Origin of the sequence: Levilactobacillus huananensis (assembly GCF_003946145.1) — a bacterium.
Taxonomy (GTDB): Bacteria; Bacillota; Bacilli; order Lactobacillales; family Lactobacillaceae; genus Levilactobacillus; species Levilactobacillus huananensis.
In genome coordinates this window covers 57672-115342 of record NZ_RHOC01000002.1, presented here as the reverse complement: position 1 = coordinate 115342, position 57671 = coordinate 57672, and the positions used below count along the sequence as shown (strand labels likewise).

The 57671-nt window shown below is 47.1% G+C and carries 54 protein-coding genes (2 of these 54 cut by a window edge); 16 read left to right on the top strand and 38 right to left on the bottom strand.

The features are described 5' to 3' along the window. Both EKM71_RS02595 and EKM71_RS02590 read right to left on the bottom strand, forming a co-directional pair. Nucleotides 1–387: the 5' portion of a YoaK family protein gene (locus EKM71_RS02595; protein ID WP_225417978.1), read on the bottom strand. 297 nt of this gene lie to the left of the window's left edge; only the first 387 of its 684 coding nucleotides appear in the window; its start codon is at nt 385–387; the stop codon falls past the left edge of the window. 20 nt (nt 388–407) lie between these two features. Then, nucleotides 408–1352, bottom strand: coding sequence for an alpha/beta hydrolase (locus EKM71_RS02590; RefSeq protein WP_125573120.1), 945 nt, complete (start codon nt 1350–1352; stop codon nt 408–410). A 203-nt stretch (nt 1353–1555) separates the two neighbouring features. On the opposite strand from EKM71_RS02590, the gene EKM71_RS02585 reads away from it, so the two are divergent. From EKM71_RS02585 to EKM71_RS02575, 3 genes are all read left to right on the top strand, one after another. Then, nucleotides 1556–3364 (top strand): M3 family oligoendopeptidase, encoded by a 1809-nt coding sequence (locus EKM71_RS02585; RefSeq protein ID WP_125573119.1) that lies wholly within the window; start codon nt 1556–1558, stop codon nt 3362–3364. A gap of 73 nt (nt 3365–3437) precedes the next feature. Continuing rightward, nucleotides 3438–3860, top strand: coding sequence for a helix-turn-helix domain-containing protein (locus EKM71_RS02580; RefSeq protein ID WP_125573241.1), 423 nt, complete (start codon nt 3438–3440; stop codon nt 3858–3860). 89 nt (nt 3861–3949) lie between these two features. Beyond that, nucleotides 3950–4801: an SAM-dependent methyltransferase gene (locus tag EKM71_RS02575; RefSeq protein ID WP_125573118.1), complete on the top strand. Its 852-nt coding sequence runs from the start codon at nt 3950–3952 to the stop codon at nt 4799–4801. Nucleotides 4802–5080: 279 nt separating this feature from the next. On the opposite strand, the gene EKM71_RS02570 is transcribed toward EKM71_RS02575, so the two are convergent. From EKM71_RS02570 to EKM71_RS02540, 7 genes are all read right to left on the bottom strand, one after another. Beyond that, nucleotides 5081–6151: a YdcF family protein gene (locus EKM71_RS02570; protein WP_125573117.1), complete on the bottom strand. Its 1071-nt coding sequence runs from the start codon at nt 6149–6151 to the stop codon at nt 5081–5083. 67 nt (nt 6152–6218) lie between these two features. Continuing rightward, on the bottom strand, nt 6219–6824 hold the full coding sequence (locus tag EKM71_RS02565) for a pentapeptide repeat-containing protein (RefSeq protein ID WP_125573116.1): 606 nt from the start codon (nt 6822–6824) through the stop codon (nt 6219–6221). Between the two features lie 99 nt (nt 6825–6923). Continuing rightward, the gene (locus EKM71_RS02560; RefSeq protein WP_125573115.1) at nt 6924–8384 is read right to left on the bottom strand and encodes a DUF5776 domain-containing protein; all 1461 of its coding nucleotides are present in this window, start codon (nt 8382–8384) and stop codon (nt 6924–6926) included. A 477-nt stretch (nt 8385–8861) separates the two neighbouring features. Further along, nucleotides 8862–9344: a hypothetical protein gene (locus EKM71_RS02555; RefSeq protein WP_125573114.1), complete on the bottom strand. Its 483-nt coding sequence runs from the start codon at nt 9342–9344 to the stop codon at nt 8862–8864. 21 nt (nt 9345–9365) lie between these two features. Next, entirely contained in the window at nt 9366–9779 is a 414-nt protein-coding gene (locus EKM71_RS02550) for a hypothetical protein (RefSeq protein ID WP_125573113.1), read from the bottom strand. Between the two features lie 131 nt (nt 9780–9910). Further along, nucleotides 9911–10924: a lipoate--protein ligase gene (locus EKM71_RS02545; protein WP_125573112.1), complete on the bottom strand. Its 1014-nt coding sequence runs from the start codon at nt 10922–10924 to the stop codon at nt 9911–9913. 430 nt (nt 10925–11354) lie between these two features. Beyond that, nucleotides 11355–11825: an RrF2 family transcriptional regulator gene (locus EKM71_RS02540; protein ID WP_125573111.1), complete on the bottom strand. Its 471-nt coding sequence runs from the start codon at nt 11823–11825 to the stop codon at nt 11355–11357. A 409-nt stretch (nt 11826–12234) separates the two neighbouring features. On the opposite strand from EKM71_RS02540, the gene EKM71_RS02535 reads away from it, so the two are divergent. From EKM71_RS02535 to EKM71_RS02495, 9 genes are all read left to right on the top strand, one after another. After that, complete coding sequence (locus EKM71_RS02535) at nt 12235–13284, top strand: ABC transporter ATP-binding protein (RefSeq protein WP_125573110.1); 1050 nt, start codon at nt 12235–12237, stop codon at nt 13282–13284. After that, entirely contained in the window at nt 13281–14255 is a 975-nt protein-coding gene (locus EKM71_RS02530; protein ID WP_125573109.1) for an ABC transporter ATP-binding protein, read from the top strand. The genes EKM71_RS02535 and EKM71_RS02530 overlap by 4 nt, the downstream gene beginning before the upstream one ends. Next, nucleotides 14255–15214, top strand: a complete 960-nt coding sequence (locus EKM71_RS02525) for an ABC transporter permease (protein WP_125573108.1) — start codon at nt 14255–14257, stop codon at nt 15212–15214. The genes EKM71_RS02530 and EKM71_RS02525 overlap by 1 nt, the downstream gene beginning before the upstream one ends. A 15-nt stretch (nt 15215–15229) precedes the next feature. Beyond that, the gene (locus EKM71_RS02520; RefSeq protein ID WP_125573107.1) at nt 15230–16180 is read left to right on the top strand and encodes an ABC transporter permease; all 951 of its coding nucleotides are present in this window, start codon (nt 15230–15232) and stop codon (nt 16178–16180) included. A 131-nt stretch (nt 16181–16311) separates the two neighbouring features. Further along, on the top strand, nt 16312–18138 hold the full coding sequence (locus EKM71_RS02515) for an oligopeptide ABC transporter substrate-binding protein (protein ID WP_125573106.1): 1827 nt from the start codon (nt 16312–16314) through the stop codon (nt 18136–18138). A gap of 121 nt (nt 18139–18259) precedes the next feature. Then, the gene (locus EKM71_RS02510) at nt 18260–18727 is read left to right on the top strand and encodes an HIT family protein (protein WP_125573105.1); all 468 of its coding nucleotides are present in this window, start codon (nt 18260–18262) and stop codon (nt 18725–18727) included. Nucleotides 18728–18972: 245 nt separating this feature from the next. Beyond that, a complete protein-coding gene (locus tag EKM71_RS02505) occupies nt 18973–19428 on the top strand; it encodes a universal stress protein (RefSeq protein ID WP_125573104.1) in 456 nt (151 codons plus the stop codon). 190 nt (nt 19429–19618) lie between these two features. Next, nucleotides 19619–20452 (top strand): hypothetical protein, encoded by an 834-nt coding sequence (locus EKM71_RS02500; protein WP_125573103.1) that lies wholly within the window; start codon nt 19619–19621, stop codon nt 20450–20452. Between the two features lie 232 nt (nt 20453–20684). Continuing rightward, nucleotides 20685–21575 (top strand): RluA family pseudouridine synthase, encoded by an 891-nt coding sequence (locus EKM71_RS02495; protein WP_225417977.1) that lies wholly within the window; start codon nt 20685–20687, stop codon nt 21573–21575. A 407-nt stretch (nt 21576–21982) separates the two neighbouring features. Here the strand turns inward: EKM71_RS02495 and EKM71_RS02490 are convergent, their stop codons facing one another. The 5 genes from EKM71_RS02490 to EKM71_RS02470 all read right to left on the bottom strand — a co-directional run bounded on the left by EKM71_RS02490 (nt 21983) and on the right by EKM71_RS02470 (nt 27309). After that, nucleotides 21983–22408, bottom strand: a complete 426-nt coding sequence (locus tag EKM71_RS02490; protein ID WP_125573101.1) for a cytidine deaminase family protein — start codon at nt 22406–22408, stop codon at nt 21983–21985. A gap of 556 nt (nt 22409–22964) precedes the next feature. Beyond that, nucleotides 22965–24287 (bottom strand): signal transduction protein, encoded by a 1323-nt coding sequence (locus EKM71_RS02485; RefSeq protein WP_125573100.1) that lies wholly within the window; start codon nt 24285–24287, stop codon nt 22965–22967. A gap of 4 nt (nt 24288–24291) precedes the next feature. Beyond that, nucleotides 24292–25620 (bottom strand): sensor histidine kinase, encoded by a 1329-nt coding sequence (locus EKM71_RS02480; RefSeq protein WP_125573099.1) that lies wholly within the window; start codon nt 25618–25620, stop codon nt 24292–24294. A 12-nt stretch (nt 25621–25632) separates the two neighbouring features. After that, entirely contained in the window at nt 25633–26391 is a 759-nt protein-coding gene (locus EKM71_RS02475) for a response regulator transcription factor (protein ID WP_191986156.1), read from the bottom strand. A gap of 492 nt (nt 26392–26883) precedes the next feature. After that, complete coding sequence (locus EKM71_RS02470) at nt 26884–27309, bottom strand: hypothetical protein (protein WP_125573097.1); 426 nt, start codon at nt 27307–27309, stop codon at nt 26884–26886. Between the two features lie 73 nt (nt 27310–27382). On the opposite strand from EKM71_RS02470, the gene greA reads away from it, so the two are divergent. Next, the gene (gene greA / locus EKM71_RS02465; RefSeq protein ID WP_125573096.1) at nt 27383–27871 is read left to right on the top strand and encodes a transcription elongation factor GreA; all 489 of its coding nucleotides are present in this window, start codon (nt 27383–27385) and stop codon (nt 27869–27871) included. A 139-nt stretch (nt 27872–28010) separates the two neighbouring features. On the opposite strand, the gene alsE is transcribed toward greA, so the two are convergent. From alsE to EKM71_RS02370, 19 genes are all read right to left on the bottom strand, one after another. After that, complete coding sequence (gene alsE, locus EKM71_RS02460; protein ID WP_225417976.1) at nt 28011–28700, bottom strand: D-allulose 6-phosphate 3-epimerase; 690 nt, start codon at nt 28698–28700, stop codon at nt 28011–28013. A gap of 13 nt (nt 28701–28713) precedes the next feature. Next, nucleotides 28714–29817: a PTS fructose transporter subunit IIC gene (locus EKM71_RS02455; protein ID WP_125573094.1), complete on the bottom strand. Its 1104-nt coding sequence runs from the start codon at nt 29815–29817 to the stop codon at nt 28714–28716. Between the two features lie 19 nt (nt 29818–29836). Next, a complete protein-coding gene (locus tag EKM71_RS02450) occupies nt 29837–30160 on the bottom strand; it encodes a PTS fructose transporter subunit IIB (RefSeq protein WP_057879005.1) in 324 nt (107 codons plus the stop codon). A 16-nt stretch (nt 30161–30176) separates the two neighbouring features. After that, entirely contained in the window at nt 30177–30629 is a 453-nt protein-coding gene (locus EKM71_RS02445) for a PTS sugar transporter subunit IIA (RefSeq protein WP_125573093.1), read from the bottom strand. 14 nt (nt 30630–30643) lie between these two features. Continuing rightward, entirely contained in the window at nt 30644–31075 is a 432-nt protein-coding gene (locus EKM71_RS02440; RefSeq protein ID WP_125573092.1) for a PTS sugar transporter subunit IIA, read from the bottom strand. Then, nucleotides 31072–32568 (bottom strand): BglG family transcription antiterminator, encoded by a 1497-nt coding sequence (locus EKM71_RS02435; protein ID WP_125573091.1) that lies wholly within the window; start codon nt 32566–32568, stop codon nt 31072–31074. The genes EKM71_RS02440 and EKM71_RS02435 overlap by 4 nt, the downstream gene beginning before the upstream one ends. Nucleotides 32569–32749: 181 nt before the next feature. Further along, nucleotides 32750–34807 carry a BglG family transcription antiterminator gene (locus tag EKM71_RS02430; protein WP_164504700.1) on the bottom strand — a complete coding sequence of 686 codons (2058 nt, stop codon included), beginning with the start codon at nt 34805–34807 and terminating at the stop codon, nt 32750–32752. 279 nt (nt 34808–35086) lie between these two features. Continuing rightward, nucleotides 35087–36811, bottom strand: coding sequence for a phosphoenolpyruvate--protein phosphotransferase (gene ptsP, locus EKM71_RS02425; RefSeq protein WP_125573089.1), 1725 nt, complete (start codon nt 36809–36811; stop codon nt 35087–35089). A 21-nt stretch (nt 36812–36832) separates the two neighbouring features. Next, on the bottom strand, nt 36833–38857 hold the full coding sequence (tkt, locus tag EKM71_RS02420) for a transketolase (protein WP_125573088.1): 2025 nt from the start codon (nt 38855–38857) through the stop codon (nt 36833–36835). 53 nt (nt 38858–38910) lie between these two features. After that, entirely contained in the window at nt 38911–40275 is a 1365-nt protein-coding gene (locus tag EKM71_RS02415; RefSeq protein WP_125573087.1) for a PTS ascorbate transporter subunit IIC, read from the bottom strand. Nucleotides 40276–40309: 34 nt separating this feature from the next. Further along, entirely contained in the window at nt 40310–40609 is a 300-nt protein-coding gene (locus EKM71_RS02410) for a PTS sugar transporter subunit IIB (protein ID WP_125573086.1), read from the bottom strand. Further along, nucleotides 40609–41058 carry a PTS sugar transporter subunit IIA gene (locus EKM71_RS02405; RefSeq protein ID WP_125573085.1) on the bottom strand — a complete coding sequence of 150 codons (450 nt, stop codon included), beginning with the start codon at nt 41056–41058 and terminating at the stop codon, nt 40609–40611. The genes EKM71_RS02410 and EKM71_RS02405 overlap by 1 nt, the downstream gene beginning before the upstream one ends. Nucleotides 41059–41684: 626 nt before the next feature. Beyond that, on the bottom strand, nt 41685–42131 hold the full coding sequence (locus EKM71_RS02400) for a PTS sugar transporter subunit IIA (protein ID WP_125573084.1): 447 nt from the start codon (nt 42129–42131) through the stop codon (nt 41685–41687). Nucleotides 42132–42190: 59 nt separating this feature from the next. After that, nucleotides 42191–44197 (bottom strand): transketolase, encoded by a 2007-nt coding sequence (gene tkt / locus EKM71_RS02395; RefSeq protein ID WP_125573083.1) that lies wholly within the window; start codon nt 44195–44197, stop codon nt 42191–42193. Between the two features lie 163 nt (nt 44198–44360). Beyond that, nucleotides 44361–44600, bottom strand: a complete 240-nt coding sequence (locus tag EKM71_RS02390) for a hypothetical protein (protein WP_125573082.1) — start codon at nt 44598–44600, stop codon at nt 44361–44363. Nucleotides 44601–44619: 19 nt separating this feature from the next. Then, on the bottom strand, nt 44620–45909 hold the full coding sequence (locus EKM71_RS02385; RefSeq protein ID WP_125573081.1) for a class II D-tagatose-bisphosphate aldolase non-catalytic subunit: 1290 nt from the start codon (nt 45907–45909) through the stop codon (nt 44620–44622). Nucleotides 45910–45943: 34 nt separating this feature from the next. After that, nucleotides 45944–46249 (bottom strand): PTS fructose transporter subunit IIB, encoded by a 306-nt coding sequence (locus tag EKM71_RS02380; protein WP_125573080.1) that lies wholly within the window; start codon nt 46247–46249, stop codon nt 45944–45946. 18 nt (nt 46250–46267) lie between these two features. After that, entirely contained in the window at nt 46268–47359 is a 1092-nt protein-coding gene (locus EKM71_RS02375) for a PTS fructose transporter subunit EIIC (RefSeq protein WP_125573079.1), read from the bottom strand. 1 nt (nt 47360) lies between these two features. Continuing rightward, nucleotides 47361–47825 (bottom strand): PTS sugar transporter subunit IIA, encoded by a 465-nt coding sequence (locus EKM71_RS02370; RefSeq protein ID WP_125573078.1) that lies wholly within the window; start codon nt 47823–47825, stop codon nt 47361–47363. Between the two features lie 168 nt (nt 47826–47993). Here EKM71_RS02370 and EKM71_RS02365 point away from each other — a divergent pair, with 168 nt between their 5' ends. Next, nucleotides 47994–50060, top strand: coding sequence for a PTS sugar transporter subunit IIA (locus EKM71_RS02365; protein WP_125573077.1), 2067 nt, complete (start codon nt 47994–47996; stop codon nt 50058–50060). 138 nt (nt 50061–50198) lie between these two features. On the opposite strand, the gene EKM71_RS02360 is transcribed toward EKM71_RS02365, so the two are convergent. The 5 genes from EKM71_RS02360 to EKM71_RS02340 form a co-directional block, all read right to left on the bottom strand. Beyond that, nucleotides 50199–50876: a matrixin family metalloprotease gene (locus EKM71_RS02360; RefSeq protein WP_125573076.1), complete on the bottom strand. Its 678-nt coding sequence runs from the start codon at nt 50874–50876 to the stop codon at nt 50199–50201. Between the two features lie 122 nt (nt 50877–50998). Then, nucleotides 50999–51838 (bottom strand): SDR family NAD(P)-dependent oxidoreductase, encoded by an 840-nt coding sequence (locus EKM71_RS02355; protein ID WP_125573075.1) that lies wholly within the window; start codon nt 51836–51838, stop codon nt 50999–51001. A 131-nt stretch (nt 51839–51969) separates the two neighbouring features. Further along, a complete protein-coding gene (locus EKM71_RS02350; protein ID WP_125573074.1) occupies nt 51970–52509 on the bottom strand; it encodes a GNAT family N-acetyltransferase in 540 nt (179 codons plus the stop codon). 259 nt (nt 52510–52768) lie between these two features. Beyond that, entirely contained in the window at nt 52769–55156 is a 2388-nt protein-coding gene (locus EKM71_RS02345; protein ID WP_125573073.1) for a phosphoketolase family protein, read from the bottom strand. Nucleotides 55157–55532: 376 nt separating this feature from the next. Then, nucleotides 55533–56258 (bottom strand): GntR family transcriptional regulator, encoded by a 726-nt coding sequence (locus EKM71_RS02340; RefSeq protein ID WP_125573072.1) that lies wholly within the window; start codon nt 56256–56258, stop codon nt 55533–55535. A 323-nt stretch (nt 56259–56581) separates the two neighbouring features. Between EKM71_RS02340 and ybaK the strand changes: the two genes are divergently transcribed. After that, a complete protein-coding gene (gene ybaK, locus EKM71_RS02335; RefSeq protein WP_125573071.1) occupies nt 56582–57085 on the top strand; it encodes a Cys-tRNA(Pro) deacylase in 504 nt (167 codons plus the stop codon). Between the two features lie 3 nt (nt 57086–57088). Next, nucleotides 57089–57671, top strand: the 5' portion of a protein-coding gene (locus EKM71_RS02330; RefSeq protein ID WP_125573070.1) for a hypothetical protein. Its footprint extends 203 nt past the window's final position; 583 of the gene's 786 nt are visible here — the first part of the coding sequence; the start codon lies at nt 57089–57091; its stop codon lies beyond the right edge, outside the window.

Here is a 57671-nt window from a genome sequence, read left to right as displayed (position 1 = left end):
GGCCACTGTCCCGAGAAAAAAGATCAGCCAGCTATCTGGCAATGTCTTTTGCAGGCTGGCGAGTAGTGCGTAGGCCACCACATCAATCAACAGAAGCCAGCGCATCTGGCGCCGCGGATTGTGGGCACTGACGCGTTCACTCAACCCCTGGGCAATGAAACACCCTAGAAAGTAACCGATCCAAACAAACCCATTGGTCCAAGCAACCTGCCAGCCGTGTTCCATGAGCTTAATGACCCCCACAATCAGGTTACCGGTCTGTGCACTCACGAAGACCTCGCCATGCTTAAGAAAGGTATCGGCATCAACGAGCCCCATTATCAGCGTGGCCCCTAGTGTTAGGATCGTATCGGTTTCCGGTCGAAATTGTCGCGTGACATCACTCAAAATAACTAGACTCCCTTAACTTATTTCATATATTTGGCTAAAAAGGCCGTGACTGTTTTCTCATAAAGTGCCGGATTATGAGACAGGGCCGCTGCGTGTTGTGCGCCCTTGACCACCAAGAGTTCCTTGGGACCGGCGTCCGCGCGGTAGACCTGATAAACCATTCTGGTCGGAACGAAGGTATCCGCTCCACCGTGAATGAACAACATGGGCTTATGATTCTTCTTAACTGCCGCTAACGCATTGGCATCCTTGAAATGAAACCCGGCTTTGGCCTTCGCCACGGCGCTAGTCAGCGGCACTAACGGCCAATATGGGAGATTGTACATTTGCTTAGCCTGGTAACTGATCTCGGATTGTGCGTCCGTATAGCCACAGTCCTCAATGTAGGCCTTTAGCTGTGTTGGTGTCTTCAACCCACTGGTCATCATCGTCGTGGCCCCTCCCATAGAAACGCCGAACAATACAACCTGCGACTGCGGACCTTGCTTAGCAATGACCTGCTTGACCCATTTCAAATAATCACGGCTCTCGTAATAACCGTAACTAATCACCTTCCCTTGGCTCTCACCCTGACCTCTAGTGTCTGGAATTAAAGTGTTGTAGCCAAGCTGGTGAAAAAGCGCCGCGTAGCCCCCCATAGCTTCTTTATTCGATCCGAACCCGTGAACCAACACGACCGTTCTTTTAGTCGTCTTGTCCGCGGGAATATAATCAGCGACCTGTTTCAACCGCGTACCAACCGCATTTTCGGTCCAGCGCTCTTTTTTAGAATCGCGATACCATTTTTTCTGTGCGTACAGTCGATCTGATTTGCGTAACGGCTTTTCGGTCCCGACAAAACTCTTCTTGCCGCTTGCCACCGTCATATTGTAAAAATACAGACTGGCCCCTAGCAGTCCCCCGGCTACCAGCACCCCAATTACACCGAGACTAATCAATCCCCACTTTTTTCGCTTACTCATTTTCGTTTCCTCCCAATGTCTCATTTCTCTTCTTCAGTAAGTATACGAAGTTCCTTTGATCAGCGCAATCGTTATGATGTTTGCTATAATAAGCACAACTTACGTGTGTGGCCTTTCATACTACCTGCGGCAACTGGACGCTACCCGATGAAGACCGCAGACTTAAAAAGCCACACACAAAGATCATTTAGGAGGACTTGCCGATGAAGTATTCGATGAATTGGGACCTGGACTCGTTGTTTCCTGGTGGAATTAATTCTGCCAAACTGGCAACAAAATTAACGCAGATTAAAACGGCCATTGCAACTCTGGGCGATCTGCTGGACCGGTGGGACGCTGCGAGCGATGCCCCCGACTACCAACAATTTATCAAACTGATCACTCATCTCCAAAAGATTGAGGCTGGTATCGGCCAGGCTGGCCTGTTCATGACGGCCATCGGTTCCGCCGATGTCAACAATCCTGAAGTGGCCCCCATGGTAGCCAAACTTGACGGCCTCGAAAATGAAATCGAGACAGTTAGCGGTAAGTTGAAAAAAGTCCTGGTTCAGGTACCAGATGCTCATTTCAACGCAATCCTGGCAGTTCCCGAACTGAAACCACTAGCCTTTAACTTAAAAGAAATGCGTGACGCTGGTAAAGAACTCCTGGACGACAAGACCGAAGCTCTGATCAGCCGCCTGAATCTGGATGGCCGTTCCGCCTGGAGTGCCCACTACGACTCCTTAGTGGCGACTGTGACCATGCCCTTCCACGACGCCGACGGCAACCCCACGACACTGTCTGCTGGGCAAGCCGATAACAACCTTCTAGGGAACGCCGATCCGCAATACAGAGCCGACCTCTTGCCTGTCTGGGAACAGGCTTGGACGGCTAAGGAACAACTCTTTGCCGATACCCTAAATCACTTGGCCGGCTTTCGTTTGACAGAGTATGCGGCCCACGGCACCACGGACTTTTTAAAGAAACCACTCAAGGATAACCGAATGCGTGCTGAGACCTTGACTACCATCTGGCAAGTCGTCGATGACAACAAGCAATTTCTACTTGACTACCTCGACAGAAAGGCCGCCTTGCTAGGCAAGAAACACGCCGGTTGGCAAGACGTTGAGGCCCCCCTGAACTTACCGGGAGCCCAACATCACCACTTCACCTACGACGAGGCCGCAGCTTTCATCATTAAACATTATGGTGAATTCTCGCCAAAGATGGCTGCCTTAGCGCAACACGCTTTCGAACACAACTGGATCGAAGCAGAAGACCGTGCGGGCAAGGCCCCCGGTGGTTGGATGGAAAGCGCTCCTGAAACCAACGAATCCCGAATCTTCATGACTTTTACCGGGTCTCCCAATGATGTCTCCACACTGGCTCACGAACTCGGCCACGCATTTCACTCCAGTGTCATGAACGATCTCCCTTACTTCCGACAGGGGTATGCCATGAATGTGGCTGAAACGGCCTCAACTTTTGGTGAACTGATCGTGGCTGACGCCAACGTCAAGGCCGCTGCTAACGACGCTGAGAAGATCGCCTTAATCAACGCTAAAATGGATAACCCGCTCGCAATGTTCCTAAATATTCGGGCCCGGTTCCTTTTTGAATCCCGTTTCTACCAACTACGCCAACAAAAATTAGTTACACCAGCCGAATTGAATGAACTGATGTTAAATGCCCAGAAGGAAGCCTTTGGTCACGACTTGTCGACTTATTCACCTCACCTTTGGGCTAGCAAGCTTCATTTCTACATCGCTGATCCCTCCTTCTACAACTTCCCTTACGTCTTCGGTTACCTCTTCAGTTTGGGGATCTACGCTAAAGCCCAGCAGGAAGGTAACTTCGAAGACCAATACATTGCCTTATTACGGGACACGGCCAACATGTCCACCGAAGAGCTGGCTCAAAAACACCTGGGAGTCGACCTCACCAAGCCTGATTTCTGGCTAGCTGGCGTTCAACTTATCAAGCGCGATGTGGCAGAATTTATGCGGTTAACCGATTCACTGGTGAAATAGTCAAGTTTAGGTTAAAAGTAACGCTAAGTGGTATAATAGTCGTATAGACTAATGGAAGAAACGGGTGACTAACATGTTTTCTGAACGACTTCGGGCCTTGCGACGCGGCCAACACATTACTTTGGAGCAATTGGCCACAGCCCTAAATGAACAACAGTCCGTGGAAGCGGATGATCATTCGAACACTGCGTCACAAATTGGTAACTGGGAACGCGGCATTCGTACCCCGTCTTACGTAGAGGTCCGCAAGCTCGCGGAATACTTCGATGTCACCATGGATTACCTAACGGGTAAAGCGGAACGCGACGAATACGACCTTGGCCGACTCTTCCTTTCTGGAAAGCAATTAAGCTTCAATCGGGAATTATTGAGTGGTCGTGACCGTTATGAAATCTATCAACTTATCGACGGCTACCTGCATGGTAAGGAAAATCGCTTCACCGCCCCGGAAACCAACCAACAAGAGGAGTTAGATCTCCATCTTGACGACCACTAACCATTTAGGAGCCGGCCGATCAGCCGTTGAGGCTAATCGATCGACTCTTTTATTTTGGCATTTCATTTATTTCAGAAAGGATTTTCCAAGTGAACCCGAAAAAACTGCAAAAACTAAAAAAGAAGATTCGACACCAACCCTTGAGTCAACGCAAGACCGCCTACATTGCCCGCATGACAGACTATTACCATCAATTTGGGGATTACCCAGCTGTGAAGATTCTTATCAGTAACATCCTCCTGGCAGACCGAATGCTGGCTGCCGGTGACCTACCACAACAGTTACCCTTACTCCAACTTCCCGACGATATTCAGGACCAGATTTATCGCAAGCTAGCCCAACAATATCCTGCTGGTGATGCGCAAGGCGACAAACTGTGGAACAGCCTGACCGATGCGCTGCCAGAGTTGGACCACGACCTGCGCTCGTTTAGAGATTATCTCGAGAACCACTATGGGATGTGGGCCTACACGCCAGCACCGTTCGTGAGTGACCTAGCCAAATTTGTTGGTAACCGGGCTGTGCTCGAAGTGATGGCCGGTAATGGCTACATCTCTAAAGGGTTGCGGGCTGCACACAAGACGGTCTACGCCACCGATAGTCAGACCTGGACTAAGGAAAACGAGACGGGTCGGCATCCTTTGACGGCGATTGAGCCCCTCTCTGCACTGGATGCCTGGAATACCTACCACGATCGGGTAGGCGTCGTCGTCATGTCCTGGTCTCCCGATGGCTTACCATTAGATTGGGAACTCCTTCAGGCCATCCGACAGTCCGATAAAGACGTGGACTTTGTTGTCTTGGGTGAACCCCATGGTGCCACCGGATCTAATCAGTTCTGGGACCATGCCGAACTCCTAGAAAATAAAGCCACCCGTGATTTGAACCGGCACTATACGCCGATTGACCTAATCAAAGATCACGTTTACCTGGTCAAATAACCGGATTCGTTCTTTAGTGGGCTAGTAAATATTACAAATCAACAAACTGCCTGCTACCTATTTATCCTGAATACCGAATTTGCTATCATACTAAGTAGCAATCCATTCAGGGGGAATCCAATCATGATGGCACTGGTGAACATCTTGTTTTACGGCGTGGGGACCTTGTTAGTTGTGGCGGTCGGCTATGCCGCCTTTGCCAGCTATCAGACCCATCGCAATGATGACTAAGTCTTTCAAACTAAAAAAACGTTGACCTTTTGGTCAACGTTTTTTCGTCTAATGATGGTATTCAGCCCAGGTCAATGCAATCGTCAGGATCAACATGAGACCAATGGCCACCGCATGCCAACGCTTGTTGCCAACGAACACGGCGATGTACTCCCGCAAAATAGCATTAGGTAGGAAAAATTTGGCGGTATGAGCACCAATTCCATTGGCCTTGAGTCCAGCCTTCTTAGCGATCATCCCCGCTCTAAAAGTATGATAGCCGTTGGTCACAAAGGTCACCCGCGGATTCGCAAGTCCCCGTTGATCAATGATGGCCTTGGAAAACACCATGTTCTCATAAGTGGTCTTCGACTGATCCTCTGCGATAGCATTCTCGGCTGGCAACCCCTGTCGCAATGCATACTGCCGCATAGCCACACCCTCCGGTATGGTCTCGTCACCGCCCTGGCCCCCAGAAAAAATAATCATGGGTGCCCGGCCGGTCTTGACCAGCTGCTTTTGGTAAAAGGCGATAGCCCGATCAATGCGCTGAGCCAACAAGGGTGAAACCTCATTCCCATTTAGCAGACCCGCACCTAGGACAATCAGGTAATCCTGCTTGTAGCGCGGGTGATTAAACTGATAGATGAACAACATCGTCAGGTAGTTGTAAAACCAAAATAGGACGTAGAAGATCACCATCGACGGAAATAGGTTGATTGCTGTCGCCACCGGCACCGGCAGGTAGAGAGAGGTCAATCGGACTACGAATGGCGCCAGGAGAATCGCAATTCCCAGAAAAAGCGTCAACATATTGGCAATCGTATGACTCTCACGTCTCCAAACGATCCAAGCATTCCATAACAAGAGAAATGCTTGGAGCGCGAACACGACCCCAATAACCATCAGGAGAATCACGAATAAAGCAATACTGATGACAATCAACCATTTATTATTGGTGCCCAGAATCGAAATCGCGAGCATAGTTAAAAACGAATAAAAAAATAGCGAAAACCAGATACCGTTTCCCAGACGGCGTTTCTCGAGACCGTAGCTTATCCCAAATATCAGACCAAACCCCAGGGGAATTAACCATCCCAGGTACACCACAGCAGGAATAGCGAACAATTCATTTTGCATGACACAAAAGCTCCTCCACAATAATTTCAAGACTCACTCTAGAATAGCATAAGGCAACGCAACCACACTACTCCGTAACCTCAATCCCTAGCAAACCGATCAGCTGGGCCGCTTGGAATTGGTTAATCTTTAATCCCTTCGCCAGATCTGCGTTGAGACTGACGTCAACAAAGTCCGCGGTGTGCCAGTCGAAACCAGCTAACCGGGTCTCAATAAAGCTAGCGCCGGTTAGTCGAGAACCCGAAAAATCAACGCCCCGCTTACTCTGAACGGCCTGAAAAGCACTTTCTAACAGATCGCAATCTAGAAAACACATTTGATTCAGTTCAGCCTCGCTAAAATTGGCATAGACTAACTTTGAGGCTTGAATACGCGATCGCTGCCAGAAACTACCGGTCAGTTCAGCTCCTGACCACTGTAGATTGCGTAAATCACAATCATACCAGCGGGTTTCACGCCACGATGTGTTGACCAATTGACTGTGACGCCAGTTCACTCGAACGAACTCGCCATCATCAAAATTAGTCTGTTGAAAAGAACAATGATCCAGTTCGACATCCATCAGGCGGATAGCCGCGTTGGCCGGTGTGAAGGTACAGCTTTGGTAAGTATGCGCCATTTCGATGTCATCAAACGCCAAGGTTTGATTGGCAATGACCGGATAATCTGACATAATCTTCGACTCCTTTTCCCCTAGTTTACCCGTTTAGCAATCGTAAAGCGATCACACAAAACGGGTTTCTCATCGTATTGAGAAACCCGTTGTGCGATTCTACTGGATGATCTTAACTAATTTAGGATTACCGGTGATATAACCACCCGCCACCTTGTAGCGCTTAGTGCCATGAACGGCCGTGTTCCAGCCATGAGAGTAATCCCAACCGGTGACCTTAAAGATGTGGCCCTTCTTGTAGTGTTTGAGGCGTTGGGTCAGGTTGACGTCACGGTAAAGGTTGCGTCCCCCTCTAGCCTTCACATAGAAGACCGGCTTGGGCTTCGTTGCCGTCACATAACGCTTATTCCCCGTAATGAAGGTTCCGTTAGGCAACACATAGCGGGTAATGGCCCCATTCTTAACGCACTGCGTCACTGTCACCTTGGTCCCCTGCTTAATATGATGAAGGTATTGTGTAGGATAGTTAAACATCACGGTTGCATGCGTCCAAATTCCCTTTGGATTCGTGACATAGAGTGTTTTAACCTCCTGTTGCAAGAAGAGAGCGCCGACATACGCGGACTTTGCTGTGATGTACGTACCATCACTCAGCTTATACCGTGGATTACCAGCCCTGGAAGTGGCAGTCCCAACAACGGTGAAGACGGGCGCATAGATCCGCGGCTTCTTATCGTACTTTTGGATTCGCTCACTCTTCTTGAAATCAACGTTCTGGTAACGGTAGAACGTTTGCTTTCCGTAAACCTGAAAACTAGATCTCTCGGGTACTTCCTGAGGAGAAGTTGCCCCCGTGTTGCCAGTATTCTGATTGTTATTTTGATAATTTACCGTTAGTTTCCGTTCAGGCTGATCCGTAAAGGTCGCCGAGGTTATATCCGCTGTATACCCCGGAATCACCGGAAAAACATCCGTATCATCGACCGTCTCACCTGATATTCCTGTGATCGTACGGGCCGCAGGAACCTGAGCGCGGCCATCTGAACTCGTGTAGGTAATCATAATCTTGGCGTTATTTTTGATAAAAATATCGTCATCCGTTGCGGGATCGTTAACCGTCGGGACATTATACGTCGTTGAATTAATTCTAAATTTTTCAATTGCCTGATCCCGTAATTTCGTAAAATTAGCCGAATTAAACGTATAGCCCTCAAAAAAAGGGGTTATTTTCTTAAGTTGTTCTTCAGACACGTCAGAACCGTTGAGCTTCTTAAATTGCGCGATTGTCTTGTCGTCGCCCCAGATTCCATTCGTATAGTTCGAGTACAATTGTAGCTCGGCTCGGTCCTTCTCATACTGTGTTTTGCCTTCATTTCCAAGGCCTGACAATTGCGCATACATATCTTTAAATGTCGTCCCGGCCGGGAAGTTCGGTACTGACAGCGGCGTAAATGCCGATATATGAACTGGTTGATCCGTTTGAACAGGCGAAAAAAACGTAATATCTACTTCATCCGCCTGAGCCTTAGTCACATGAGTTGCATTAAACATGCCAAATCCTAAAATCAAGCCGCAGATGCTTAATAAAACGGGGACCACGAGTCTTTTCAAATTTTTCATTTTTCTCTCCTCACGAAAGCCCACTTTTAGCAGTTCAACCATTTACTGAGACGTTTAACACTAAACATAGGTCATGAACCCTGACTACTCGTATCAGAAACGACAAGTTTGACGACCTTTCCTTACACAAATTATAGTGGTGAGCGCTTACAACTGCAACCTATCTTTAAGTCCGCAATCTAACGTGTCCGGGTTCAAAACCATCCAGATTTCTCGACGTTAGACAAAACAAAAAGCGCTCAACTGGTCAAAAGACCAATTGAACGCTTTTTCCACAGCATTCGTCGAAACGAATGGATTTATCTCGGAATCCACATTCCCTCAAAATCAGACACGTCACAATACGGTGACATATGTGCCCTGCTGACAAATTCACCTAGCCGCTTGCGCGGACGCCCCTTGCAAGCAAGGAACGCGTGATTTCTCGACTCATCGCATACAGAGAATCATAGCACAGACTCTCTACCCATTCAACCCTTATTTTTTCTTAACGTCGGTTTCTTCGCGGTTAGTTTCCGCCGTTTGGAGCTTTTCAATCTGTAGGTTTAACCAATCGTGTAGGCTTTGGTCCGCTGTTTCCGCCTGATCGACGTAGGTATCGGCCGGCGCCAAGGCATCGATTCGCAAACCTGAGACATTGACATCAGCGGCCTCAATGACGGCGTAAACATTCAAGGGTTTCTCAACGTCGGTCGTCATGATCTTCCCGATAGTCTTGGTGTCTTGCAATGGCAGGTTAATCACACTAAGTTCTAAGCGGACCGAGACGTCCGTATCCGTCAGCGTCAGCGTTGCTTGGGCAAGCGCATCTGCCTGAATTTTTTCACGCATAAAGGCTGCTAGAGGCGCCATCACACCATCGGGATCAGCAAAGAATTTTGCTTGGGTTGTCTTTTGTTCGAAATGTTCTAAATTATCGGCTTCAACAGCCGCCATAAAATCATTCACGTTGCGTTTCATTTTAGCTTAACACCTCATTTATTATTTCTGGAACCGTCGCCGGTCTGCACGTTCGCGATCAGCTTTCCGTAACCGTAAGGCCAGGACCAACCAGTAAGCATTAGCTGCGATAACCGCTAAGCTCGCCAGCGCCATCCCCAGACGAACCACAATCGCCGCATGACCATACCACATCGTCAGGATAACCCCAATTGGGGCCAACGTATAGAGCGTCATAATCAGTCCCATCAGGTAGAACGATAGCCGCCAATTAAGCGCAGCCATCACGATTGGAATCGCGTAAAGGACCAGTGCCAGTAACGATGTCTGCCAGAATTCCGTCATCGAATTTGCCTGACCACCGCCTGTGACAAAGGATCGAGTCATTAAAAAGTTAATTACCCAAAACCCAAAAAGAGAAATGATGTCCCAAGCAATTACGTTACGATCTTTCATTTAGAATTAAACTCCTCAATATTAGTTAAGAATAAGAAAAAGGCGCCCTCAAACCGACGACGCCTTCAGTCAATTTATTCTATTCTAACGTATTCGCCCGATAAAATCAGTAGATCTCCCAAATCGGCTAGTTAATCGACTAAGAGGTCAATGATATCACTGGTATCGATGCCGTTAAAATACTGCTGTGTGTCAACACTGTTCAAAACGGCCGCAACATCCTGACGATCATACCGCACACCAGCTAATTTATCCGCTAATTCAGTCGCATCACCAGGGCCAAAGAAGTCCCCGAAGAACGTGATCTTTTCAATCTTCCCCGACGTGATCATCAAACGAGCATCAATCGTTCCAGCCGTGAAGTGTTGGCGTTTCTTGACCGTAAACTCTGGTGAATTGCCGTAGACCCAATCCCAGTTGGCATAGTAATCATTGAAAATTTTATCGATAGCGGTCTGTTCACTTTCCGCAATCTGAACCTCTTTGTCTGCGATCGCAGTAAGGTCATCAACATGGAACAGTTCCTTTAGCAAGGTGTCTCTAAATTCTGGTACGGTTAAGTTTTGGTATTGCGGTGCTAAGAATGGCTTCAGATTCGTCACTCGTGAGCGCACAGACTTGATGCCCTTAGACTTCATTTTATCTTCAGGAACATTCAAGGCGTGTGCAATCACGTCCTGGTCAACATCTAGCATCAACGTGCCGTGAGAGAAAGTTTTCCCGCTGTGAGAATACATCGCATTCCCCGAAAACTTCTTGCCATCGACTAAGATATCATTCCGGCCAGAAACTTCTGCGGTCGTGGCTCCCATAGCGTGAAGGGCGTCAACGATCGGTTGAACGAAAGACTTGAAGTCCCCGATCTCCTCACTATCGCTATCGACCACGAAGCTAAAGCATAAGTTGCCCAGGTCTTGGTACACGGCCCCACCCCCGGATAGCCGGCGAGTGACGGTAATCCCCTGCTCTTCAACATACTTTTGATTAATTTCTTCCAATGTATTTTGATTCCGACCAACGATGATGCAAGGACCTTCATAATAAAAGAGGACCAATGGTTCATCGAATTTTTTATTGTTCATTAAGTATTGTTCCGTTGCCAGATTCCGACGAATATCGTGTGACTTCATGGCATACCAGTACATAGACCTAAGACCCCTTTCAAATTACACAACCACCGGGGATAACCCGGCTACGCTAAATGATAGCACGCTATGAAAACGATTACAATTTACACGTATTCTATGGAAGAATCTAGTCATAAAATACGTTGTATTACGGCGCTAAACTTCTCAGAATGTGGTGTGCTGGCATGTCAGCCTACGATTCTCCCGTGGTGCATTTAGTTTGAACCTAACATTTGTGGGGGACCTGTTAGGTTGAAGACTTTGTCCTTTGAATTCAGACGGTCGAAACGTGCGATCACATAAAAAAAGTGCCAGACCGAAGTCTAGCACCAGCCGCGTCAAGGTTCACCCCTGGCGTTGAAAGTATGGCCATTAATGGTGGCCGTAGTCACCATCCCTTTACACCTCTCATTATAATCGCTTTAATAAAATAATTATAGAAAAATGCCTAGTCATTCTGGCCATTTACCAAGCGACGAAAGTAACCGTGACTGTTAAGGTCCTCCTTGAGATCGGTCATCGTGAATTGATGATAGAACTTTCGGTAGTCCTCATCAGCGAGGGTAAAGAGATCCGTCAAAGTTTGCGAGATGTTGGCCGAGATATCCGTATCATCAGTAGCTTGCGTTCCCTTGGAATCCCCCGTAATGAACCGTGCATAACTGATGGTTGGGGGAATCGTCAGGTCATAGAGTTCACCAACATTAATCTCATCAAGATTGCGCAGGAGCTGGTAACCGCCATTCTTCCCAACGGATCCTTCAATGTACCCCTGCTTATGGAGTACGGAGAGAATATTGCGGATCATCACCGCGTTCAATTGAAGTGACATTGCCAGTTCGCGGCTTGCAATCTTCCGGGGACGATTCTCATCCAGATAGAGCAAGCTATGAACTGCAACGGAAAAGTCTAATCTCATCGTCTAGCCATCGCTTTCAAAAAGTCTGTATTCGCATGTAACCAATACTGATATCATACCACAAAACCGCGGCATGGCGATGAGAAAGCAGTGGTCCCCTGAGAACTTTCTCATAGAGAATATACATGCATATTATTCTAACAAATTGTATAGATTGTGCCCTGAAATAGATGGTTAGACAAGCAAGTTGTCCAACTACCTGGTTTTAAGTTAAATTTTTTATCATTTTAACTATTGTCTGAGAAACTTGATACATCAGAGTTTGTGAGGTAATTATGAAGAAATCATGATTAAAATTATAAAATAAGGGTTGTAAATGAGAATTTGATTAATTATAATCAGAACCAATTATTGTTCGCTAGCAGATTGAATACGCAAGAACGTTTATTCATCAGGCTTAATCTACATAATGAGAGGTAGATTAGAACATTGGGGAGGGATTTCCGTGAAAACCGCATCAAACTTTCTAGATATTAAAGACGTCAGCACGGCTTTCAAGATTAACGGACACTACTACGACGCCATCTCCCACATTAACCTCCAAGTCCAACACGACGAAATTCTCGCCATCGTTGGTGAATCAGGATGTGGTAAGAGTACTTTAGCCACAACGATTATGGGCCTTCATGATCCTGCCGAAACCAAGATTTCCGGTTCCGTCGACTTTGAAGGAACCGACCTACTTGGCTTAGATGAAGATGGTTATAACCAATTCAGAGGTGCCAAGATTGGCATGATCTTCCAAGATCCCTTGTCAGCCTTGAATCCCCTCAAGCGCATTGAGGACCAAATTAGTGAGGTCATGGATTACCATACTTCCCTATCTAAGTCAGCTAAACATGACCGGGTCATTGAACTGCTCAATGAAGTTGGGATCGTTAATCCCGAACGAACGGCTCACCAATATCCCCACGAACTATCCGGTGGGATGCGGCAACGGGTCATCATTGCCATTGCTATTGCTTGTAAACCAGACTTAATCATTGCCGACGAACCCACAACGGCATTGGATGTCACGATTCAAGCCCAGATCTTGGATGTTCTCCGCGACATTCAACATGAAAACCACGCTGGTATCATCCTGATCACTCATGATTTAGGCGTTGTGGCCGAAACCGCCGACCGAGTTGCCGTCATGTATGCCGGTCAGATTGTCGAGCAAGGAACCGCGGAACAAATCTTCAATTCACCAAAACATCCTTACACCCGTTCCCTCTTGCGGTCGATGCCCCAACGGGACAACGAAAATGATGACCTCTACGTCATCCAGGGTAACGTGCCTTCCTTACAGAAGATGCCAAGTAAGGGTGATCGATTCGCACCACGGATCCCTTGGGTACCAGCCAGTGCCCACGAAGAACACCCGGAAATGCATGAAGTTGCACCGGGTCACGAAGTCCGTTGCACCTGCTACAAGGACTTTGAATTTCCAGACGAGAAGGGGAGCGTGATGGCATGAGCCTAATCGAAATCAAAGATCTTAAAGTTCACTACCCCATCCGTACTGGATTCTGGAACCGCATCACCGATTCCGTCCGGGCCGTCGATGGCATCACCTTCAATATTGAAGCCGGTGAAACCTACGGATTAGTAGGTGAATCTGGTTCCGGAAAGTCCACGACTGGCAAATCCGTCGTCGGTCTCGAAAAGGTCACCAGTGGGTCTATCCTCTATAAAGGACAAGACATCACTAAGGCTGATAACCGTCGCAAGTTGGACTACAACCGCGACGTCCAAATGATTTTCCAAGATTCCCTGTCGAGTCTAAACCCCCGGAAGCGGATCGAAGACATCATCGCCGAACCCCTCCGAAACTTCGAACACCTCAGCAAAGATGATGAGAAGCTGCGTGTCTTACAACTCCTCGACATCGTCGGACTGGATGCAGATGCCTTATACAAGTATCCTCACCAATTCTCCGGTGGCCAGCGACAACGGATTGGCGTCGCCCGTGCGGTGGCCACCAACCCGAAGCTCATCATTGCCGATGAACCCGTCTCTGCATTGGACCTCTCCGTTCAAGCACAAGTCTTGAACTTTATGAAGAAGATTCAACGTGAATTTGGGATTTCCTACCTGTTCATCTCTCATGACTTAGGGGTTGTGCGGCACATGTGTAACAACATTGCCATCATGAACCGGGGTCGATTAGTCGAGATTGGAACCCGTGACGACATCTACAATCACCCGTTACATATCTACACCAAGCGGCTTCTGGCAGCAATTCCCGAAACCAACGTCAACCAACGTGAAGCCCACAGAGCCTCCCGTTTGGCCGTTGAAAAGGTCTACCAAGAACAACAAAGCAAGTACTACGACGATGACGGCGAGGCCTACCCACTGGTCCAGATTACGAAGACCCACGCGGTAGCCTTGCCACAAGCTCTGGCTCAGCAACTTGCCACCCAGGAAGGAGAGGTGCAGGCCTAATGTGGAAAACGATTCTCCGACGTTTCTTAATCATGATTCCTGAAGTCATTATTCTCAGTCTGCTGGTCTTCCTCCTGGCTAAGGCGATGCCCGGTGACCCATTTACCGGTTCGATTAACCCTAAGGCTGACCCCCAGCAAATCAAGCATTTAATGCGCATCAATGGGTTGTACGACCCTTGGTATCAACAATATTGGAACTGGGTTGTTCACTTGTTCCATGGGAACTTAGGAAACAGCTACCAGTATCAAGAACCTGTAACGCGGCTGATTGAAGGCCGGGCCGGGAACACGCTCTGGTTGGCACTGTTCACGATGATTCTGACCTACATCTTTGCCCTCCCAATGGGGGTCTTCGCGGGTCGGCACGAAGGTAAGTTACCCGATACCATTATCCGGGTCTACACCTACGTGACCTACTGTATTCCGTTCTTCGTTATCCTGGTTATCGGGATTTGGATCTTCGGTTACGTTTTGGGGTGGTTCCCAACGACCGGGTCAATATCCTCGGACGCTACCGGATGGCTCCATACCGTCGGGTCGCGTTTCTACCATATCTTGTTACCGGGTCTCCTAGGGGCGCTGTTCGGTACCGTCAACATTGTTCAGTACCTGCGTTCCGAAGTTATCGACGCCAAGCATTCAGACTACGTCAGAACGGCGCGGTCCAAAGGGGTGCCGAACCGAGACATTTACTTACACCATATCTTCAGAAACTCACTCTTACCAATTGCCGCCTTTGCCGGCTACTCCATCACTGGGCTGTTGAACGGATCAATCTTTACCGAAACGGTCTTCTCTTACCCCGGGATGGGCCTGCTGTTCGTGAACTCGATCAGCTACCGGGACTACACGGTTATCACCGCTCTAGTCCTCATTTATGGGATTTTAAACTTACTGGGAACCCTGCTCTCCGATATCATCCTGAGCATCGTCGACCCACGAATTCGGATTGAATAAAGGAGGCTAAACAGAATGGCAGAAAACTTCGAACAACATTCAGATATTTCCGCAGCTGATTTGGCCCGCCTATCGCAGGAGGCTCAGGCGGAAGCCACGCCATCGACGGCCAAAATCATCTGGAGTGAATTTAAAGCGGATCGTCCCGCCATGGTCGCCCTCTTCATCATCGTGGGCTTCATTGCCTTCGTCATGGTGGGTGCCCTATTTATCAACACACCTAAGATGATGGAAACCAATATCATGGCGTACTTCAACCAGCCGTTCACCCCTGAATTCTGGCTCGGTGCCGATTCAGGTGGCCGTTCCGTAGCCAAGCAACTGATCGTCGGATCGCGTAACTCCATCGGGATTGCGATTGGCTTGACCATTGTGTCTTCCACCTTCGGGATCTGTTGGGGACTCATCTCCGGTTACTTCAATGGCTATATCGACTGGGGAATGCAACGGGTTTATGACTTCATGATGATGTTACCCATGACCATGATGATTATCGTTCTGGTAACCATCATCCCACACTACAACTCCGTGACCTTAACGTTCATCTTCTCCATCTTCTATTGGGAAGGAACGTCACGGTTGATTCGGTCCAGAACCTTGGCCGAGTCAGAGAAGGATTATGTGGCCGCTTCCCGGACTTCTGGAACCAGCCACTGGAAGATTATCTTCAGAGAAATTATGCCTAACATTTCTTCTCTGATCATCGTCGACTGTACCCTGTCCTTCGCCGAAAACATCGGGGTTGAAACCGGGCTGTCTTACCTGGGCTTCGGGCTACCAAGCCAGACGCCTTCACTCGGGACCATGATTTCTAATGCCAATGACCCCAATAACATCACGCAATACTGGTGGACTTGGTTGCCAGCCGCACTGGAAATCATCATTCTTTGTTTAGCGATTAGCTATGTCGGCCAAGTTCTGCGGCGCGCTGCGGATGCTTCGCAACGCCAAGGAGCTGCCGATTAATCACCCACTTTCATTTGAGGAGATGGTGCCACCCTTCATCTGCGTCAGTCGTCACATTGGGTCTACAACCGATCCTGAGGAGAATCGGTTGGCTTATAACTTGAGGATTTTATACAAGGGGGAAACATAGTATGGATAAGAAAAAGCTCGCATTGTCTGCCGTGGCTGTTCTTGCAACACTCAGCCTTGCAGCATGTTCCAGCAAAAGTTCATCCAGTTCCAACTCTGGAACTAGTGGCGCTTCCGTAAAAATGTCCGCTTCATATAAGAACACGAAAGCCACTGATAAGTCCGCGACGAAGAACAGTACATTAAAGCTCGCAGAACCTAACGACTCACCATTCCAAGGGATCGCCGATCCCGTCTTATCGACCAACGCCGAAGATGCCGATGTCTTCTCACCAGGTGGGGAAACGCCGGGTAACATCAACGGATTATTCCGCACTGACGGTAACTTCAAGATCATCAATGGTGGGCTTGCCAACCAGAAGATTGACCGTAAAGCCAAGACAGTGACGATCACCTTACGTAAAGACGCTAAGTGGTCAAACGGTGACAAGGTAACTGCTAAGGATATCGAGTATCCATACGAAGTCATTGCCAATAAGAACACGACTTCCCAACAGTACTCTGCTGACTACAACGCTATTAAAGGGATGGCTGAATACCACACCGGTAGTGCCAAGACCATCTCTGGGATCACCTTCCCCGACGGCCAAACTGGTCGGACGGCGGTTATCCATTTGACGAAGGTTACGCCATCCATGCAATATTCTGGTAACTCCTTCATTTGGGGTTCTGTAGAACCTTACGAGTACATCAAGAACGTGCCAATCGCCAAGTTAGCTTCATCCAAGCAAATCCGTAAGGCACCCCTCTTCACTGGTCCTTACCAATTGGATAAAGTGGTTGAAGGTGAATCCACGACTTGGTCACCAAACAAGTACTACTATGGCAAGACACCACAAATCAAGCACATCAGCATCAACGTGGTTTCTTCCAATAACATTGACAAGGCTATCCAATCCAACAAGTACGACTTCACTGTTCCTAACAGTGTCATGCGTGGGACTGACTACAAGCAGATCAAGAACACCAAGAACTACCAGATGGTCGGACAACCTGCCCTCTCCTATGGTTACTTCGGCTTCAACGTCGGTCACTACGACACTAAGACTCAAAAGAACGTGATGGATAAGAACAGCAAGATGAACAACAAGAGCTTACGTCAAGCCATGATGTACGCCTTGAACCTCGATGCCGTCAACAAGAAGTTCGGGAATGGGATCACTTGGCGTGGGAACACGTTGATTCCACCAATCTTCAAGAAGTACTGGGATTCTTCAGCCAAAGGTTACCCTCTGAACATCAAGAAGGCTAACCAATTACTGGATAAGGCCGGTTACAAGAAGCGTAATGGTAGCAAGTGGCGTTCAGATCCTAAGGGTAAGCCATTAACCATTAACTTTGGGGCTATGACTGGAACTTCAGCGCAAGCTGCTGAATACCAAGACTACCTGCAACAATGGCGTAAGGTGGGCTTGAATGCCAAGTTGGCAACGGGTAAGACAATGGAAATGAACAGTTTCTACTCTACTATTCAAAAGCCACAACAAAATACGGTCGACGTTTACGCTGCCGCATGGAGCTTGTCATCTGAACCAACGCCTACACAAATCTATGGTGAAGATGCCACTTACAACATGGGTCACTTCGCAACGAAGAAGAACACGCAACTCATGAATGACATGAACAATGACAAGGCCTGGAACGAATCATACAGAATCAAGGCCTTCAAGGATTGGCAGAACTACATGAACGAACAAGCCGCCGTTGTTCCTGATAACTTCAGTTACAACTGGGCCCCAGTTAACAAGCGGGTTAAGGGCTTTGACATGGGTGCTGCTAACCAGAACTTCTGGACGAACTTATCCTTGACCTCATCAAGTCTTAAGTAAATCGAAGATGTTTCGGTTCATGAACCATGACGATTACCGTCGAATCCAGAGAGATTCGGCGGTTTTTGTTTGTCTAAAGTCGCTGCAGAATCCATGAGAAAATGAACTGAGGTCGATGATCATGCAAAATAACTGCTTAATTTGTCAGCGCATTGCCCTGATTAAAGCGCATAAGAACCCTTATTTTGTGAAAGAATTAGCCACGGGTTACGTGGTTTTAGCGGATACGCAATACTTTCGGGGGTATACCTTGTTTCTAGCCAAAGAACATGTCACCGAGCTTCATTTAATGCCCCCCACACTTAAGGACCAGTTCCTAAAAGAGATGAGCTGGGTCTCAGAAGCCTGTTCTATCGCATTTAGAGCCGACAAGATGAATATTGAAATGCTAGGAAATGGTGATTCCCATGCCCACTGGCATATTTTGCCGAGACATCATGGTGACACGCCACAACCTGGGCCTATCTGGTGGGTTGATCCTGCTATTATGTATGCGGATGATACCACCCCTGCCCCTAACGACTTGCTAGAAATGAAGATTAACCTTAATCACGCCATTGATGAGGTTCTCAAGAAATACTCTCGTTAGAAAAGCGGACAACGTCAAGAAAACCACTAACATCAGTCACCCAAGCCTTGGTTAAAATGAAATGAGTCACAGATGGTCTTACGCAACTTTTGTTATAATTTTTTCAAACTAAGGGCACCCCCTAGTTCCAGCGTTTTCATCCCTTTTCATACGGGTTTCTCGGAATTAATTACTTACACTCTGCGAAATTAATGATATAGTATAGGTAAAGTTTTAACATGACTCGTGAAGGGGTGGCATTCCATATGTTACAACAATACAAGAACATTCTGGTTCCCGTTGACGGTTCCAAAGCAACCCAACCAGTCTTAGAAAAGGCAATTGAAGTCGCTAAACGCAACCAAACCCATCTTGATATCTTAAATGTCCTTGAAGTTAACCAATTCAGCGACACTTATGGTGGTGCTGTGAGTGGTGACGTCATTTACAAGCTTTCTGAGGACGTTCAGGAACGGCTTGATGGCTTGAAGCAACAAGCTATCAACGCCGGTGTGACTGACGTCAGTATCCACGTTCGTTTCGGTAATCCTAAGCCGGTTATCGCACGAGAGTTCCCAGCGGACCACGGTTCCGAATTGATTGTCATTGGGTCAACTGGATTGACCGCCGTTGAACGTTTAATGGTTGGTTCTGTAACCAACTATGTTAGCCGTTCTGCCATCTGCGACGTCTTAATCGTTAAGCCAACTAAACTTAAATAAACAACTCATCCTACACCTTCATGGTGTGGGATTTTTTTGTGGTCATTTACAATAATCGCCCTCTGAACAGGATCATTAAATAGGACTATAATAACTTACTGTAGATAACAATCTATGGCCCGAATCGGAGCGGGTCCGTCTCATTATTTCTAGGAAAAGTCATCCCTCGTGATGACAGGAGGAGTTAACTATGAACAACCTACTTAGGGGGTCTCTGGCCCTGGCGATTGGTCTTATCGGTCTAACCGGCAGTCTGACCACGGCCCAAGCGGCTACCAAATCACCATACTTGGATGTCACCCATTCGATGGTCCGCTACGTTCAGCTCAAGAAGAACCTTTACATCGGCGCTCAGAAAAAGTCGGGGAAGACTTTCAAACGCGTTCAGAGTAAGAAGGGAACCATTGTTGAGATTGGCGGAATGGGTTACCACAGAAAGCATCAAACTGGTTACTGGATCGTCAATGCTGACTTTACCAACGTCCCCAATCACTATAATCGCATCAAGAACCTGAGGTATAGCCAGCATGTTTCCATCCCGCTTAAAAAGTCTGATTTTAAAATTGTCAACCTGGGAGCCAACCCAATCCTGTATCAGGCCGGTACCGGGTTCAAGCCTGTGCCGAATAGCACGATATTTACCTCACCAGCCGCTTTCTACTTAACATTGGACCACTATGTTCAATACTACAGTGCGGCTAAAATGAAGAAACTGACGCCCGGTGGCGCCGACGAATCTGTCTCAGGATTCGACGTTTGGAAGCCATCGCACTCAGTCAAGGCCTATAAAGTGACCACTCAAGGCCGAACAACGCGAGTCTACACCCATCGAGCCATCAAGGGATTGCCTAACAAGCGCCTTGCTCACAACAACTATCGCTTGACCATCAAGGATTTGAATCGTCACACCGGCCGGGGCTTCTTCCCATTTGAAGACGGCTACTACGCATCTGCCGACTGGTCAAACTACAAGGTCAACGGCAACCCGTTCTTCTCTGGTTTTACCGATCTGTCCTATGACTAATTCGTTCCGTGGTTCAGAACCGGCAACACTTGTCTTTGCTTTGGATTACTGTTAATTATCATAAAACACAAACGATCAGTCCCCCCTGTTAAACAACACGGCGTGTGACTGATCGTTTTTTTGGCCCCTCTTTTGACTCTCAAATGGTATGATGGTTGGTAATTAAGTAGGCTTGCCTTCCTTGATGGCACCTATCATCAACGTTTAAAATACGCAACTCAAGAAAGAGATGATGGCCTTGCACTGGACCTATACACGCACTCTCCCCCCAACTCAAATAGTCCGTTCTCTGCGCGATCAGCTGACGGCCTGGTTACTGCCGAGTCACCTGGTACATGATCTACGCATTAATCAACGGGTCCTCGTCAATGGCAGTTACCGATCGATGAACCAACTCATCACGCCCGGCGACATTGTTCAAATGACCTTTGTCCCCGATGACTTTAAAGAACCCTTTCCGGAGGTCGACCCTGACAGTGCCGCCACCGTGGCCGTCATTTATGAAACGGCGGATCTCATTATTGTCAACAAGACTCGGGGCAGTAAGACTCATCCTAATCAACCCGGCGAACGGGGGACAACTCTGAATCACGTCGCTGCTTATCTGGGAGACGAGCAGCCTGGGCCTTATATTCTGAGCCGACTAGACCAGGAGACTACCGGCGCCTTGATGATGACCAAGACCCCTGCCGTCGTCCCTATCATGGTCCGCAACATTGCCGAAAAACGGGTTCAGCGCACCTATTTAGCCTGGGTCGCTGGTCACCTTTCTGGGAAAGGCACGTTTGACGCGCCCATCGGCAGAGACCCCCAGGATCGCCGTAAGCGTCAAGTTAATGGCGTCCATCCACAGAGAGCCGTCACCCATTACGCCGTCTTAGACGAGCAACCAGGGGCCACTCTGGTCAAATTACAGCTAGAGACCGGCCGAACTCACCAGCTTCGCGTTCACTTGGCGGCCAGTGGTCATCCCTTGATCGGCGATCCCCTCTACGGTGTGACGTCTAAGACGCGCCTACGACTCCACTGTTGGCAGTTAACCTTTCCCACTCCCTTTGCCACCGATAACCAATTAACGACCATAACAGCCCCTGTGCCTAGCGATTTTGATGTGCTCAACTGAACTTATCAATAAGTCAGCATAATCGTCAAATTTCTTACGATAGAGACGATTGCCACTGTTAACCACTGAAATCAGTTATACTCTAGGCAGTTGGTATCACTAGGGGGGATTCGATGCGCTGGCAACAAAAGAGTGCCCTGATTATCCTTACGGGACTGTTAGCCATCTTATTAATCTGGGGAATCTTCAATCTTCTTCGATAATCACCATTAATAGACCAGCTCAATAACCCCCAAATACGGGTTATCGAGCTGGTCTTCTATTACTTTAGAAATAACAAGGTTTTCTAGACGTCACCGGGTGCCCTTGTTAAGGGCCTCCTCCGGATAGTTTTTACCGGATTCACAAGCATCGTCCATTAATAAGCGGGAAGTTTGCCTATTCAGCAAACTTCCCGCTTATTTGGTCTAATCTGATTCTGGTTTTACCGATGTTCCCCACCAATGAGGCATCAGCTCACCCAGGGTTAAGGTCTCTCGTTTTGCATAATCCACCATTATTTGCATCTCTTGATTGGCTTGGTTATATTGCATGAAAGCCTCACGACAGGCGCCACAAGGCATACCGCCATTACCTTTGGGTGGCGTATCTCGAAAGGCAATCAGTCGCTGCACCTCGGTTTCACCACTATCCATATACATTTGAAGTAGGGCAACCCGTTCCGCACAGAGGTTCAAGACGCCAGACAATGCTTCGACACAGTATCCAGTATAGATTTTCCCGGATTTGCTTTGTAGCGCACAGACCACGTTGTGCGTATAGATAAACTCATTCACCGCCGTGGGATGATAGTATGGCTTGGCAGCTTGATACAGGTCTTCCCAGATAGCCATCTTCACTCACCGTTCTTTCTTCAGTCATCATTAGCAATCTTAACAACACCATAGACCGTCAGCGCTAAGACACCTTCGTCGCACAGGCTCTCAACCTAAACGTCCACATCAATTAAAATGATCGTCTGGACTAAAAACACCTAGCTTTGCCTTTCGCTGGGGATCAAAAAAACCGGAGTAACCACGCTCCGGCTCCCAGTTAGTAGCTTTGAGTCGCAACGTTTTCACCGTTTGTAGTCAGGAAATCGCTGTTCTCTCAGACTTGCTAGACCTCAATATGTAATCTTTATTGAGCAACTCTACCCAATTAGGTTGGGAACCTAATCGAGCCATTAAAGTAACTCTCATCATGACGGTAAGGGCCACTTCACAAAGTTGAGAATCCGTAAAACTTCCTCATTTTACGACTTCCCTGAAGGATTGATTGGTATTACATTCATTAAGTATAGCAGACGGGACTATAATTGCAAGCGTTTTCAGGAATGAAACGATAACTGTTTTCTGGTGAAACCCACCAACCTGTTGACCCGACTTTGTGAATGGCTCAAGCCTTGGGCTATCCTTTGGGTAAGGCCACCGTCAATTGTCCCCAATGCCGCTTTAGCTTCAAGGTGCTCGTCGCATTCGTTGGTACAACTCGCTGCAAACGCGACAAATCTAACTCCGCCTGAGCGCTTTGAACATGGGCCTGGCCGCCAACTTGAGCATCATCCGGGACAGGAAAGGTTACTTTGAAACGAATCATTTGTGCTGTCTCTTCCAAGTCCAGTGTCACCACGGCTGGCGTCAGATGCTTCACCCCTTCAAACAGTGGGGGCAGTGTCCGGTTCAATAACGTCCCTACCAGTTTAAGGGTCGTAATGGTCGCCGTCAACGGCTCTGGAACCTTGATAAACAGCTGAACACCGGCCTCCTGCGCCACCAAATAGTTATGGTAAACGTCGAAGCGCAAGCCATCACCAGGAATATTGGTCAGATCATCAATCGTCAATTCCGCCGCATCACTGGTCTCCCAGCCCGAACGAATGTCGATATAGAGTTGCCGAAATCCCTCGTAATCTTGATCCTCGAGATAACCTCCTAATCCCAACAACATGTTTTGGTAGTCGTGGCTGAACTTGCGAATAGCCGCCATTTGCCGGTTTAGCTCATGCGTATACTGTTCACGAAATTCCTGTTGTTGGCGTTGTAACTGCGTGTGTTCCTCTTGTAAATGGGTCAGCATCAACATATAAGTACTTAAAGAGAGACCAATCAGTAGTGTCCCCGCCACCCCCGTCAAGAAGATCAGATAGTGGTCAGAATCGGCCAATTCTTGCAGGGAGTACTCGAAGAGAATGTACACCAGCGCAATCCCGGTCATAAAGATCAAGAAGAGATACTCCATGGACCGGCCCAATGTGGCCTGAATGAGGTTTTCCATTGGCGCTCGCGTCAACCATAACCCCATCGCCAGCAGGGTAAACAAGACAGCATCGATCGTCATTTCCGTTAACGTCCCCCACCAACTGGTCGCAAAACTCAGGCTAGTGAGCCAGATGATACCATTCAACACCACCATATCGACGAATTCCGTCAAGAGGTACGCCATAATGGTCACGTCAATAAAGGCGGGTAAATACTGCCACTGTTTGTCCTTGCCGAGAAGGGCCACCTCGATAACTAGCATGACCACCACCGCCAGTGCCCCTAGTAATGAACTCCGCGCGGTGAAAGGGTTGACGATATCCAGGAAGGTAAAGCCAACGGCCATCCCCGCACAGTAGGTGAGAAAATGTTTCTGCCGGAGTTCTGGAAACCAGTAGTATTGAAAATAGATAAACCAAAAAATTAGCATGAAGTCTGCGACCGCAAAGCTCCAGATGCTCACTGTAATCATGTGCTCACCTCCCTGGCTTGGTTAAAATCACGGTAAAGTACAACATGCCGCGTTTCAAGGCCACCTGTAGGGCAGCGTTCTCGGTTCGATCAATCAATTCCTTCACGGTGCTGAGCCCCTGTCCGTGGCCATTCCCCTTGGTGGTGTAGCCGGCCTTCAGAAAATGGTTAATCTTCGGCGGATTAGTCGTTGAGACCGGATTAGCCACCGTGATTTCATAGGAACTCGGGTACACCAGAAAAGCACAGTGAATGTCGGAACGATCGCCCACAACTGGTGCTTCAATCGCGTTATCCAATAGAATCCCCACAATCCGTAACAAATCCATACTGGTCATAGGAAGACTGACGATGGCCTCTGGAATCTCCAGATGAAGGTCTCGGCCTTGATTCTGAGCCGCCAGAATTTTCTGAAACAACAGACTTTTTAAGGCAGGGTCCCCGAGTTGCTGAAGGCCATCTGCCTCCAGCCCGGCCAAGTGACTCGTGGCTTGCCAGCGATTGTTGAGAGTCTCGTAATATGCCGCCAGACCGTCATAATCCTCGGCATCCAAATAATCTCCAAGTTGAAGCATCTGTTTCTGATAGGTTTGCTTAAACTGACGAATGGCCTGGACCTGATCGGAGATTCGCCGGTCATAACGCGTCCGCAATAGCGTTTTTTGATACTTCGCCCGCATACGTTGCCGGGAGAAAAAACTCTGAAGAAAGCCAAAGAGACTCGCCGAGATCAGGAGTACCATCACCAATTCAATGCTGAGGGAAAACGTCAGCATGGCATGTGAAATTTTCAGGTGGTGAATGATGAGCGACGACATCTCCGCCAGCACCGTGAGGCTGGCTAGCATGGCCATAACCGTCCACTGTTCCTTACGACTCAACGCTAATTTGGTCAGGTTCCCAGGCTGAATGTGCATTCCTGAAACGGCTAATGAGATCAGGGTATAGATCACCAGCTGAAAAAGTAGCCGACCCGCGATGGTTGGTGCCGCGTCCGCAACGCCTAGGCCCCAAAGCTCTACCGTTACTTGTCGGGCCACATCGTTAATCAAGACCACCACTAAGAAGATCACAATAGTGGCATTGACAAAAATCAACGCCAAATGTCGCCGGTGCCGAATCAAATAGACTAAGGCACTGATCGGCGGAATAAAGAGACTCCACGGCTCCCCAATAAAGGCTGGGATCAGGGCCCAGCCTACCCATTTCAGAGGTAGTTTCCAATTTTGGGGCCGGATAAGCCCGATCCACGTCGTGAGAAACCACTGCATGGTCATTGCCAACACGAAATTTGTCCAAAATTGACGTCCAAAGACTTGTAGTACGGCGTCCATCACTGCACCCTCTTAAGATTTTAAATGCTTCTGTACCAACGTTTTCACCTCGTGAAAGCGACGAGTCGCGACGTCTGTCTCATCCCCATTAGGAAAAATCAATCGGCGGTTCTCTGAATCAATCCCACTGACATTGTCGAGATTCACCAGAAAACTCTTGTCAGTTCGGTAAAGATCCGGATACTGGTCAGCAATGTCCTTTAGAAATCCTGGAAACTCCACTAACTGATTGGCCGCGTGTACGGTCACTTTGTGGGGAGTCTCCGCAGTAGCCACAAAGTACACATCGCCCATGGGTAAGCTAAAACTTCGGCCAGCAATGCTATAACTAAAGAGATTTTCGGTATTTCCGAGATAATTCGTGTAGCGCTGATAACCGTAGTCGATGTTCTCACGGAGCTTCTGGTCAATCTGAGTGCGTCCCAAATCCTTGACGACAAAGTCCATCGGTTCTACTTTCCGTTCAAAGGTAAGTAGCGCCATTTCGGAATGTGTGGTGACAAAAACAATTTCAGCAAAACCTAGAAGTTTTCTAATGGCAATCGCCGTCTCCAGACCACTCGTCTTCTCTGCAGGAAATTCAATATCAAGAAAGAACAAGGCATACGCCGGCGGATCCGCTTTCAGTGTGTTTAAGAGTTCCTGCGGGCTGGGCGTGGCGAGATTAACGACCATGTCATACTCATTAATCATGATGTAACGTTTAATCACGTCGCTGTAGTGCTGTAATTGTTCCGGATTATCTTCACACAAATACACAGCTAACACCATCTCACACCCTTTCAACTAAACCGGCACTGTATCTATCACCCACTAATATATATTGAATCGCGATGACTTGCAATCGTTTTACTCATGCAAAAAAGGAACCATCCCCTCTGATGGTCCCCATTCCGCATGGATTATTTAATTTGGTGCTGGCCAAATTAGCACTCCCCCAAGTTCTAATTAAGTCATCAGATACTGCTATATACTTACTCTTCAGTCACTGCTGAAAGTCTTGTTACTAGCCATCCTAAGCATCTGACAAAGATTGCGTTCTACCAAGCCGCCATGTCATTAGATAATCTTAAATACGACCCAATCAATATCCCCCAAATATCGTGTTAATCACGCATACTTTAATTGATTGATTCGCGAAATCAGTTTCCGTAAAACTGACCCCTTCCAACTGTTATCACTTTACCATGTTCTTAACTTATCAGCCGTTAAATAGCAAAAACGTCAATATTTGCACGTTAATGCCCCCGAAATCAGCACAATTTAATTGTGTCGTAGCGAATAAGTCACGTACCCACCCAAGATTAAGGGACCCACGAAGGCAACTACAATGTCGATTACCCCCCGCCAGTACCACTTCAAAGCGGTCTTGGGTGCTGCGGCCAACCGCGGTTCGCGCTGGGACTTGCCCATCTTTTCATAGATCGAAGCCGTCTCATCGGCTGACTGACGCCGGCGTTTACGTTTACGCCGAATCGTCGGGGCCTTGACGTCACGGTTATCTTCTAAAATTACCCACTTGGCAAATGGAAAACATAACCAACTAACTAAAAAATACCAGTCAGCGCCGGTGATACCCGGCATCAGCCGCCACTGGGCATAGTTCAAATGCCCAAGAAGGGCAATGATGAGGACGATGACCAAGCCAACCCCGGCTTGACGTAACCAGTATGATCCCTTAATTTTCATAGCTATCCACCTTTCCTTTTCCGGTAAAACTGTTATAGACTAGAATTAAATGTATGTAATGAGGTGTTCTATTATGGCAGATTCACGAGACTTCAATCCCATCACTGCAGCGGGTTATCATCACATCGAAGACGAAATCGCCGCCTTACAGGCGGACCGGCCAACTAAGATTGCGGCCTTAGCGGAGGCTCGTGCTCACGGTGACCTCTCTGAAAATGCAGACTACTCAGCCGCTAAACGCGATCTACGGCATCTGGAGAGTCGCCTACGTTTTTTGAACAAACAACTCCAGTACGCTCGTGTCGTCACTCCCAGTGCGGACCCCACCGTAGAGCTGGGAAAATGGGTCACCCTGCGCTTCGTTGATGATGAAGCACTGGAAACCTACCAACTCGTTGGCACGGCTGAAGCCGATCTCGATGCGGGTAAAATTACCCGCATCTCACCACTGGGCAAAGCACTCATGGGGCATCAAGCCAATGATACCGTCACGGTTCATGCCCCCAATGGTTCTTATCAGGTAATCCTACTCACAGTCGGCCTTAACCCACCAGAACAATAGATCCAGTATACCATGAAAAAAAGACCAGTCGTGGTCGGTTTTTCCTTAAAATTCTGAACAACAAAGAGAGCTACCAGACGGGTCACACCCGTTCTAGTAGCTCTTTTCATTTTCCCAATGCTCTCAATGTCTGTGTCTTCTATTCCGTAACAGGAATACCTGTGGCATCGTAGAAGTTCTTGGTCATTTCGTTCCAGGAATCTTCGATGTTGTCTTCCAAACCAAAGAGTCCGCTCCGACCGATAATGTAAATGTCAGGATCGGCATCGTGAATTCGCTTGAAGGACTTCCGGTTAGAGGAACCATCCATTTCGATTTCGTAGCCGTAACCATTTTCAGCCCGCAACTGACGAAGTTGCTTAATCTTTTCCAAAGCAGAAGCCACAAACTTTTGGCCAGCAAAACCAGGATCGACTGTCATAATGGTGATTTTGTCGACATCAGCGATATAAGGCAGGATCTCAGAAATCTGAGTTTCTGGATTCAAGACGACCCCGGCCTTTAAACCAGCCCGGTGAATCTTGTCGATCATCCGGAAGGCGATCCCATTAGCCCGTTCGGCTGGGAAGCAAATCACTTCACAATTAACCTTAATGAGTTCATCAACCCAAAAGGCGGGGTCTTCAACCATTAAGTGTGCGGAAATAGGGGTATCTGAAACGGTTCTAACCTGTTCGATAAACCAAGGTGACAGCGTCAGATTGGGCACAAACTTACCGTCCATAATGTCCACGTGGAAGGAATCAACCTTGTCACTCAAGAAACTAATTTCTTCATTGAAATTCTTTAGATTCATCGTCATCAATGATGGTGCAAACTTTACGTTCAATTCAATTACCCTCCTATGAAATCTGAATGTCGTCCATATTCAATTCAGCTTCGCTACTGGTATCTTCTTCCTCTTCTTTTTCATCAACGGGAACTGGCTTCTTCAAAAGAGCCAGTGCTGTCCCAGTGACAAGGATGTTCGCAACTAATCCGATAATGAAGCCCATTGGCTTAGTCATCGTTGGAATAGCTAACAAACCACCGAATGGCACTTTACTGTTAGCACTGAAGTACATTGAGATAGCCCCACCGACGGCACCACCGATACCAGTGGCAACCACACAGCGAACAATATCATTTAAGACAATCGGCAGAACCCCTTCAACAATTTCGAAGATCCCCATTGGAAAGGCAGTCTTGATAGTCTCAACTTCAACCTTATTGTAAATATTCTTGCGGAACAGCTTGCCAATGAAGTAGGCAGCCGTGAAGCCTAATGGTGTTGCCATATTAACCAGGATTAACGCCGTAATGGGTTCGTTAACACCGGAGGCTTGCATCGTCAGGACAAAGGCAAAAACCGTCTTGTTAATTGGGCCACCATAATCAACACTGGCTAAGACCCCAATCATTAAGCCATAGAACAGCTTGGACGTGTTGTTTAACGTCCCTAAGTAATGCGTCAACCAAGTCGTGAACCAACCAATTGGTCCCCCGATAATGTAAATCATAATCAGACAGCCAATGAATGACGCTAAGAAGGGCACAATCAGCATTGGCATTAACCCGTTGGCCCAGGTAGGTAACTTGACATACTTTAAAATGGCTAAAACTAACCAACCGGCAATAAACCCACCGATTAACCCACCGATAAATCCGGCACCAATCTGTTGTGCAGCTAAACCAATCACTAGACCTGGAGCAATCCCTGGCTTGTCAGCGATTGAGAAGGCGATCCCGGTAGAAATGATCATCGGTAAGATGCCTAAGCCGGCACCACCCATCGTTGACAAAGCATCCCAAAATGAGAAGGACTTCGTCAAGTCAGCAGAGGAACTCCCACCGAATGCCATCCCAATGGCAATCATGAACCCAGCACCACAAACCACTGGGATTAAATATGAAATCGCCGTCAATAAATGATTCTTCAACCGTAACTTTTTGAATGCGCTTTTCATCATCTATACCTTCTTCTTTTTAAGCGTTTTGACGTTGCTTAATAACTTGGGCAGCCTTTTCCATCAATTTATTAGGTGACTTAATGGCAATATCGGTAGGAACCGTCATCTTCGTAATCTTGTCGAATCGTTCCATTCCCTTGATCTTGACATCGATAGCCAAGATAGCAATGTCAGCATCGGCAATGTCTTCTGGCGTTAATTCATTTTGTGTCCCGATAGTGCCTTGGGTTTCCAAGTGAATGTCGTAGCCCGCCTTCTCAGCGGCCTTTTCGAGTTTTTCTTGCGCAATATAAGTGTGCGCGATACCAACAGTACAAGCACAAACACCAACAATTTTCATGATTAAATCCTCCTATTTATTCAAATGCAACAATGACTTCGTCAACACTCTGAGCAGCCTTCAAGCTCTCAAGAACGTCATCGTCCCCGAGTTTCTTAGCAAACTCAGACAACATCTTGAGATGATCTTGCGCGCCTTCCGTTGAATCCGTGACAGCGAATAAGATAACGATAGAAATCTTTTCGTCATCCAAGCTTTCCCATTCAACGGGCGTCGTCAGAGTGGCGATGGCGACGGCGGGTTCCGAAACACTCACGCTACGACCATGAGGGATGGAAACGCCATTCCCAATACCGGTCACGCCTTCGGATTCGCGGACGTAAACGTCCTTCAAGAACCCGGCTTCGTCACTCACCTTGCCCGCTAAGGCCAGTTGGTGAATCAATTCCTTTAAAACTTCATCTTTACTTTTTGCCGAACTGTTAACGACAATTGCATTAGGATCTAACGCTTCCTCTACTACGGTCATAGTTTCTCTCCCTCTCAAATCTCTATGGTATTTGCCGCCGTTGGTTCCCCTTCAAACAGGGAATCTGCAACGTCACTGTCCGCCAACTGGCGAACAAAATCAGTAATTCTTAGTAATTGATCCTGTCGCGCATCCTTTGCCAGTAACAACATCACAAGTCCCACAACCTGATGGCCAGCGTCATCCCAAACAATCGGAAAACGCTTACAATTAACTAACAAGATCTTAGATTGCTTAATGACCTCGCTTTGGCAATGTGGCATGGCTACTCTCTTGGTAATTAACGTTTCCGCTAATCGTTCTCTCTCTTCTAATGCCGCCACAGCAACTTCGGGTTCCGTAATCACAGCTTGATCACCAAGTATCCGGCAAACGCGATCGAATAACTGTGTTTTGGTTAAGTGACGCTCAACTAAGACAGCTTGGGTTTCTCGACTAGCTTTCATTTGGTCGCCCCAGAAAGTTTAGTGACAACTTTTCTAATGGCGGCTTGGTCTCTGGCACTAAATAACGCACTGACCACAATGACTGGAATCACCTGTTCATCCCGAATGGGAACGGTCGAGATGATGAAATCAACCCCCGAATACTGTTGGCGATTGACTTGATATTGCCGCATCGACACCACATCATCAATCACCAATTCCGGTAAGTTTTTGCTAACTTTGACACGGAGTAATTCCGCCGTTCCAACCCCGGTTGTACAGGCAATCAAGATGTGCAGCGGTCGGGTAGACTGTTCAACGGCCCGCGCAAAGTAAATGCTAATAAAGGCACTTTCATCAACAGGAATTTTCGGGAGGTCGTAATCCAACGCGATCTTCTGAGATACTGTGCAAACGGCATTAAAGATTGCTGGATATTCCTGTTTAATCTGTTCGAGCAACTCGTTTGTGGCATGGATGCCATTCTCGAGCCGATTCAGCATCGGTCGAACGTGATTAATCAAATCGGGTAAAATTGTTTTCCCATCGATATCAATTTGCAGTAGTCGACTTACCTGGCGGACATAATCATCCGCAATGAGGATGGCCCGTTGGGGGACAACCTCTGTACGATCACTGAGATTTGTAATCCGTGACGACTCCAGATACTCGTAAATAAACGAGATTTCCGCTTGGGGTAAGTTGACGTGCGCATATTGTTCAATTCTATGGCTCAACACCTCCGCACAGTGTAACAATTCTTTATTCTGAGTAATGGTACCGGGAACTTGGTTAGCGGGCAGGGACCCTTTCTGGCCAACATTCCGATACCGGTTGATTAGAATGTAGATATGTGAGAAGAGGTTCACATCATATGGATAAGGAATCTCGATTTCTAAGTCCTTTTCAGCATCCCGAATCAGGTCAATGACGAAGTTTACGTCAACCTGATTCAAAGCAACCTCCGAGCGACTAAAGATATTATCGAAGTCGATGATTCCGGTCAGATCGGTCAACACAGAAATAGCTTGCCGAACTGCCAATTCATCGCCTTGAATCGAAGCTTTCCGATTGGTTCGTTGTAGCCGAAGTCCGTAGCGATCAAGCCACTGATTAATAATTTTTTCGTCATTACTAATCACTGAATCGCTTACATAAAAGTGTTCGTATAAGTACTGAACATCAATGGATCTTGGTGACACATAAAGTAAGCGAATCATGACCTGCTTTCGCCGCTTGCTGGGTGACAACGTATCCTCAGATAGCTTTGCGAGATCATGTTGGACGAACTGACCACTTTCATTCAATGAACGTGACCGGTTAATTTCAACGCCCTTCCCCTTTGCCGTGGTAATCAGCTGGGGGGCACCGACTTTCTCATTAATATGGGTGATGGCACGGTAGACGGTCTTGGGAGAAACTTCCAATTCTTCAGAGAGTTTCTTTGCCGTAACATAAGAATCTTGCTGGTAGAGCAGATTCATTAACTCACGATTAATGTCGGTTTTAACCATTTGACATGCTCCTTTCTACATAAATAATCATATCATCAGACCAGGTAAGCGCTTTCTTGACTACTGTCCAGTGCACTGGACATTTGACCGAAGCGATCTGACCATTGACCCGGCATGATATACAAAAAGGAACAGCCTCGGAATGGCTGTTCCCCCCATACGTCTTCATTGCTATCAATCGCTAAACCTGTTGCCTAGTGGATTTCCCAATGACCGCTTGTACATCTGATAAGTGACGGGCCGTGATCAACTTCTGAGAGAGCCCCTCGTCTTGAAGTAACGCCAACAGTTGGCTCAAGGCATGAACATGCGCATCTCTGTCCACTGAAGCCAGTCCAAATATAACCTGAAGCCGTTTAGATTGTCCATTTACCGTCATAGTAGTCGGCTTCTTCAAGATCAATAAGGACATGCCCAATTGATTGACACCATCTTCTGGTTTCGCGTGCGCAAGCATAACCCCCTCCTTAATCATCATGTAGGGCCCATTCTTCAAGGTAATATCGATGATCTGGTCCGCATATCTGGCCTCTACCGAGCTATCGCTCTCCAGTGGGGCCATCGCCGCGTGTACCGCAGTCTGCCAGTTTTCTGCCGTGTCGATGAGTTGAATATGGGACGTCGTTAGGAGGTCTGCCAATGATGGCCGATCACTAGGGGTTACCTTCGTCTCTGGTGGGACCTGTTGGAAGTAATCTCGCAGGCTCGCCGTGAGTCCTTCGAAGTCATCGACCCGCGCGTAATCCGTAATGATATCTAGAACTGCATGAACTAACTTGGTCTCGCGCGTATTATCCAGTAGTCCCAACTGGCGGAACTCCTGACTGAGTCGTTGGAAATCGCTGGAAGTCGGAATAGCTTGGACCCACAAGATCGGCACATCCCCCGTCGCTTCCATCTTGGCCGTGGTCAGCACCAGCTTGGGGGCACCATGCGTCAGATCCATCTTCTGAAATTCTTCCAAACTAAACGGTTGTGAAAAACTAATGCCGGGATACCGCGCTGAGAGTTGTTGATACAGGATCAAACTCGTTCCGATCCCACTAGTGCAGACCAGAATGACATCGGGTTGTTGTTCAGCATCGAGCCAATCTGGCGAAAGCCGTTTCACCTCACCCCCAAAGTACACGGCAATCAAAGCCAGTTCATCGCTAGATACTGGCGATCGCAAAAAATCTTCAAATGGTTTCAGCGCATACTTCGTTAGGCTCATCAGATAACTATATTCCAACTTCACATCTGTCAGATTGGCATTATGATACTGGACATTATATTTAATCCGAAAATACGTGGAGTACAGGTGGGTCGCTAGCGCCCCAAGAAAGGCGTCCGTCACTAAATCAATTCCAGAAACAGAACTGAAGCGTTGGGCGACTTCCTTGGTGGTCGTCAGGAGTTGCTTGCTGAATCGACCGTCCTCATTAACCTGTTGTAACTGACCCGCTAACAGAAGCTTTCTCAGATTACCAATCTCAGCTGGGGTGATACGTCCGTACTTGGCCAAGAGCGCCTCACACCACTGGCTATATTGATCCAACGGATAGTTACTAACACCCGTCAACTCACGCTCACGGTCTTGAATTCGGTCCAGTAACCAAGCGATATACCAGATTAAGAGCTGAGTGGCATCCCCGCTATACGAGTTTCCCGTATCAACTTGCAATTGTGTTAACCGCTCCGTAACGGTCTGCAGGCGCGGCAACTTTTGTATCTGCTGAATAATCAGTGGGTTCTGCTGGGCCAATTGTTGATAGACCCACTGTCGTTGTGAAACCTCACTTCCTACCAAAGCCTTACCATGACTGGTATTAATAACCTCCGTGTCGGCTGGTAGATTGGACGTCAACTCACGAAAATCCTTAATGATGGTATTCTTGGAGACTTCTAAGCGCTCTGACAGGTTTACCAAGGAGAGGTGTGGGTTATGCTGAATGAGTGCCCAGATAATCATTTGACGCCGCTCGTCGGCATTTAAGACGGGCCGTGCGTTGGCCTGGTTGTGTTCCTGTAGATCGTCTAGTGTCGATTGCGTCAGGAAGTACCCCCCTTGAGACAGGCGTTGAATATCATCCAGTCCCAGCGTCTTCAACGCACCATTGGTTTGCTTCAACCAGTAGAATACACTGCGCCGAGAGAGGCTCATCTTGTCTTCGAGATCAGCAACTGTTTTATACTTTTTGCCCTCGGCCAAAATGGAAACCAATAGGTTTATCTGACCCTTTTCACTAATATTTAGCATCATCTTACCTCATCAATTCTCCAAAATAACAATCCCTGTGACCGGTCCCATATTTCCCCTGAAACCGAGCCATCACCCTTTTAAGTCAGTTGCAGGGAGTCGAACCCTACAACCGATTGATCTAGAAACCTAATTGGTATTGATTGTACCACGCTGAATCCCGTTCAGCAGACCCAACGGTTTCGCACCACAGCATAAAACACGAAACGTATGACGCCAAAGACACTTGGCAGCCATACGTTTTGCAAAGATTATTCTTTTAAGATGAACGACTCGTGATTAAGCCTGAAGGTGCTTTTCCACGAGAGCCTTGACCTCTTCATTGGTCTGGCAGGTGGTGACTGCTTCGTCAACAACCTTAGCCCAATCAGTGGTGTCAATGTTCTTCATTTCACTCCGAACCCGTAGAACAGAGGTGGCACTCATCGAATATTCGTCGAGGCCCATCCCCATCAACAATGGGACGGCAATCTTGTCACCGGCCATTTCGCCACACATCGCCGCAATCTTACCTTCTTTGTGAGCGGCCTCAATAACCTTCTTGATCAGTCGCAGTAACGCAGGATTGTAAGGCTGGTAGAGGTAGGAAACGTGTTCGTTCCCACGGTCAGCAGCGAAAGTGTATTGAATTAAGTCATTGGTGCCAATGCTAAAGAAGTCAACTTCCTTAGCAAATTGGTCTGCAAAGACCGCAGAGGCTGGAATTTCAACCATCATCCCCAGCTTAATATCGTCCGCTACGGGAACGCCAGCGGCAACCAACTTGGCCTTTTCTTCTGTAAAGACCTTCTTGGCTGCACGGAATTCATCCAGCGTGGCAATCATTGGGAACATAATCCGAATCTCACCGTAGTGGGAAGCCCGGATCAGTGCCCGTAACTGAGTTCTGAAAATTTCTTGTCGGTCCAATGAAATCCGAATTGCCCGGTAACCCAGGAATGGATTCATTTCTTCAGGAAGTGGTAAGTATGGAAGATGCTTATCCCCACCAATATCCATCGTCCGAATAACCACGGGCTTACCCTTCATGGCCTCAGCCACAGACTTGTAGGCCTCGAACTGGTCCTCTTCGGATGGCAACTTATCACTGTTCATGTAAAGAAATTCGGTCCGGAACAAGCCAACGGCTTCGGCCCCGGCATCGACAACAGCTGCAACATCATCCGGTGTCCCAATATTAGCAGCAACTTCGAAATGCTTACCATCTTTAGAGACGGACGCCGCATCCTTCAATTTCCGCCATTCGGCACGTTCCTGAGCATATTGCTTAGCCTGTTCCTGATAGTGATGAACTTCATCCTTGTCGGGCGCAACCAACGCGAAGCCATCCAACCCATCCAAGACGAGGAGATCCCCATCTTGAACTTCTTTGGTGGCCTCTTCAGTCCCAACAACTGCTGGCACTTCCAAGGTCCGTGACATGATAGCTGAATGACTGGTCCGACCACCGAGATCCGTCAGGAACCCTTTAACAAACTGGGTATCCATCTGGGCAGTATCAGAAGGGGTCAAATCATGAGCAATCACGATGACGGGTTCGTTAATTAATGCTGGGTTAGGCAGGGCCTTCCCAAGTAAATGGCTCAAGACACGCTTCGTCACATCCTTAACATCGGCTGCCCGTTCTTGCATGTACTTGTTGTCCGTCATTCCCTCGAAGATGGCAATGAACTGGTCAGTGACCTCTTTCAAAGCCTCTTCAGCATTAATCTTCTGATCCTTAATGAGCTGTTCGATTTGACCAGTCATTTCAGGATCGGCCAGAATCGTCATATGTGCATCGAAGACTTCGGCTTCACTCTCGCCAAGGTTCTGCGCTGCCTTGTCGCGAATGACCTTTAAGTCATCTGTTGAGTCACTCATGGCTTGGGTGAGACGCTTGATTTCGGCGTCCACATCCGTCACTGACTTTTTCTTGAAGCTTAGGTCTGGGTCGACTAGGCGATAAGCCTTGGCGATCCCAATCCCATCACTTGCTGCAATACCTGTAATTCTCTTTGACATGTCTGCCTTCACCTCAAATGCTTATTCCGACTTCTTCCACAATTCTTCGTACTTTTTAACGATAGTCTCAGTGTTAAAGCCAAAGTGTTCAATAATGTCTGAACCCTTACCACTCAACCCGAAGGTATCGATTCCAATGTTGGCACCCTTTAAGCCGGTGTACTTGCCCCAGCCAAACGTACTGTCCATTTCGATCGAGATCCGCTTGTCAACCTTAGGTGACAAGACGGAATTCTTGTAGTCTTCACTCTGTTGGTCGAAGAGATCGACACTTGGCATAGAAACCACAGAGACATCGTATTGCTTCTCTCGTAATGCGACTTGGGCCTTCAGAGCTAATTGAACTTCGGAACCAGTGGCAATTAGGATACCATCTGAATCTTCATTCTTAGCAGGTGAGACCACATAGCCCCCACGAGCAACATCTTCTGGATGTGTTTGTTCCAGCAGAGGTAACCCTTGACGAGAAAGAACCAGAACCGTTGGCTTGTCAGTGGTGTTAGCGATCGTTTGCCATGCCCCTAACATTTCATGAGCATCGGCTGGACGAATCACGTTCACATTTGGAATAGCCCGTAAACCAGCCAATTGTTCAATTGGTTCATGGGTTGGGCCATCTTCACCGACGGCAATCGTATCATGCGTGAAGATGAAGGTAACGGGAAGTCCTTGTAAGGCAGCTAAACGAATAGCGGCCTTCATGTAATCGGAGAAGGTGAAGAAGGTTGACCCGTATACTCGGGAACCACCATGTAACGTCATCCCGTTCAGGGCAGTGGCTTCACCGAATTCACGAACACCAAACCAAACGTTGTCGTTAGCAGGCTCGTCAGGGTTAAAGCGACCTTCATTCTTCAATTGCGTCTTGTTACTTGAGAACAAATCCGCAGCCCCACCCCAGAAGTTCGGGTTGTACTTGGAGATTTGTTGCATCAATTCTGAATTGCTGACACGGGTGGCAACTTCCTTGCCAATCGTTTCATCACTCAACTTAACTTGGCTCATATCCAACTTAGGCCCAACTTCAGGTGTAAAGTCAGCAGCCAACTTAGGTTCGTTACGTTGGTAATTCGTGTAGAGTTCCGTCCAATCATGGTGAGCAGAGGTCCCACGTTCTTCAATACCTTGCTTGAATTGCGCGTAGGCGTCTTCAGAAACGGAGAATGGGGTCTGACTCCAGTGATAGAATTCCTTAGTCTTCTTGACGTTTTCGGCACCTAAAGCGGAACCATGAACCTTGTTCGTCCCAGCTTCTGGTGATCCATGACCAATTTCGGTCTTAACTTCAATGATCGTTGGTTGTGCTGAACGCTTAGCTTCGTTGATAGCATTGTTGATGGCGGCTAAGTCTTCCCCGTCTTCGACGAAGAGATAGTTCCAGCCAGCACCCTTGAAACGATAACTTTGCGTTTCTACAGAACCATTGGCCAACGGGCCATCCAACGTAATGTCGTTTGAATCATAGAGCACGATTAACTTGTTCAACTTTTCTTTACCAGCGATGTTGATGGCTTCTTGACTGATCCCTTCCATCAGGTCCCCATCACCAACGATTGAATAAGTCCAGTGGTCGATTAAATCGTAATCTGCCGTGTTGTACTTAGCTGCTAAATGCTTTTCAGCTAAGGCCATACCGACAGCCATACCGATCCCTTGGCCCAGCGGTCCAGTGGTTGCATCAACCCCTGGGGTATGACCATACTCAGGATGTCCTGGCGTTAATGACCCCATCTGCCGAAATTGCTTTAAGTCATCCATCTTAACTGCGTACCCACTCATGTGAAGTAAGCTGTAAAGTAAGGCTGAGCCATGACCTGCTGAAAGTACAAACCGGTCACGGTTGATCCAGTTAGGACGCTTTGGATCAGTCGTCATGTGGTAGTTCCATAAAACATAAGCCATAGGAGCGGCATCCAAGCACAAGCCTGGGTGTCCCGACTTAGCCTTTTCAATCATATCCACACTTAACATTCTTAAAGTATTAACAGCTAATTCGTCTTTCTCTGTGAAGTTCGCTTGAACTTCGCTTACGCCTGCGTTTGTCATTAACGATTACTCCTTATCCTTGGACTAAAATTTTAAAAAGTGAGTCTCTAAATCTAACCTTCGGCCTTAGCCTTCTTGTTGCTCTTGAGGAAGAAAGACCAAACAATAACAACAACTGTAAAGCCAATGATACCAGCGATAACAGCAGCTTCACCATAGTGGCCCAAGTTACCAAGTAAGATACCTGGTACCAAGTAGTCGGTATCGGCGAAAGTTGAAGCAGCCATCTTCAAACCACCCAGAACAGGCAGAATCAATAATGGTAACCAACTGATCAACAGACTGTTAACCGCAGAACCAATGATGGCCCCACGACGACCACCGGTAGCGTTTCCGTAAATCCCAGCGGCACCCCCACAGAAGAAGTGACCAACAACACCAGGGATAATAACGGTTGACCCCATAGCGATCATCCCGAACATACTCAAAGTACCCACGATAAAGCTGACGAAGAAACCAATCAACAAAGCGTTAGGTGCGTATGGGAAGATGATAGGCACATCCAAGGCTGGCTTGGCATTTGGAACCAACTTCGTTGCAATCCCTTGGAAGGCTGGCACAATTTCACCTAAGATCATCCGAACACCGGCTAAAACAACGTAGAAACCAGCGGCGAAAGTCCCAGCTTGTGTCAGGGCATAAATCAGGTAGTTAGTACCTGAACTCAACTTTGTTTCAACGAAATGTGGACCAGAAACTAAAGCCAATACTAAGTAAACAATAGCCATAACCAATGTAATAGAAACCGTTGAGTCCCGTAAGAAGCTTAAGCCCTTAGGAACGTTGATATCTTCAGTAGATTTCTTGGCATCACCAAACCACTTACCCATCAAACCGGAAGTTGCGTAACCAATGTTACCCGTGTGACCCATGGCAACTTCGTCACCACCGGTAATCTTACGCATAAATGGTTGACATAATGCTGGCGTTACAGTTAACAAGGTTCCTTCAAACAGCCCACCTAAGAGAATCGTGGCTGCACCAGCCTTCATCCCAGTAGAAATCAGGATAACGGCAGTTAAACAAGAAACGTAAAGCATTGCTTGACCCGTTAAGAAAATGTACTTGAATTTCGTGAAACGTGCCAACAGAACGTTGACAATCATCCCAACGAACATGATCAAAGCGGTCGTGGTCCCGTACTGTTGTAAGGCAATCGCCACAACGGCTTCGTTAGAAGGGACAACCCCTTGAACATGTAAAGCAAACTTAAACATGGAAGCGAATGGTGCCAATGAATTTGATAAGATTCCTGCACCACCGGTCAGAACTAAGAACCCAACGAAGGTCTTAACAGTTCCTTCCATAATCTTAGTTCCGGGCTTCTTTTGAAGTGCCAAACCTAGACATGCAATTAACCCAACTAGGATGGCAGGTGTACTAACGATAGAAACAATAAAATTAATAACTGATTGCATAATTGCTATTCCTCCAATCTAACGTTAAAAAACACTAGTCGTGCTTGATACCTTCTCTGTCCAATAAGACATTGAGCTTTTCTTGCAATTCTTTCTTATCAATGATGCTCTTCAAAACGAAGACCTTTTCTTCAGGCATGTCTGAAGCTTGTTCAGCTAAGTCATTCCCTAAGAAGAAGTAATCAGCGGCATTGACGTTCATGCTACCCGTATCAAAGTGGGTAACTTCGATGTTATCCGTGTCGACGTTTTCTGCTTTAAGAACAGCGTCGATGTTCATTTGAATCATAAAACTTGACCCTAAACCTGATTGGCAAACTGCTGCGATTTTCATTATTTTTCCACTCCTCTGAATTCATTAACCAACTCTTCGACAGTTGTTGCTTTTTCCATTCTGGCGAAACTATCCGCATCCTGAAGCTTCATAACTAATTCTTGTAGCGCTTCCAAATGTTTGGTGTTATCACTAGCAGCCAGAACGAAGAATAATGTAATTGGGTGGTCTTCACTAACCAAATCGATCGCTGGATCGACTTTCATGAGGGCCATCGACATTTCATTTACACCATTCTCTGGACGAGCATGTGCTAAAGCAATGTGGGGACCAATATTGATAAATGGACCGTTCTTTTCGACAACATTAATCATGGCATCAACGTATGATTGTTCAACCTTCCCTGTAGTTAACAATGGCGATGCTGCCTGCTTAATTGCCTCCTTCCAGTCTAGGTGACCAGCCTGTCTTACCTGGACAGTCTGGGGCGTCAATAAAGTTTCTAACATTCTAATCAACCTCCGCTTCTAAAGACAACTACACTTTAACTTGTTATGGAAACGGTTCCAAGTGCAGTCAATGCACTCTTATGGAGTGCAGAAAGTGAACCTTTATGCCTTTTTCTGCATCTTCAGACTGACTAAATTGCTTAGCTGTTAATCAATAAACCCTTGTCACTATGCGGTTTATCATGAGAAGTTTCGTGTGTGAATTCATCATAATTTAATCATAAACCCATCGAATATACAGAACGACCTGGTTTTCGTCCAAAACAATGGACAGAAGTTAAGGTTGTCACAACTGATAGATCCGATCAAAAGTAACGCAAACAAAAAGGCTGCGACAAACGCCACAGTCTTTTTACTTGCGTTACGGCTTACTTATTGAGAACGGCCGTCAAGGCATTAACCATTTGTTTGACTTCTTCGTTACCTTCGGCATCTAGTGTTCGGTCAACTAACGCGGTTAAGTGTTGCGTACCCCACTTTTCATCACTGATCGTGTCTGAAAAAATTGTCGTCGCACACCTATTTTTCGGAATCTCTCAGAACAGTATGCAAGCTACTAAGCTCTTACACCACATCAACCGTCTTTACAGTAGCAAAAGATAAGTCTGGGTCAACTCGTTCCTGAGCTATTTCAAGGCGTTTACAATTTCATCCGCTGTCGTCGCCTGCTTCACGGTATACAAGACCTCATCATTGCTGAGTTTCTGAATCATCTTAGTTAGTAACGCTTGATGAACGCGATCTGGGGTCGGTTCGTCAGGTTCTGCGAACAACAGAACTAATCGAACTGGCGCATCGTCAATACTCTTCCAAGCGATTGGCGTTTGGAGAGTGGCAATGGCAACGGTAGAATAGACGACACAATTACTCCCATGAGGAACAGCCACTTCATTACCAATTCCGGTCATTCCTGACATTTCACGATAGTCAACGTCCTCTAGAAACCCCTCTTCATTCGTAATGGCATGTGATTGAAACAACCAATGGGTCATCTCCTGAAGAACTGCCTCTCGATTGGAACATTCAAGCTGTAGTGAAATATTATTTGGATTAATCGTACTCATTAAGTCCATTTTTACCGTCCTTTCTAGTTCAAAACCTCCAAGAGATTTAGAAACCAGCTGAGACTAACTTACTTATTCCATAACCTTTCAAAGTGCTTAACAATATTGTCTACCGTAAACCCAAAATGTTCCTGAACTGCTGGACCGTTACCACTGGCACCGAACGTGTCGATCCCAACGCTAGTCCCATCTAAACCAACATACTTGCCCCAACCAAATGTACTTTCAGCTTCAATAGAAATTCGCCGCTTGATGTCACTTGGTAAGACAGACTCACGATAGTCCTTAGACTGCTTATCGAAGAGTTCCATACTTGGCATTGAAACCACTGAAATGTCGTAGGAACGTTTAGTCAATGTTTTCTTAGCTGCTAAAGCTAACGGGACCTCGGACCCAGTAGCCATCAAAATAGCATCTGGATTACCAGTCTTGGCTGGTGAGAGGACGTAAGCGCCTTTGGAAACATCGGCAGCCACTGTCTCCTTCAAAACGGGTAATTTTTGCCGTGAAAGAACCAGGACACTTGGTGCCTGAGTTTCTTCCGCAATGAACTTCCAAGCACTCAGCACTTCATTTGCATCAGCTGGCCGAATAACATTAACATTCGGCATCGACCGTAAGGCAGCTAATTGTTCAACCGGTTCATGGGTTGGCCCATCTTCCCCAACGGCAATAGAATCATGGGTAAAGACATAAGTCACTGGTAGATTCTGTAAAGCCGAGGAACGTACAGCAGACTTCATATAGTCGGAGAAGGTAAAGAAGGTACTCCCAAAGACCCGACTACCACCATGTAAGGCAATACCGTTCAGTGCGGCAGCCATCCCAAATTCACGAACCCCGAACCAGATATTCTTATTCTGCGGATTCAGTGGTGAGAAACGTCCACTATCTGCTAATTGTGTTTTGTTACTTGAAGACAAGTCGGCAGCCCCACCCCAGAAATTAAGGTTGTGATCACTGATCTGTTGTAAGATATCTGAATTAGCAACTCGTGTCGCGATCTCATCGCCTACCTTATAGGATGACGTGACCTGATCCAAGTTGAGTTTTTCACGCGGATCAGTGGAGAAGGCCTTCGCTAAGGTATCCTTATCACTGAAGTCACGATAGTCTGCTTCCCAGTCATTGTAGGCCTGAATCCCACGACTCTGAAGATTCTTCTGGAATTGTTCGTAAACCGCATCTTCAATTTCAAATGGGGCATCCGTATAGTGTAAAGCCTTCCGGGTAGCGGCAATGTTCTCGTCACCCAATGCAGCCCCATGAACTTTGTTAGTCCCAGCTTGTGGCGACCCATAGCCAATCACAGTCTTAACTTCAATCAACGTCGGTTTGTCGGTCTTCTTTGCTTGGTCGATAGCCTCATTGATGGCAGCTAGGTCTTCCCCATTAGAGACGGAGAGATAGCCCCAACCAGCCGCTTGGAAACGTTGTCCCGCATTTTCAACGGACTCATTGTTCAGTGGCCCATCAAGCGTCACATCATTTGAGTCATAAAGAACCACCAACTTACCTAGTTTTTCTTTTCCAGCAATGTTGATAGCTTCCTGACTGATTCCTTCCATCAAGTCCCCATCACCAACGATGGCATAAGTATAGTGGTCAATCAGTCGATAGTTGCGGTTGTAAACAGCCGCCAGATGCTTTTCAGCAATCGCCATCCCAACGGCCATACTAATTCCTTGACCCAAAGGACCGGTCGTCGCGTCAACGCCCGCGGTTTTTCCAAATTCTGGGTGACCAGGCGTCTTGGACCCGAGTTGACGGAATTGTTTCAATTCACTCATCGGCAAATCGTACCCACTAAGGTGTAACAGACTGTAAAGAAGTGCAGACCCGTGCCCTGCTGACAGGACAAATCGATCGCGGTTAATCCAGTCTGGATGCTTCGGATCGACAGTCATCTGGTAATTCCACAAGACATACGCCATGGGTGCAGCATCCAGACAAATACCTGGGTGGCCAGACGTGGCCTTTTGAATCATATCAACACTCAACATTCTGAGCGTGTTAACTGCTAGTTCATCTGTTTCGTCAAATTTTTTAGTCGACATGTCTTCTGCATTAATCATTGATCTTCCTCCGTTTTCATTGGTAGCTTAAGAAAGCCGAAAATCGGTTATTGAAATCGCTTGCATTAATGGCAGAAATAACCTATACTGTTTTTAGCCGTAAACCGTATTCGTTTATTAATGCCAAGAAGTCTTCCCGTTAAGGAAGGCTTCTTTGTTATGCTTATAGCTTCCCTCGAAAGAGGTTTGACAATCTCGCTCTCGGGTAGATGCAACGAACGATGATGTAGACACTGACGAAGAACATCCCAATCCAACTAAACATGAACCCGGTGGTCTTCTGTGCCGCGGTTAAACCGAAGAACCCAATGATTAGGTAGAGGATAAACAGCGTACAGACGGTAACAATTAACCCGCGAATGAACTTGCCGACACCATGATTACTTGTATTTGTTCGTTTCATCAGTCATCATTCCTTTACATTAAGCTTTTTGTGCTTGGGCTACATTCTTACGAATGTCACTCGTTAAACCAGTTAAGTTCAAGGTTTCAACGTATTGACGTAAGGGATCCTTGATACGGTCGATCACGTAACGTTGACCATTGATATTGTTTTCGGATAAGTTAGCATATAACTTAGCAACTTCTGCCTTAACTTCGGGTTCATTGTAAACGTAGTGACCAGCAACGTCCAGGATGATTTGGTATAAGTCAGGACGGTTCAAAGCTTGGTCGACCGTCAACTTGTCATCGTCGCCCTCCATCCACTTGGTCCAACGACCATTGCGGATAGCCTTATCCAAAAGAACATTGTATAAGTTTGATGGATTTTCAACTAAACCATGCTTTACCAGTTGTTGTTCAACTTCCGTTAAGTGGATCAAGGCGTGGGTTTCAGCAGTCCCATATTGTGGGGCAACGTTGCAAGCCGTAATGTGTGCTGGCTGGTGTAAGAGTAAGGTAACGTCGTCTAGGTAGTCCGCGTTGTGTTCCTTCAACCCAACACCATACTTCTTAGCCATTGTCCCTAATTCCACGGCGTTTTCAAAGTTCCATTCACCGGCTTGAACACCGATACGCGTTAACGTCCCAGTTTGACCAACAATCAAAGTTGGCATTGGTAAGTTGCGCTTGTCGAGTTCACTCTTCAATCGTTGGATGAAGTTTTCGTACTTAGCGGTCGTCGTTAACCCACCGTTGGTTTCTTCAGTCCCAACTTCATAACCAATTTCTGGCAAGTTGCGCTTCTTACGTTCAGTTTCACAGTAGTCAATCAACTCAACAGTCCAGTCGATAACGTTGTCCAAGTTGACTACTTTCCCGATTTGGAAGGGGTCTTTGGTTGGGTCAATCATCAGTAAGTCAAATCCGGCTTCGATATCAGCTAAGTAAGATTCCTTGGCGAGCTTCATGGCTTCGTCAAACTTCAAGTGGCTGTTCCGTTCCTTATCACGCTGCCATGGACCACCATGGTCACGGCATAAGTAGTAAAGACCATTGAACCCAACGGCATCGGCAACCTTCTTGATGTCGGCACTGAACCGGGTCTGGTCCCAGCCATTGACGTAGCCCCCACCGAGGTCATCCTTATCAACTTGGTTACGGCTAGCGATGAACATTAATGGAAAATCATCGTCTTTAGCTAATTCGAAACTAGCCCGCAATAAGTTTGGTGACATTGGCCCGATACCCAGCAATGTTGCGTAACGTCCTTGATCTTGTAACTTCAACATAGTACTGATTGATTGCTTGATCGAAACTTTTTCACTCATAATATATTTGCCTCCAATAAAAATGCTTTTCTGTCTAAGCCATCTTTGCTAGCTTGTTCATCAATGCGTCGGCTTTTTCAATGATCTGAGTCGTTGTTAACTGAACCACTTTCTTTCCCTTGAAACGTTCAGTTCCCCGAATACTGGTATCGGTGGAGAGAACCACGAAGTCAGCTGCGGAAATTTGACCGCTAGTTAACTCGTCATCTACCCCACTGGTTCCTTGGGTTTCAATGTGAACTTCAATATCTTTTTCCTTGCCGGCCTTTTGTAAGGCTTCGGCTGCCATATACGTGTGGGCAACCCCACTCGGACAAGATGTCACACCAACAATTTTCATACTGCCATCTCCTGTAAATTAGAATTGTTGAATATCGAAATCAATGTCATCATCGTTAGCTTCTGCTTTTTCTTCCGCCGGCGTTTCTGCAACGTACGGTTTCTTAGCGAATCCGACAATTAACGCGACTACCGCTGAACCAAGGGCAACGGCGGCAATGTATCCCCAGCGGTTATCCACCACCGGTAAGACGATAAGTCCGCCCCAAGGCGCATGGTTCAAACACCCAAACATGAATCCTGATAAACAAGCGACAGCGGCACCAATCGTGTTCGCTGGAATGACCCGAAGTGGATCCGCAGTAGCGAATGGAATCGCACCTTCGGTAATTCCCATGGTTCCCATCAATAAAGCGGCAATACCGGCATCACGGTCTTCAGGACTAAACTTCTTCTTGAAGATTAACGTGGCAATCCCTAAACCAATTGGTGGGGTGGCACCAGCGGCACCAACACCCCCCATCAGGAATGGTAAGGTATCCACTTGCGTTTGAGCGAAGGTATAGGCAACCTTGTTAATTGGACCACCCATATCAACCCCGACCATGGCACCTAGAACCGCTCCAAGTGGTGCTTTGGCTGCGCCACTCAAGCTATTCAAGAAGTGGGTCAGGAACGTCATGAAGTTAGCGATTGGCGCCCCAATCAGGTAAACCATGATCCCACTGGCGATTAACGTTCCTCCTAATGGATAAAGGAAGATAGTGGTTAATGTCCGATAATTATTTGGAACTTTGATTTTCTTTAAGTACTTAACGGCGAATCCAGCCATGATACCGCCGATAATCCCACCGATAAATCCGGCATGAATTTGAGTTGCTAAGTAGGCGGTAATGAAACCGGGCGCTAAACCAGGCCGGTCAGCCATACTGAAGGCGATGTACCCCCCTAAAGCTGGGATAAACAAGGCCAACCCGGCGGAACCAATTGACGCTAATTTTCCAAGATTCCCTGTAGTTGGAACTGATGGTTTCCCACTCAGCATGACGGCAAGTGCGAAGATAATACCACCGGCAACAACGAAGGGAATCATGTACCCAGTCGCGGTCATCAAGTGCTTCTGCGCTGGTGCCCACCAACTCTGCTTTTTCTTGCTTGCATTTTCAGCCATGTTATTCACTCCTGTGAGGGTTTTGACTAGCCATTAACAACTCTCGAACCTCTGTTTCAGATGTGCTCCGAAGCTTATCTCGAAAGTCATCATGCATCAGTAACCGTGAAAGATTTGCTAAGATTTTAAGATGCGTATTTTCTTTTCCGCCATAAGGTACGGCAATCAGAAAAATAAAATCGGCTTTCTTTCCGTCATTCCACTCTACTGGGTGGGTAAGCTTTCCAATTCCGATTGTCGCATCCTTAACGTAATCACTCTGGGAATGTGGTAACCCGAACCCGAATCCAATATAGGTCGGTAACTCCGCTTCCCGAGCAAAGACATCGGCTTGAAACTTTTCTCTATCCAATAATTTACCAGCTGCGTCTAGTTTGGTAATTACGGCTTTGATAGCCTCTTCTTTAGAATCTGCATCAATATCGAACGCCGTAACGACGTCAACAAAATTAGCGACATTGTTCATCCCTGTTCACCTCGTTCCTTTCTACAAGAACAATGATAGCGCTTACATTGCTGTGCAAAAAGCCAATTTGATTCACTCGAAAAGTGCAAGAATTGGGCAGGCTTGCACGGACCAGTCTGCCCAAAATGGTATGCTATTGGTATCGTTTACATTTAGGAGGGATAGCTCGTGATTGTCATCAGTCATAAAAAAAGAATCAATTTACTTGCGACGTATTTTATTGAACACGATTACATTAATATCAAAGACATCGAAATGGAATTTAAGATCTCCAGAAGAAGTGCCTTCTATTGGATTACAAGTTTTAATAAACAGCTCGATGAAATGCAACTCGATCGCATTGCTAAACTCGCACAAAGTCAATACTTCTTGCCGCCAGAAACGAAGGAGGCCCTCCGCCATTATGACAACTTGGAGACAGATGACTACCCCATTGCCTACTCAAATAAGTACTCACGACGCGACCTCATCATTTGGTTTCTCATTCAGAATAAGGACCACGTGTCACTGACTAAACTCGCAAAATACTTTCGGGTTTCAAAAAACACGGTCATCAATGATATTCAGGGTATCCGCGAACATTTACCAAAACAGTTTTCAATTATTAATGATAAAAGTGGTAAGCGTTTAATCGGTAATGAAAGGGAAAAACGTTTATGGGTCTATAGCCAGGTTAGTATGCACCATAATTCGTTGCTGATTAATGACATGCACGGTGCCCACTACCGTTATTTGATTGGCGAACTCATTACACTCCAGCGCGCAAGCCGCGTTATCTTCAGTGACAACGCGCTCGAACTGTTGGCGACCTTTCTATCGTGGTGTCTAAAACGAGTTCAACTCAATCCAGCTCTGACTCTGACGAGTTCTCCTGATCACCTCACGCCCGGTGATAAAGTGGTCAATGATTGGATTACAAGTCTAATGACCCATTACAAGATTCCAATCGCTATCGATGAAGTGACCTTCTTCCGCGATATCATCTATAGTGCCCAAACCAAAAGCATTGCTCACTGGGCATTCACTGAGAACTTTCCGGCCGATGTTCTCGCCAACCAAATCATCTCACGATTCAGTAGCATTTCCGGTGCTGAGGTCAGCACGCCTAACCTGCGCAACGGATTGAAGGCACATCTCATTACCACCTATCAACGGGTCATGGCTGGCATTCCTTACCGTGCAGCCAACCTTGAAGATATCAAGCGTGATTACCAGGAGCTGATGACCTTAACCAGTTATGCAGTTAAACCTTTTGAAGACTTCATGCATAAGACCCTTTCGAGTGATGAATTGGCGCTGTTAACGACTTACTTTGGGGGACAAACCAACTATCTCAGTAACTCGGAAACATTCAATCCCAACATCGATGTCTTTCTAATCTGTTCCAGCGGCGTCGGGACCTCTTACTTTCTTCAGCAAACGTTGCGACGTAAGTATGGTCACATCAAGTTTTCCCATCCGATGAGTGTCCGTGAATTCAATCGAATGGCACCGCTAATTCATGCAAAATTGATTATTTCCACCATCGACATCACAACGCCCCAAGAGACGCCGCGACTCACCGTACAAAGTATTCCCACAGACAACGACTTCGATCAAATCGACAAGGCCCTTCACAAAGTTGGGCTCCTAGGGACCTTAGATGCCACCAAGATGACCAATGACATCATGGACATCATTTCCAATGAGGTCATGATTACCAATCCACAATCACTCTCGCATAAGTTGATGGCTTACTTTAACGGTGACACAACCGTCGCTAAGGATCCTCAAAACTCTGCCGATAGCAATCGTCGGCCGTCTATTCAGGAACTCCTGACCCCCGATCACATCCACGTCACCTCCAAGGTATTAACTTGGAAACAAGCTATTCAACGATCCTTTCTTCCCCTACTGAGCGGTGGGTATGTTGATAAAAGTTATGTCACTGAAATTATCCGAAAACTAGAAAAAAATGGGCCCTTTATGATTGTTAAGGGCGGTGTCCTATTAGCTCACTCTGCACCGTCTAGTAAGATTCACAAGATGGGGATGTCCCTCTTAGAACTCCAACATCCGGTCCAAATGGCAGACAAAACTATTACCACCATCATTTGTCTAGCGCCTAAGCGAGAAAAGCAGCATTTAAAAGCGCTCAGCGACCTGCTTGATATTCTCGAAGACGACGACAAATACCAGACCCTGATTCATTCTGAACACAAGTCCGAACTTGTCACCTTAATGGCGGAAGCCTAATCCAAAACAACTGCGACCCCTCGAGTCAATTCTCGATAGGATCACGGTTGTTTCTTTCGTTCTAACGGTTATCAATCTGAGAACAGACAAAAATACCCGGACCGATCGCTTCTCACGACTGATTCGGGTACGCCATTCTTATTGCTGATTATAGATGAGTTTCAAACTCTTTATGTCACTCGTAGCCAACTTCGTTTGCCCATGCGTCAACGGATACATCACCGAATGCTTGGACTTGCTGTGGGCTAATCCCAACGCGTGTCCCAGTTCGTGCACCGCAACATCATCGTTGAACGCCGCATCATAATCTCCGTTTAAACTGGCTTCTGCGTGATTGACCGTCTTCGTTCCGAGAAAATCACTGGTCTGGATGATCTTCGGACCCCCGTGACCCAGCTCAACCATTTCGGCATGCTTCTTCATCCTCTTATGATAGATAGAAAAGGTAATCCGATTATGTCCAGCCCCAGACCAACCTGAGTTGGCGACCAGGTGAACGGTTCCCGTTTGATTATAAATATTAATGGCATCGGCGAAGGCCTGTTTACCTCCGGCCGGCATCTTATCACTGAACTGGTAATAATAGGTTTTCGACAAATCCATGCCCTGGACAATGTCCACAACCGGCGTATCGGTCTTCGGCACATCGAGTGAGGAAGCCTTCGAGGTCACACGTTTCTGCTGTTGAAAGGGCATCTCTGATCGGGCATGATCAACGGCTGCCGATAACTGTGGAAATTGACCGCTTCGGTACCCGAGTCCCACTAACAAAGCCCCTACTAAAACTGTTAATACAATTGCACGTCCCCAACGCATCTCCTCGTCCCCCATCGTTTTCTTTCAATGTTTTAGTTATACCACACCCGCACAATCAATCATAGGGTAAAAAGAAGCCGTGGTCCTCAATTGGGCCACGGCTTCCAGTATCTTATTTTAACTTATTCTGGTTGATCGGCAGAGATAGAAAGATCGCGTTCTGTCTTGAATTCACCTAAAGATTTCTCGTACTTGGCAATCGCCATATCTGAAGCAAACTTCCCTAATGGCAAGTGCAGTGGCAGGTCAGTAGCGTGGTTCGTCACTTGATCATAGATAATTGCCGCAGCCTTATCGGGATCACCCGCCTCATGGTGGGCATCACTGGCACTGCCTTCGATGTTCGCCGTGAACTGCTTGTAGGCGTCGATCGTTGGCATGGCCTTCTGAGAAGAACGACCCGCCCAGTCCGTCCGAAAGCCACTAGGTTCAATTAACATAAGCTTAATGCCTTGGTCCGCCACTTCCTGAGCCATGGCATCCGTAATCCCTTCAACCGCATGCTTCGTTCCATTGTAGAAGGACAGTGTTGGGAAGGAAGCCAAGCCGGCGATGGAAGAAAAGTTGATGATGATCCCAGACTTTTGGGCCCGCATCGTTGGTAAGACGGCGCGAGTCATGTCGACCAAGCCCCAGACATTCACGTCAAACATGTAACGAACGGCATCGCGATCACTTTCTTCAAAAGTCCCAAAGTAGCCGAGACCGGCGTTATTAATCAAGACGTCGAGAGTGCCGAACTTTTCCGTGGTTGCCTTGACCGCGGCCGTAATTTCATTGGCCTTGGTAACGTCCAAGGTCTGCTTCAAAATTTGGCCGTGATCATATTGGTCCAGGTAGCTCAGTTGGTCCGTGTGTCGCGCCGTTGCAACCAAGTTCACATCAGCCTGCTGGGCTAAGTAAATCGACAAAGACTTCCCGAAACCAGTAGAAGTACCCGTAATTAACCATGTTTTTGTCATCCAAAATCACGCTCCTAATTTTATTAACACGATTAGTCTACTACCTAGAGTCGGCTTTAGGTCAACTAAAAAGGGTCGTGATCCTAACTATTCTTGCGATTAAGTCAATTTCATCGGGTAAAGTTGACCAATTATACCTTATTCCGGGTCAGCCATTCCTCACGCAGACACCCAAACTTCACGGAATCCCAGTATTGGCCCTGCCAATAACGAACCTGACGAACACGGGCCTCTTCCTTGAGGCCCAGTCGGGTGGCTAGCTGACACATTCGCTCATTTCCTGACCAGGTTGTCAGGCCAATGTGCGGCAAATCCGTCTGTGTCCACAGCCAGTCTAACCACTGGGTCAGAGCTTGTCGGCCAATCCCCCGATGCCAGTCATTCGAGCAGTAGACCACAATCCCGACATCCAGCCAGCGTTGTAAGACCCCGTCTTCAAAGTTGTAAGAAACCATTCCCGCCATCTGGCCATCCACCCAGATCACCTGGCGTTCCGGGTGCCCGATGAATTTTTCCGCGGCAATTTTCTCGATAAACGCTGCACGACTCGGCAACTCATCTTGAAAATAAGGGCCATTCCACATCGTCCATTCCGCCTGCGGATCACTGTAGGCCAGGTTCCAAAATTCCGCCACATCCACCACTGTTAAAGGCTTAATCTCCACGCGCATCAAACTCGCCTCACTTTTTTCTCAGTATAGCAGGTGCTTTACTGGTTGGCTGGAAAAATGAATTTCAATTTTTCAGCTTCAAATGACTGGTGACCCGGTTAACGTTGTCTTTCTGTTTGGTAGCCAACTTTGAACAACCATGTAGAACCAGGCGGCCAATCCTAATACCCATTTCCAAACAAAAAGAGCCCGCATTCAACCAAGAATGCAGGCTCCGGTCACGTCAATCGAAATTAGCGTTGACCTTTTTAATCATTATTTACTTGAGAGGCTTCCATTGCCAAGCATTAACTTCTGGCAAGTCAGTCCCGACTTCACGGATGTAAGCTGTGTGCTTAGCAACCATGTCATCCATGCGCTGTGCGAAGTAAGCACCCTTGACCGCGTAACTAGGAATGTCGTCAACGGCTTCCTTAGCTAAGTGGTAACGGTCCATATGGTTCAAAACGCGCATGTCAAATGGCGTGGTGATATCCCCGTTTTCACGGTAACCATGAACGTGTAAGTTGTGGTTGTGACGGTCGAAGAAGATATCCTTAATCAAGCCTTCAAAGCCGTGGAAGGCAAAGATAACTGGCTTATCGGTCGTGAACAGACGATCGAATTCTTCGTCGGAAATCCCACGAGGGTCAATCTTAGGAGAACGCAACTTCAACAGATCAACGACGTTGATGAAGCGCATCTTCATTTCTGGGAATTCGTCATGCAATAATGAAATTGCAGCTAAAGCTTCCCAAGTTGGTTCAGTACCAGCTGCGGCGAAGACGACGTCAGGTTCTTGACCTTGGTCAGTCGAAGCCCAGTCAATATAGCCCAAACCATTGTGAACCAGGTTAGTGGCTTCATCAATGGAGAACCATTGTGGACGTGGGTGCTTGGACGTCACGATCAAGTTGATCTTTTGACGACTCCGGAATGCCACATCACCAACGGCTAACAAGGTGTTAGCATCGGCTGGCAGGTATTCACGGATAAATTCAGGCTTCTTTTCAGCTAAGTGAGTCAGCATACCTGGATCTTGGTGGGTGTACCCATTGTGGTCTTGCTGGAAGACAGTTGACGTGTCAACGAAGTTCAAGGATGGGTAATCATGACGCCAGTCTTGTTCCGTTGCCTTACGTAACCACTTCATGTGTTGCGTTAACATGGAGTCAACGACACGACCGAAGGATTCATAGGTGGCAAAGAAACCATGACGACCAGTCAGAACATAACCTTCCAACCAACCTTCAGCTTGGTGTTCGGAGAGTTGTGAGTCAATGACACGACCTTCGTGAGCCATGTTTTCATCGTTTGGTTCGTGGATACCTTCCATCCATTGACGCTTACCATAGTCCAACATCGCGTAAAGCCGGTTAGACTTAGATTCGTCAGGACCAAAGGCCCGGAAGTTCGTTGGGTTCAACTTCATGGTATCAGCCAGATATTCTGACCAAACCAACATGTCTTGCGCAATCGTCTTCCCATGTTCGGTGGTGTCCACAGCATACTTCTTGTAGTCAGGTAACTTCAATGGTTCTGGCTTGATCCCACCATTAGTGATAGGGTTCATTGCCATCCGTTGATCGCCCTTAGGGGCCATGTCGCGGACTTCTTGCTTAACAGAACCGTCTTCGTTGAAGAGTTCTTCTGGCTTGTAAGACTTCATCCAGTCAATCAACATGTCCTTGTGTTCCATGTCGCCAGCGGCAACAGGAATTGGCACTTGGTGAGCACGGAATGACCCTTCGATTGGGTTCCCATCTAAGTCAGCCTTTGGACCAGTCCAACCCTTAGGGGAACGGAAGATGATCATTGGCCAGTTAGGTAAGGATTCATCGTTGTTTTCACGAGCATTCTTTTGAATGGCCTTGATCTTTTCGATGGATTCGTCCATGACCTTAGCCATGTCCTTGTGAACCCGCATGAAGTCAGTGTCACCGGCTTCAATTTCAACAAAGTGAGGATCCCAACCCATACCTTCGAAGTACTTCGTTAAGTCTTCGTCGGACATCCGTGACAGGATAGTTGGGTTAGAAATCTTGAACCCATTCATATTGATGATTGGTAAAACAGCACCATCTTTGATTGGGTTGATAAATTTGTCAGAGAACCATGAAGCGGCCAATGGACCAGTTTCAGATTCCCCATCACCGATTTCTACAGCGGCGATCACGTCTGGGTTATCTAAGATAGCACCAGTTCCGTGTGACAAGCTGTAACCAAGTTCCCCACCTTCGTGGATAGAACCTGGCGTTTCAGGTGCAGCATGAGAAGCAACCCCACCTGGGAAGGAGAATTGCTTGAACAAGCGCTTCATACCCTCTTCATCTTGAGAGATGTTAGGGTAGATTTCGCTGTAGCTACCATCAAGATATGAGTTCGAAACCATAACTTGACCACCGTGACCTGAACCTTCGATATAGAACATGTTCAAATCATACTTTAAGATAGCTCGGTTTAAATGAGCGTAGATAAAGTTTTGAGAAACAATCGTCCCCCAGTGACCAATAGGCTTGATCTTAACGTCGTCAGATGTTAAGTCACGCTTCAATAATGGATTGTCACGCAGGAATAACTGACCGACGGACAGGTAGTTTGCTGCCCGAAAGTACTTGTCAACGCCTTCCAAGTAAGACTTGGAGTCGAATTTTGCATCTGCTGCCATGTAATTAACACTCCTTCTTTGAAATCGTAACTGCATAATCTAGTTGATAGCTCGTTGTAAAACCACCCTCGTTAATGTTTACCCGGAGGCTTTTTTACAACTCCATCATAGCTTCTTTTATAGAAAAGTCAACTTTTATGTAAATTGGATCGTATCAATTTTGAAATGGCGTCATCCCCCTAGCCACGCGGTTAGCAGGCCCCCACTTCACCAAATATCGACAATCAATCGTCGGCCTTTCTATAAACAGTTTCTTATTATTTAGCAAATAAAAACTAGACCAATTTCAAGATTCATCTGCCAGCACTCGTCATATTGGCTAGACCAATCATGACAAAAAAAGACGACCGCCGTTTGGCAATCGTCTTTAAAGAACTTATTCTTCGTCCAAGGAAACGAACGTATTATAATTCAAATATTTGTAATGTAACCGCATGTTGGACACTTCAAACGGCGTCCCATCATCTAGAAAGAAGATTCCTTCCATGATGCCCACAGGCTCCACCGGTTTCAGGCACAATAACTCTTGATCCTCTGCCGTCGATGGCTGCGCTTGAATCGACATGAAAGACTTAGTGACGACCTTTCCCTGACCCTCCAAATAGTTAAAAATGGAATCCGCCACCGTCTTTTGCGACAAATTAGGCGCGATCTTAATGGGAATATAGCCAGTTTCAATCATAAACGGCTGGTCGTTAAACAACCGTAGCCGCTTAATCTCATAAACAAAGTCACCATCCGCTAAGAACAGATCCTGTTGGATTTCCTTACTAGCGGGAATCACGTCAAACTTCAGAAGACGGATCCCAGGCGTCGACCCCGCCGCCTTCATACTGTCAGTAATCCCTAGATTTGAGCCCTCATACTGAAAAATTGATTGGTTTTTCATATATAATGGGTTAATGAAGGTCCCGGCACCACGCTTCTTAAAGATGATGCCCTGGGTAGCAAGCACACTGAGGGCCCGTTTAACCGAACTACGGCTGACCCCATAAGATTCGCTCAGGCTCCGTTCGTCTGGTAATCGCTTATTGGGGAATTCATTTTGATGGATTCGTTGTTTTAAGTCCCGCATCACGCGTCGATAGACTAAATCTGCCATGATATCTCCTCATAACTCTTCAACTAGACTTCTACAGGTATCGAGTATAACAGGTTTTTCAAGTGATGTCTGCTTTTTAGTAAAAAACAACCGATCCAGTTTACGGTAAAGTGCGATCCAATTTATAAAAACACTTATCCTCAAGCTTCAATCGCTAACCGTAAAACGGTTCCCACCAGTGTTTCTGATTGAAACTTGTCGCCATTTACGCTAGTGTATATTTTATGACAACGGGTTCACTTGGCACCGCCATCATACGGCTAAATGCGAATGGCGGCAACCAGAAGGAACCTAAACTATTTTAACCATGAAAGGTGACCCACATGTCAAAAAAGAAAAAGGGCAAACGTCTCCACAAGACGCTCGTCGAACAGATCCTCGATAAAAACAAAATTGCCTATAAACAGGTGGAATTTGCGACCCACATCCAGGGCGATGTCGCCCAGATGGACGTTGACCACGCCGATATCGACGAACACCACATCTACAAGACACTGGTGCTCAGTGGTAACGTCACTGGCCCCGTCGTCGGCGTCCTCCCCATCGACGAACACCTCGACGAAAAGAAACTTGCCAAGGCCTCCGGTAATAAGAAAGTTAATATGGTGCCGTTAAAGGACTTGGTGAAGACCACTGGTTACGAACACGGCGCCAATACGCCTGTCGGTATTTGGGAAAAGAATCAATTCCCAATCTACCTCGACAGTACGGCTCAAGAACAGGGACAGATTCTGGTCTCATCCGGACAGATCGGACGGTCCGTGGAACTCGATGCCACCGATCTAGCCGGGTTGGTGCACGGCACCTTCACCGACCTGTTGGAATAGCGCATGGTAACTGACCTTCCACTCATTTTCAAGAATCTCGGAATTGCAGGGCTTGATCTCATCGCTATCCCCTTCTTCTTGATCACGGTGCTCACTTACTTGAACCGTAATACCAAGCAGCATTTGGCTGGCGGGTTCGGCATGATCAGCCAACTTTATTTGGGATTCATTGGCATTTTTCTCCATGAATTGAGTCACCTGTTGGTGGCAATCTTCTTCGGGCATCGTATTGTGACCTTTCGGCTCTTAAAGCGGCCTCATCCCGATCAACCAGGCGTTACCGGCGCCTCCGACATGACACTGGGCTACGTGAACCACACCTGGAATCAGCGGAACTGGTACCAAACGATGGGCAATCTCTTTATCGGGATCGCCCCTATCTTTGGTTGCGCCTTAGCACTCTTTGGCCTCACAGCTTTACTGCTACCGGGCGTATGCCATGGCCTTTTAACACTCATGGCCAACCCCTTTAATCTCGATTTGTCGGGCTTCGGTCAACCTGTCGGTGCCAACTGGTGGCGCTGGATCCTGATGATCACCTTGTCCCTCAATATCAGTATCGGTGGTTTCGATCTCAGTAACGCTG

Excerpts from the sequence above, each read along its gene's own strand:
- EKM71_RS02590 (WP_125573120.1), bottom strand. The coding sequence starts at position 1,352 with ATGAGTAAGCGAAAAAAGTGGGGATTGATTAGTCTCGGTGTAATTGGG.
- EKM71_RS02585 (WP_125573119.1), top strand. The coding sequence starts at position 1,556 with ATGAAGTATTCGATGAATTGGGACCTGGACTCGTTGTTTCCTGGTGGA.
- EKM71_RS02580 (WP_125573241.1), top strand. The coding sequence starts at position 3,438 with ATGTTTTCTGAACGACTTCGGGCCTTGCGACGCGGCCAACACATTACT.
- EKM71_RS02570 (WP_125573117.1), bottom strand. The coding sequence starts at position 6,151 with ATGCAAAATGAATTGTTCGCTATTCCTGCTGTGGTGTACCTGGGATGG.
- EKM71_RS02565 (WP_125573116.1), bottom strand. The coding sequence starts at position 6,824 with ATGTCAGATTATCCGGTCATTGCCAATCAAACCTTGGCGTTTGATGAC.
- EKM71_RS02560 (WP_125573115.1), bottom strand. The coding sequence starts at position 8,384 with ATGAAAAATTTGAAAAGACTCGTGGTCCCCGTTTTATTAAGCATCTGC.
- EKM71_RS02555 (WP_125573114.1), bottom strand. The coding sequence starts at position 9,344 with ATGAAACGCAACGTGAATGATTTTATGGCGGCTGTTGAAGCCGATAAT.
- EKM71_RS02550 (WP_125573113.1), bottom strand. The coding sequence starts at position 9,779 with ATGAAAGATCGTAACGTAATTGCTTGGGACATCATTTCTCTTTTTGGG.
- EKM71_RS02545 (WP_125573112.1), bottom strand. The coding sequence starts at position 10,924 with ATGTACTGGTATGCCATGAAGTCACACGATATTCGTCGGAATCTGGCA.
- EKM71_RS02540 (WP_125573111.1), bottom strand. The coding sequence starts at position 11,825 with ATGAGATTAGACTTTTCCGTTGCAGTTCATAGCTTGCTCTATCTGGAT.
- EKM71_RS02535 (WP_125573110.1), top strand. The coding sequence starts at position 12,235 with ATGAGAGGTAGATTAGAACATTGGGGAGGGATTTCCGTGAAAACCGCA.
- EKM71_RS02530 (WP_125573109.1), top strand. The coding sequence starts at position 13,281 with ATGAGCCTAATCGAAATCAAAGATCTTAAAGTTCACTACCCCATCCGT.
- EKM71_RS02525 (WP_125573108.1), top strand. The coding sequence starts at position 14,255 with ATGTGGAAAACGATTCTCCGACGTTTCTTAATCATGATTCCTGAAGTC.
- EKM71_RS02520 (WP_125573107.1), top strand. The coding sequence starts at position 15,230 with ATGGCAGAAAACTTCGAACAACATTCAGATATTTCCGCAGCTGATTTG.
- EKM71_RS02515 (WP_125573106.1), top strand. The coding sequence starts at position 16,312 with ATGGATAAGAAAAAGCTCGCATTGTCTGCCGTGGCTGTTCTTGCAACA.
- EKM71_RS02510 (WP_125573105.1), top strand. The coding sequence starts at position 18,260 with ATGCAAAATAACTGCTTAATTTGTCAGCGCATTGCCCTGATTAAAGCG.
- EKM71_RS02505 (WP_125573104.1), top strand. The coding sequence starts at position 18,973 with ATGTTACAACAATACAAGAACATTCTGGTTCCCGTTGACGGTTCCAAA.
- EKM71_RS02500 (WP_125573103.1), top strand. The coding sequence starts at position 19,619 with ATGAACAACCTACTTAGGGGGTCTCTGGCCCTGGCGATTGGTCTTATC.
- EKM71_RS02495 (WP_225417977.1), top strand. The coding sequence starts at position 20,685 with ATGGCCTTGCACTGGACCTATACACGCACTCTCCCCCCAACTCAAATA.
- EKM71_RS02490 (WP_125573101.1), bottom strand. The coding sequence starts at position 22,408 with ATGGCTATCTGGGAAGACCTGTATCAAGCTGCCAAGCCATACTATCAT.
- EKM71_RS02485 (WP_125573100.1), bottom strand. The coding sequence starts at position 24,287 with ATGATTACAGTGAGCATCTGGAGCTTTGCGGTCGCAGACTTCATGCTA.
- EKM71_RS02480 (WP_125573099.1), bottom strand. The coding sequence starts at position 25,620 with ATGGACGCCGTACTACAAGTCTTTGGACGTCAATTTTGGACAAATTTC.
- EKM71_RS02475 (WP_191986156.1), bottom strand. The coding sequence starts at position 26,391 with ATGGTGTTAGCTGTGTATTTGTGTGAAGATAATCCGGAACAATTACAG.
- EKM71_RS02470 (WP_125573097.1), bottom strand. The coding sequence starts at position 27,309 with ATGAAAATTAAGGGATCATACTGGTTACGTCAAGCCGGGGTTGGCTTG.
- greA (WP_125573096.1), top strand. The coding sequence starts at position 27,383 with ATGGCAGATTCACGAGACTTCAATCCCATCACTGCAGCGGGTTATCAT.
- EKM71_RS02455 (WP_125573094.1), bottom strand. The coding sequence starts at position 29,817 with ATGAAAAGCGCATTCAAAAAGTTACGGTTGAAGAATCATTTATTGACG.
- EKM71_RS02450 (WP_057879005.1), bottom strand. The coding sequence starts at position 30,160 with ATGAAAATTGTTGGTGTTTGTGCTTGTACTGTTGGTATCGCGCACACT.
- EKM71_RS02445 (WP_125573093.1), bottom strand. The coding sequence starts at position 30,629 with ATGACCGTAGTAGAGGAAGCGTTAGATCCTAATGCAATTGTCGTTAAC.
- EKM71_RS02440 (WP_125573092.1), bottom strand. The coding sequence starts at position 31,075 with ATGAAAGCTAGTCGAGAAACCCAAGCTGTCTTAGTTGAGCGTCACTTA.
- EKM71_RS02435 (WP_125573091.1), bottom strand. The coding sequence starts at position 32,568 with ATGGTTAAAACCGACATTAATCGTGAGTTAATGAATCTGCTCTACCAG.
- EKM71_RS02430 (WP_164504700.1), bottom strand. The coding sequence starts at position 34,807 with ATGCTAAATATTAGTGAAAAGGGTCAGATAAACCTATTGGTTTCCATT.
- ptsP (WP_125573089.1), bottom strand. The coding sequence starts at position 36,811 with ATGTCAAAGAGAATTACAGGTATTGCAGCAAGTGATGGGATTGGGATC.
- tkt (WP_125573088.1), bottom strand. The coding sequence starts at position 38,857 with ATGACAAACGCAGGCGTAAGCGAAGTTCAAGCGAACTTCACAGAGAAA.
- EKM71_RS02415 (WP_125573087.1), bottom strand. The coding sequence starts at position 40,275 with ATGCAATCAGTTATTAATTTTATTGTTTCTATCGTTAGTACACCTGCC.
- EKM71_RS02410 (WP_125573086.1), bottom strand. The coding sequence starts at position 40,609 with ATGAAAATCGCAGCAGTTTGCCAATCAGGTTTAGGGTCAAGTTTTATG.
- EKM71_RS02405 (WP_125573085.1), bottom strand. The coding sequence starts at position 41,058 with ATGTTAGAAACTTTATTGACGCCCCAGACTGTCCAGGTAAGACAGGCT.
- EKM71_RS02400 (WP_125573084.1), bottom strand. The coding sequence starts at position 42,131 with ATGGACTTAATGAGTACGATTAATCCAAATAATATTTCACTACAGCTT.
- tkt (WP_125573083.1), bottom strand. The coding sequence starts at position 44,197 with ATGATTAATGCAGAAGACATGTCGACTAAAAAATTTGACGAAACAGAT.
- EKM71_RS02390 (WP_125573082.1), bottom strand. The coding sequence starts at position 44,600 with ATGAAACGAACAAATACAAGTAATCATGGTGTCGGCAAGTTCATTCGC.
- EKM71_RS02385 (WP_125573081.1), bottom strand. The coding sequence starts at position 45,909 with ATGAGTGAAAAAGTTTCGATCAAGCAATCAATCAGTACTATGTTGAAG.
- EKM71_RS02380 (WP_125573080.1), bottom strand. The coding sequence starts at position 46,249 with ATGAAAATTGTTGGTGTGACATCTTGTCCGAGTGGGGTTGCCCACACG.
- EKM71_RS02375 (WP_125573079.1), bottom strand. The coding sequence starts at position 47,359 with ATGGCTGAAAATGCAAGCAAGAAAAAGCAGAGTTGGTGGGCACCAGCG.
- EKM71_RS02370 (WP_125573078.1), bottom strand. The coding sequence starts at position 47,825 with ATGAACAATGTCGCTAATTTTGTTGACGTCGTTACGGCGTTCGATATT.
- EKM71_RS02360 (WP_125573076.1), bottom strand. The coding sequence starts at position 50,876 with ATGCGTTGGGGACGTGCAATTGTATTAACAGTTTTAGTAGGGGCTTTG.
- EKM71_RS02355 (WP_125573075.1), bottom strand. The coding sequence starts at position 51,838 with ATGACAAAAACATGGTTAATTACGGGTACTTCTACTGGTTTCGGGAAG.
- EKM71_RS02350 (WP_125573074.1), bottom strand. The coding sequence starts at position 52,509 with ATGCGCGTGGAGATTAAGCCTTTAACAGTGGTGGATGTGGCGGAATTT.
- EKM71_RS02345 (WP_125573073.1), bottom strand. The coding sequence starts at position 55,156 with ATGGCAGCAGATGCAAAATTCGACTCCAAGTCTTACTTGGAAGGCGTT.
- EKM71_RS02340 (WP_125573072.1), bottom strand. The coding sequence starts at position 56,258 with ATGGCAGATTTAGTCTATCGACGCGTGATGCGGGACTTAAAACAACGA.
- ybaK (WP_125573071.1), top strand. The coding sequence starts at position 56,582 with ATGTCAAAAAAGAAAAAGGGCAAACGTCTCCACAAGACGCTCGTCGAA.